Origin of the sequence: Pantoea sp. B9002 (assembly GCF_013385945.1) — a bacterium.
Taxonomy (GTDB): domain Bacteria; phylum Pseudomonadota; class Gammaproteobacteria; order Enterobacterales; family Enterobacteriaceae; genus Pantoea.
Window position 1 is genome coordinate 228,169 of record NZ_JACAPA010000002.1, and the last position, 57,671, is coordinate 285,839.

Genomic DNA, 57,671 nt, shown 5'->3' on the forward strand with positions numbered 1-57,671 from the left:
TCACCGACATACGGTGCCCAGGCGCGGCGCGCATCTTGTCCTGGCTGCTGCGTCTGTTCGGCGAGGAACAGCGTGGCGCGACCGTTGAAACGCGCGCTGCGTGCCGTCGCCAGCAGGCGCACCGAACTGGCGTAGTTGGCCTCGATGGTATCGAACATCGCACGCATCTCTTCACCGGCTTGATGGCGCTGCGCGGCGATAAACTGCTCGCGCTCGCGGTTCACCTCTTCCAGCACCGCCGGATCCAGCACGTTCTCGCCGCGTTTCTCATCCCAGTTTTGCGTTTCTGGCGGCCAGGTATCCAGCAGGCCGAGGAACGCCACCTCTTCACCTGCCGCTTCCAGCCGTGCCGCGATGCCTTGCGCCAGGGTGCCGCCAAGCGAATAGCCGAGGAAATAGTAAGGTCCGTGCGGCTGCACGTCGCGCAGGGTTTGCAGATGGGCGTCGCACACGTCATCCAGATGCGCGCTTTGGTTCAGCGGGCTGCTGATATCCGGCGACTGAATGCCGACCAGCGACCAGCGCTCATCGAGATAACGCTGCAGGATACTGAACTGCCAGGCAAAACCTGACGCCGGATGGAAGCAGAACAGCGTTGGTCCGTTGCCCTGACGTAGCGGCAGCACTGCTTCGAAACCGGCTTGCTGATGGGATTGCGTATCGCTGAGCAGCCTTGCCAGCTTCTCCACCGTTGAGGCCACCATGATTTGCCCCACCGAAACCGGCTGTTGCAGCTCACGCCGCAGCTGCGCCGCTAAGCGCATCGCCAGCAGCGAATGGCCGCCGAGGGCAAAAAAGTCATCCTGCGCGCTGATTTCTTCGCGCGCCAGCAGCTGACAGAAAGCGTTTGCCAGCGTGGTTTCCAGCCCGGCGTGCGGTGCACGTCCCGCACTGGCGCTGGCGGATGCGGGCAACGGCAGCGCTTTGCGATCCAGCTTGCCATTGCTGCTGAGCGGGAAGGCATCGAGCTGCACAATGGCTACCGGCACCATATGCGCGGGCAAGCGTTGCGCCAGCGCCTGACGCAGCGCGTCGCTATCAACCGGCTGCCCGGCAATCACGTAACCAACCAGCTGACGCGCATCACCTTGCGCCGCGGTATCGCCGAGTACCACCGCGTGTGTGACCGCCTGCTCAATGCCGGGCTGCGCGCTGAGCACATGATCGATCTCATTCAGTTCGATACGCTGACCGCGAATCTTCAGCTGATCGTCGCTGCGACCGAGATATTCCACCGCACCGTTATCCAGCCAGCGCGCCACGTCGCCGGTGAGATACATGCGCTCGCCGGGCATGAAAGGATCGGCGATAAAGCGGCTGGCAGTGAGATCGGGACGGCCGAGATAGCCATGCGCCAGCTGCACGCCGGTTAAGTAGAGATCGCCCGCCACGCCCGGCGGCACCGGCTGCATGCGGGCATCAAGGATGCGCAGGCCGGTATTCCACACCGGGAAACCAATCGGCACGCTGGCACCTTCGACGGCGGCGAGGGCATCACCAAACGCCGGATACCAGCTGACATCCACCGCCGCTTCGGTTGGGCCATACAGATTGTGCAGCGGCACGCGCGTCAGTTTTTCCCACTCGCGCGATAAATCCGTCGGCAGCGCTTCACCGCTGCAGAATACGTTACGCAGGCTGGCGCAGCGGGCAATCGCCGGTGGATCATCCAGCGCCGCGACAAAGGCCGCCAGCATCGAGGGAACGAAATGCGTGGTGGTGACTTTGTAGCGGGCAAACAGCTGCTGCAGCGCTTCCGGGTCGCGATGGGCTTCTGGCGGCGCCATCACCAACTGCGCACCGACCAGCAGCGGCCAGAAGAATTCCCACACCGAAACGTCGAAGCTGCTCGGGGTTTTTTGCAGCACCACATCATCGGCTTGCAGCGGATAGCGATCCTGCATCCACAACAGACGATTGACGATCGCTTCATGTCCCACCAGCACGCCTTTAGGGCGACCGGTCGAACCTGAGGTGTAAATGATGTAGGCGCCATCCTGCGGCGTCGGCGCGCTGGCCGGCTGCGGCGCATGGACATTGTGATACAGCACATCAAAATGCAGCTGATTGACCGAGGCGATGGCGCTGAAGCGCGCGCTGAGCGCCGCGCAGGTGATCAGCGTTTTTGGCGCGGCGTCTTCCAGCATCAGCTGCAAACGGTCATCCGGATAACCAGTATCGAGCGGCAAATACGCAGCGCCGAGCGAAACAATCGCCTGTAGCGCCAGTGAAAGCTGCACCGAACGCGGCAGCGCCACGGCGACAATATCGCCACGCTGCACCCCGGCGGCGCTGAGATCGGCGGCCAGCGCAAACACCTGCTGCTGCATCTCGCGGTAGCTGAGCTGATGCTGCGCATCGGCCAGCGCCGGTGCATCGGGTGTGCGTGCCGCCTGCTGCGCTAACAGTGACGCCAGCGTTTCTGCTGGCAGCGGATAAGCGGTTTGGTTGATCCCGGCAATCTGCGCATGCTCTTCGGCAGTGAGCAGATCGAGTTCGCCGCACGGCCGCTGCGGCTGTTGCGCCAGCTGATCGAGCAGCAGGGCAAAACGGCTGGCATGACGCTGCAAGGTTTGTTCGCTGTAGCGTTCGGCATTCGCCAATAGCTCCAGCGTCAGTTCACCGTGCTCGCTGATATAAATGGCGATCTCCAGATCGCGCACCGGCCCGGACGCCAGTTGATGGGTGATACCTTCCACGCCAGCGAAATCGAGCTGGTAATCAAACATCTTCAGGTTGATTACCGGACCGTACAGCGGATCGCCATCGCCGAGGCGGCCGAGATCGCGCTGCACCTGTTCGGCGTCATAGCGCTGATGACGACGCATCTTTTTCACTTCGCCCGCCAGCTGCGCGGCGAGCGCGCTGATCGGCTGCGTCGGGTCGTAATGGACCGCCATCGGCAATACGTTGATCACCGGACCGGTGGCGCACAAGGCGGCCGAGCCGATGCGGCGCATAAAGATGAAGCCAGCGGCAAAGTCGTTTTGCCCGCTGAGACGCGCCAGCCAGAGCGCCACCAGCGCAAAGGCGAGATCGGCCGCGCTGGCGTGCGGATGCTGCTGCACCAGCGTCTGGAAGGTGCTGCGATCCAGCGTAACGCTGTGGCGCAGCAGATCGGTGCTGGCGTGTTGACCGGCGAGCGGCAGCGGCGAGAGCGAAGCCGGTGAGGGCAGCGCCGCACCTTTTTCGCGCCAGAATTGGCTGTCACGCGCAAAAGAGGAGGATTCGCGGTAGCGCTGATACTCTTCAACCACTTCGCTAAACGGAATAAATGGCGTCGGTTCAGCGGCTTGCTGGCGTACGGCCGCACTGTAGAGGTTGGCGATGCGGCGCGTCAGCGCGGTAAAGCTGAAGCCATCCACCACCAAATGGTGATAGCGCTGATACCAAAACCAATGCTGATCGTCGAGACGGAACAGGCGGTGATGCCACAGCTTTGCGCCGCTCAATACGCGCAGATCGCCATTCATGTCGTCACGCATCAGCGCGCGCGCTTTGGCAGGCGCATCGGCCTCAGCGCGCAAATCGACAATCTGCGGCAGGCTAAAGGCGTGTGGCTGCGGCCACTGCAACGCTTCGCCTTCCACCTCACCAAATGCCATGTTCAGCGTGTCGGCTTCCTGCATGCCCGCCACAATCGCCTGCGCCAACAGGGCGCTATCAATCTCACCGCGCAGTTCGACAAAGTGCGCCACCGCGTAAGCGTTGTGGTGCGGTGACAGCTGATCGGCAATCCAGATGCCGGGCTGTGCCGCGACTAACGGCAAGGTTTGTTGGTCGGTCATAGGCTTATTCATCAGGGATTCGGACATGGATGCTCCGGTTTGCTCCACAGCGCTTGTAGGCCACTCAGCAGGCCGCCGCGCCAACAGAGCGCGTCATGGCCGCCTTCCACCGGCAGGTAATTTACCTGATAGCCGGCAGCGCTAAGCTGCTGTTGAAGTTGTTGATTAGCTTGCAAAATCAAGCCTTCGCGTCTGCCCGCTTCGAGCCAGAAACGCAGCGGTTGGCGCGGCGCGAGACCGCTATCCAGCGCCTGCAGCAGCCAGCCGTGCGGATTGCCGCGTTCCGGCCACCAGAAGGAGCCGGACAAGCTGAGCGCGTTGCCAAAGGTTTCCGGCCAGTGCAGCGCGGCAAACACCGACGCCAGGCCGCCAAAGCTTTGTCCGGCGACGATGGTGCTGTCCGCCTGCTGGCGATAAGGCGTTGATTGTGCAATTTGTGGTAACAGTTCTTGCTGAATGGCTTGCCAAAACTGCGCGTTACACGGCAGCTCGCGGCTGCGGTGTTCGCGGTCAATGATGTCGATAAACAGATACACCGCTGGCGGCAAAGAACCGGCATCGGTGAGCTGCTGCAGCGGTCCGGCAATCGGCATGCTGTGCGCCCAGAATTGCCCATCAAGCATGATGGCCAGCGGACGCTGTGCGGGATTGGCTGCGCCAGTGGTGTAAATCCACACCTTGCGGCTGTTGCCTAATAGTGCGCTATCCCATTGCTGCTGTTGCAGTTTAATGGTTGGCGCGGTGCCGTTATCCACCGCTTGCCACAGCTGTTGATCGGGCGCGTGGGGCAGATGCAGCGGCGAGACGCCCATGCCGCGACCACCGGACCAGCCACGTAAGCTATTGAGCGGATCGGCCTGCGCCGTTGGGAATTTGTCGCGCCACCAGTTGCGCAGCGTGGACATCTCGGCAATGCCGGTGAAGTCCGTGGCTTGATCATCAGGCATCAAACAGTAACTGCCGCGCCAGTTGGCGGGCAGCGAGGTCTGCCAATACCAGACGTTGGTGCCGGCCACGCGCATCAATGATTGCGGCGGGCGGCGCTGGTGGTGATCGGTCACGCCGGTGATGTTGATCCACACGCGCTGGGTCGACGATTGCGTTTCATCGCCTTGCGGGTCACGCCAGAAGAAGGTGACCTGACATTGGCCATCGTCTGCTAACTCAATGCGGGGAATGCCTTGGGATTGTTGCGCCTGCCACCAGGCTGCACTGCCGGTTACATCATTTCGCCAGGTCATAGGGCTGCCAGTCGGTGTTTACGCGGAGATTTACATAAGCTTGATGAATAATACTATTGATAATAATTTGCATTTGCAATAGGGTGGCTGCGCTCAAAAATGAGCACGCCTGTTCCGCCTGATGCTTACCGTTCGGTAAGGTTGCGCTACGGATGGTTTGAAGGGTCTGGAACTGGGCGCGATATGGACAGGGATCTTCTCACCGGCTCGCCAGTTAAGCATCCAACGGCTTTTTTCTGGCCATCCAGGAACGTATAAAATGAAAAATTACTCACGGTTATCATTAGCCATTCTGATTGAACTGGGGCTCAGCGCCTCACTGCTTTCCAGCAGCGCCTGGGCAGCAGAGACTTCCTCCAGCAAAACCTCAACCAGCACCACTGACGCACAATCAATGGACGGCGGTACCTTGATGGTCACCGCGCAGCAGCAGAACCTGCAAGCGCCGGGCGTCTCAACCATTACCGCCGACGAAATCAAAAAGCATCCGCCCGCGCGTGATGTGTCCGAAATTATCCGTACCATGCCCGGCGTTAACCTGACCGGCAACTCCACCAGCGGCCAGCGCGGCAACAATCGCCAGATCGATATTCGCGGCATGGGCCCGGAAAACACCCTGATCATGGTGGACGGCATGCCGATCACCAGCCGCAACTCGGTGCGCCTTGGCTGGCGTGGCGAGCGTGATACGCGTGGCGACACTAACTGGGTGCCGCCGGAGATGATCGATCACATCGACGTGATTCGCGGACCGGCTGCGGTGCGTTACGGTAACGGCGCGGCGGGCGGCGTGGTGAATATCATCACCAAAAAACAGACCGATCAGCAGTGGCACGGTTCCTGGAACACCTATTACAACGTGCCGGAACATAAAGCGGAAGGTGCCACCAAGCGCACCAACTTCAGTCTGGAAGGGCCGCTGGGCGATGATTTCAACTTTCGTTTGTATGGTGGTTTAGCCAAAACTCAGGCCGATGCCTATGACATTAACCAAGGGCATGCGGCGGCGCGCACCGGCTCCTATGCGGGCAGCTATCCGGCGGGTCGTGAAGGTTCGGTTAATAAAGATATCAATGCCTTACTCAGCTGGGCGTTTGCACCGATGCAGACGCTGGAGCTGCAGGCCGGTTACAGCCGTCAGGGCAACCTGTATGCGGGTGATACGCAGAACACCAACACCAGCACACTGGTGAAAAGTATGTACGGTGACGAAACTAACCGCCTGTATCGCCAGAACGTCTCATTGAAATGGACCGGCGCATGGGATAACGGCGTCAGCACCAACACGTATGCGCGCTACGAGAAAACCCGCAACTCGCGCCTTAATGAAGGTTTGGCCGGCGGCACCGAAGGCATCTTCTCCAACAGCGGTTTCAACACCATTCAATTGGATGACGTGCTGCTGCATAGCGAAGTCAGCATTCCGTTTGAGCTGCTGTTTAACCAAACCGCGACGCTGGGTACCGAATGGAACCAGCAGCGCATGAAAGATGGCTCTTCCAACACGCAGGCGGCGAGCTACGGTTCGGTGCCGGGCATCGACAACACCGGTCGCAGCCCGTATTCCCAGGCAGAGATTTTCTCGCTGTTTGCGGAAGACAACATGGAGCTGACCGACAGCACCATGCTGACGCCAAGCCTGCGTTTCGATCATCACTCGATTGTTGGCAATAACTGGAGCCCGTCGCTCAACCTGTCGCAGGGTTTGGGCGATGACTTCACGCTGAAGATGGGGATTGGACGCGCCTATAAAGCGCCGAGCCTGTATCAAACCAACCCGAACTACTTGTTGTACAGCAATGGTCAGGGTTGTGCGGCCAGCACTGGCGCCTGTTATCTGCAGGGTAACAGCGACCTGAAAGCGGAAAACAGCATCAACAAAGAGATTGGTCTGGAGTGGAAACACGAAGGTTATCAGGCCGGTTTGACCTGGTTCCGCAACGATTATCGCAACAAGATCGAAGCCGGTTACTCGCCAGTGAGCAAAGCATCTAATGGCACCACGGATATTTATAAGTGGGAAAACGTACCGAAAGCGGTGGTGGAAGGGCTGGAAGGCACCGTCAACGTACCGTTCTCCGACAGCGTGACGTGGAATAACAACTTCACCTATATGCTGCAGAGTAAGAACAAAGAGACCGGCGATCGTTTGTCGGTGATTCCGGAATACACGCTGAACTCGACGCTGAGCTGGCAGGCGACGCAGGATCTGTCGCTGCAAACCACGCTGACCTGGTACGGCACGCAGACACCGAAGAAGTATGATTACAAAGGGAATCTTTCGACCGGTAGCGCAACGGATAAAGTGAGTCCTTACTCAATTATCGGTATGAGCGGTACCTACGATATCAACAAGTACGCCAGCGTCACGGTGGGCATCGATAACCTGTTCGATAAACGTCACTATCGCGAAGGTAATGCGCAAACCACCGGTAATGCCAACACCAACTCTTATCTGTATGGAGCGGGTGCGAATACCTACAACGAATCCGGTCGTACTTACTTTATGAGCCTGAATACCCACTTCTAACGGCGTTTAGCCAATCAGTTGATGCGGTAAATAGCAGCGGGCAATCAGCCCGCTGCGATCTTCACGGTTCACCAGCTCCAGCCTGCCGCGATGCATCTGCACGATGCGCAGCACGATATTCAAACCCAAACCGCTGCCGCCATAACGCTGATCGCGACGACGAAACGCCTGCGTCAGCTCTTCCGCGGCGGCGGCTTCAATGCCCGGACCTTGATCCCACACTTCGATAATCACCTGCTGCTTGTCCTGCTGCATCTTCACCGTGACTTCGCTGCCTTCCGGGCTGTAGCGCGAGGCGTTTTCCAGCAGATTGCGCAGCATAAGGCGCAGCAGCACCGCTTCACCTTGCTGCGGCACATCGTCGTTCTGTGGCCAGTGCAGGATTTGCTGACGCTGTTGATACAGCTCGGCCATTTCTGGCTCCAGCGGCTGCATGATGTCTTGTTGCCACTGCAGCTGCTGATAGTGACCGCCCGCCAGCGCTTGCCCGGCGCGCGATAACATCAACAGCTGTTCCACGGTGTGCATCAGTTGATCGATACGTTCAATCAGCATCTCGCTTTGCGGCACGTTCTGCTGGTGGAGCAGCTCGAGATGCAGGCGCAATCCGGCCAGCGGCGTGCGCAGCTCGTGTGCCGCATCGGCGGTGAACAGGCGTTCCTGCTGCAATGTATGATCGAGGCGTGAAAACAGTTGGTTGATCGAGGTAGTTACCGCCACGATCTCATCCATTTCGGAGTAGATCGGCAACGGCGTCAGGTTATCCGCTGAACGATGCGCAAGGCTGTCCTGCAGCGATTTCAGCGGACGAATAATCCAGTTAATCGCCCAAAACGACAGCAGCAAGGTGAGGGCGACCATCACTAAAGAAGGCAGCAGCAACGAGGCAATGGCTTCACGGATCTCGTTTTCCACCCGAGCGTTACGCGCCTGCGCGGAGAGCGTTTCGTTGACTAAAAAACTGATCTGCTCGCGGCTTTCATGCCACAGCCAGATGGCGCTCATCACCTGACAGGTGAGGAGAATCAGCGCCAGCATAATCAATAACCGCTGACGCATGCTGTTCATTCGCGGATTTCCAGACGGTAACCGACGCCGCGCACGGTTTTGATGCGATCTTTCCCGAGCTTGCGACGCAGATTATGGATGTGAACTTCGAGCGTGTTGGAGCCGGGATCGTCATTCCAGCTGTAGAGATCCTGTTGCAGCGTTTCACGGTGTACGTTTTGCCCTACGCGCATCAGTAAACGGGTGAGCAGCGCGAACTCCTTTGGCGTGATCTCCAGCGGCTGACCTTCCAGCAAAACCTGCTGTGAACTGAGATTGAGCGTCAGATCGCCCTGTTGCAGCAGGTTATCGCTGTGGCCCTGATAACGGCGGATCAGCGCCCGCACGCGCGCCTGCAGCTCAACCAGCGCAAACGGCTTCACCAGATAATCATCAGCGCCGGCATCCAGACCATCAACGCGATCCTCCAGCGCATCGCGCGCCGTGAGGATCAACACCGGCACCGCAATGCCATCGCGTCGCCATTGTCGCAGCAGTGATGCGCCATCGCGATCCGGCAAGCCGAGATCGAGCACGATCAGGCTGTACTGACCGCTACGCAGCAGCGCATTGCTCTCTGCGGCGGTGCTGGCGCAGTCGATGGCGTAGCCTTGCGAGCTTAACGCCTGCGCGAGGCCCGATTGCAACAGCGCATCATCTTCAACAATAAGCAGTTTCATCAGTTGTTCTTGTTGATATCCGTATAGAGGCGGCTTTCAAAACGTACCAGCGGAATGCGGCGCGTTTTCTGATCTTCCGGCGGTACTGCGTAACCGGACAGGAACTGGACAAAGGCGACGCGCGCGCCGCTGGAGGTGGTGATGAATCCTGCCAGATTATAGACGCCCTGCAGCGAACCGGTTTTCGCCGAGACTTTGCCATCCAGTCCCGCTTCATGCAGGCCGCCGCGATATTGCAGCGTGCCGTCGTAACCGGCCAGCGGCAGCATCGAAATGTAATTCAGCGTCGAATCATTTTTCGCAATGTATTGCAGCACTTGCATCATGGTATCTGGCGCGATCAGGTCATGACGTGACAGCCCGGAACCATCAACCTGAATGCTGTTACCGAGATCGACACCGGCTTTTTCGCGCAGGATGCGACGCACCGCATCTGAACCCGCGCGGAAGGTGCCCGGCACGTTGAAGTAGTGATGGCCGATGGTGCGGAACACGGTATCGGCAATCATGTTGTCCGACTTCTTCAACATGGTGTGCAGTAGCGTGTGCAGCGGCGCAGACTGCGTTGAAGCTAACACGGTGCCCGGCGACGTCACTTGTGCCTGGCGAACCAGATGACCGCTGTAATCAATATCGGCGGCGCGCAGCTCGGCTTTAAGAATCTCACCGGCCCACGCGGCACCATCCTGCACGGCAAAGGCCAGCGGCAGCGGCTCTGAACGCTGGCGCATGCAGCCGGTTAAGGTGTAGCGATTGAGCTCGCCTGGCACCACATCCAGCTCGCAATATTGTCCGTCACCGCTGTTGCGGCCAATGGTGCGCACCTGACTGAACATGTGGGCCGGATAATAGGAAGCGATGCGCACAAAGGCGTTTTCGCCCGGCGTATTGGCGCTGTACAGCGAAACTGAGAAACAGTTTTTATCGACGATGGCCGCAGCCGGCGGCGCACTGAAGCACTGCGTCAGATCATTCCACGGCCAGCCTGGCGCCATATCGTGGCTGGCGAACACCGAGGTGTCGATCACCAGATTGCCCTTGATATGGGTGATACCCTGCTTTTTCAGCGCTGCAACCATGTTGCGCAGATCCTGGCGGCTCAGCGTAGGATCGCCGCCAAAACGTGCTACTAAATCGCCATTCAGGGTGCCATCGTTGACCGCACCTTTGGTCTCCATGGTGGTCTGGAAACGAAAATCGGGCCCGAGTTCTAACAAAGCCGCCAGCGCTGTCACCACTTTCATGGTGCTGGCCGGTAACGCCATCTGTTTGCCGTGATAATCGATTATCGGGGTGGATGCGCCCACTTTTTGTACCATCAGCGCCAGGTTTGCGCCGTCTGGCAAATACTGCATGTATTCTTCAACGGGAGCTGCTTGTGCCTGCAGCATAAACGCACAGGTTAATCCGGTAACAAGTCGTGAAAATCGCATAATCTCGCGGTAACTGACGGGTGAAGGCGTCAATACTACGTCCCCGGACGGTGCAAAGTAAACGATGACCCACAGGGAACTCTGGGGTAAAATACGTATCAAAATGCAAAACCGAACCTGACCCGGAAAGCTTTCCGGGTCAGGCTTCTTTTGCTTGTGAAAAGAGGTAACGCGCCGCAGAAGCTGTTTTCTGCTGTCACCGGTCAGGATGACGCCGTTAACCAGGATAGATGACGAGGAGCCAAAAATGAATCAGATTCCGATGACGTTGAAAGGCGCTGAGAAGCTACGCGAAGAGCTGAACGAACTGAAATCCGTGAAGCGTCCGCGCATTATCGCCTCCATCGCCACAGCCCGTGAGCACGGCGATTTGAAAGAGAATGCCGAATATCATGCGGCTCGCGAAGAACAGGGTTTCTGCGAGGGTCGTATTCAGGAGATCGAAGCCAAGCTTTCGAATGCGCAAGTCATTGATGTAACTGCCATGCCGAAAACCGGTCGCGTGATTTTTGGCGCTACCGTGACCATCCTCAATGTGGATACGGATGAAGAGTTCACCTATCGCATCGTGGGTGATGATGAAGCTGACTTCAAACAGAACCTGATTTCAGTGAATTCGCCGATGGCGCGTGGATTGGTTGGAAAATCAGCAGACGATGTCGCCATCGTGAAAACCCCAGGCGGGGATGTGGAATATGAAGTCCTGAAGGTGGAATACCTTTAAGATATTGCTACGCTTTGCAATATGTCGCTGCATTTTGTAAAGAAAGGAAAAAGGCCGCACTGCGGCCTTTTATCACATGCAGGAGCGTGGCACTTTCTTTGCCCGTCGCCGCCTTTAAAGGCATGATTAACGCGGAAGAGTAATTTTACGCTCTTTGGCAGGGCGATACAGCACCAGCGTGTTGCCGATTACCTGTACGTTGCCTGCTTTAGTTTCACGCACGATAGCGTCCACGATCAGCTGCTTAGTTTCACGATCTTCCGAGGCAATTTTTACCTTGATCAATTCGTGATGCTCGAGCGCCAGTTCGATTTCGGCGAGCACGCCTTCGGTCAGGCCATTTCCGCCCAGCATGACAACCGGCTTAAGCGGATGGGCAAGGCCTTTCAGGTGCTGTTTTTGTTTGGTACTCAGATTCATCGTATTTTTTGCTTACTCAGGGATTGAAAACGGTTCATTCTACCGCCATCTCGGGTATATCGCCAAATCAACGCGACCATTGCGTGCTGATTTATCGCTACGATGACGATTTAATTGGAAAAATTATGACGGGTAAAAAGCGTTCGGCCAGTTCCAGTCGCTGGCTACAGGAACACTTTAGCGATAAATATGTGCTGCAGGCACAGAAAAAAGGGTTACGTTCGCGTGCCTGGTTTAAACTTGAAGAAATTCAGCAGGGTGACAAGATTTTCAAACCCGGGATGACGGTTGTCGATCTCGGTGCGGCACCCGGCGGTTGGTCGCAATATGTGGTTCAGCTTATCGGATCAAGTGGTCGTATCATCGCCTGCGATCTGTTACCAATGGATCCGATTGTCGGCGTTGATTTTTTGCAGGGCGATTTTCGCGATGAGGCGGTACTTGGCGCCTTGCTGGAGCGCGTAGGCGACCAAAAGGTGCAGGTGGTGATGTCTGATATGGCACCCAACATGAGCGGTACACCTGCGGTTGATATTCCACGTTCGATGTATTTGGTAGAATTGGCGCTGGAAATGTGTCGGGATATCCTGGCCCCAGGCGGCAGTTTTGTCGTGAAAGTGTTTCAGGGAGATGGCTTCGATGAATACCTGCGGGAAATTCGCTCCCTGTTTACGAAAGTGAAAATTCGTAAGCCGGACGCTTCGCGATTACGTTCGCGCGAAGTGTACATTGTGGCGACGGGGCGCAAACTTTAGCCCGAAATGCCGGAATCAAAGCAAGACGACCAATGCGTTTACTCTGATGTGTAATTCTGAGTTTCAGGGTAAACAAGCAAAATCATCCGCACTGCGATTCCAGGTATGAAGGATCTATAGTACCCTACGCTGTCTGTTAACATCGTTGTAATATGAGGTTAATCCCTTGAGTGACATGGCGAAAAACCTGATTCTCTGGTTAGTCATCGCGGTCGTGCTGATGTCTGTATTCCAGAGCTTTGGGCCCAGCGAGTCGAATGGCCGTAGGGTTGATTATTCAACTTTCCTATCGGAAGTGAACCAAGATCAGGTCCGCGAGGCACGAATTAACGGGCGTGAGATTAACGTTGTCAAAAAAGACAGCAATAAATACACCACCTATATCCCCGTCAACGATCCTAAGTTACTCGATAACCTGTTGACTAAAAACGTCAAAGTAGTTGGCGAACCGCCTGAAGAACCAAGCCTGCTGGCTTCCATCTTCATCTCATGGTTCCCAATGCTGCTGCTGATTGGCGTGTGGATCTTCTTTATGCGGCAGATGCAGGGCGGCGGCGGCAAGGGCGCGATGTCCTTCGGCAAGAGCAAAGCCCGCATGCTGACCGAAGATCAGATCAAAACCACTTTTGCTGACGTGGCCGGTTGTGATGAGGCTAAAGAAGAAGTCGGTGAGCTGGTTGAGTATCTGCGTGAGCCGAGCCGTTTCCAGAAGCTGGGCGGTAAAATCCCGAAAGGCGTCCTGATGGTCGGCCCTCCGGGTACCGGTAAAACGCTGCTGGCGAAAGCGATTGCTGGCGAAGCGAAAGTTCCGTTCTTTACCATTTCCGGTTCTGACTTCGTGGAAATGTTTGTTGGTGTTGGTGCATCTCGTGTGCGTGACATGTTCGAACAAGCGAAGAAAGCGGCACCGTGCATCATCTTTATCGATGAAATCGATGCGGTTGGCCGTCAGCGTGGCGCCGGTTTAGGCGGCGGTCACGATGAACGTGAACAAACGCTGAACCAGATGCTGGTTGAGATGGATGGCTTTGAAGGTAATGAAGGCATCATCGTCATCGCGGCAACTAACCGTCCAGACGTACTTGACCCGGCGCTGCTGCGTCCAGGCCGCTTTGACCGTCAGGTTGTAGTTGGTCTGCCAGACGTGCGTGGTCGTGAGCAGATTCTGAAAGTCCATATGCGTCGTGTGCCGCTGGCAACCGATATGGATCCATCAGTCATCGCACGTGGTACGCCTGGTTTCTCCGGTGCGGATTTGGCTAACCTGGTCAACGAAGCTGCGCTGTTTGCTGCTCGCGGCAACAAGCGTGTTGTTTCGATGGTTGAGTTTGAAAAAGCCAAAGACAAAATCATGATGGGTGCGGAACGTCGCTCCATGGTAATGACCGAAGAGCAGAAAGAATCTACGGCTTATCATGAAGCGGGTCACGCGATCGTCGGTACGCTGGTTCCGGGTTACGATCCGGTGCACAAAGTGACGATCATCCCGCGCGGTCGTGCGCTGGGTGTGGCCTTCTTCCTGCCTGTTGGTGATGAAATCAGTGCCAATCGTCAGAAGCTGGAAAGCCGTATTTCTGTGGCTTACGGTGGACGTCTGGCGGAAGAGATTATTTATGGTCCGGACTATGTTTCTACCGGTGCTTCATCTGACATCAAAATGGCGACCAGCGTAGCGCGCAACATGGTTACGCAGTGGGGCTTCTCTGAGAAGCTGGGCCCATTGCTTTATGCTGAAGAAGAGGGTGAAGTATTCCTCGGTCGTTCTGTAGCAAAAGCGAAACACATGTCTGATGAAACGGCGCGCATTATCGATCAGGAAGTTAAACATCTTATCGATACTAACTATCAACGCGCTCGCCGTATTCTGAATGAAAACATGGACATCCTTCATGCGATGAAAGACGCGCTAATGAAGTATGAGACCATTGATGCACCGCAAATCAGCGATCTGATGGCACGCCGCGAAGTGCGTCCGCCAGCCGGTTGGGAAGAAGCGAAAGTTGCTGTGGGTAACGGCGACTCTACGCAGGCTCCACGTCCTGTTGATGACCCGAAAACTCCGGGTTCAGACAAGATCATGTGATGGCACTCTGGCGGGATGCGTTGCTCACCGCCAGTTCTCCCGCCCGCAATACTTGTTACAATGCAAACCCCGGCCAGTCCGGGGTTTTTTACATTCCGCGATTCAGTGATTCCTCAAGGAGATTCTCGCCATGAAATTGTTCGCCCGTGATTCCCATCTCGATCTCTCTTTTCCCCATGTGATGGGGATTTTGAATGTCACGCCGGACTCTTTCTCTGATGGTGGAAGCCACAACACCTTGGTCGAAGCGCTGACGCACACCAATGAAATGGTGAATGCCGGTGCCACCATCATTGATGTAGGCGGTGAATCAACGCGTCCGGGCGCTGATGAAGTCAGCGTGGAAGAGGAGCTGGCACGCGTCATTCCAGTGGTGGAAGCCATCGCGCAGCGTTTTGAAGTGTGGATTTCGGTCGATACTTCCAAACCAGAAGTGATCCGTGAAGCGGCGCGAGTGGGTGCTCACATTATCAATGACATTCGTTCTCTGTCCGAACCGGGCTCGCTGGCGGCGGCGGCAGAAACAGGCTTGCCGGTGTGTCTGATGCATATGCAAGGTGAACCGCGCACCATGCAGCAGGCGCCGGAATATAGCCATATCGTGAGCGAAGTGGACGCTTACTTCGCTGCACAGATTGCGCGATGTCAAGCCGCCGGCATCAAGAAAGAGAATTTGCTGCTCGATCCTGGCTTCGGTTTCGGTAAGAATCTCAGCCACAACTATGAACTGCTGGCCAATCTGAGCCATTTCCACCATTACGGCTTACCGCTGTTGGTAGGAATGTCGCGCAAGTCGATGGTTGGTCAGTTGTTAAATGTCGGTCCGGCGCAGCGCCTGACCGGAAGCCTCAGCTGTGCGGTGATTGCCGCCATGCAAGGGGCACAAATTATTCGCGTGCATGATGTGAAAGAGACTGTCGAAGCGATGCGCGTCGTCGAAGCGACACGGAGAGCAAAAGGATAAAGGCATGAGTAATCGTAAATATTTCGGTACAGATGGTATTCGCGGCAAAGTCGGTGAAGCACCGATTACCCCTGATTTTGTTCTCAAGTTGGGCTGGGCGGCCGGTAAGGTGCTGGCGCGTCAGGGTTCACGCAAGGTATTGATTGGTAAAGACACGCGTATTTCAGGCTATATGCTGGAATCGGCGCTGGAAGCGGGTCTGGCGGCGGCAGGATTGTCTGCGGCCTTCACCGGCCCGATGCCGACGCCTGCGATTGCCTATCTGACTCGTACTTTCCGCGCGGAAGCGGGCATTGTGATTTCAGCTTCGCATAATCCCTTTGACGACAATGGCATCAAATTCTTTTCTGCTGAAGGCACCAAGCTGCCGGATGAAGTCGAAGAAGCTATTGAGCTGGAGATGGAAAAGCCAATCACCTGTGTGGAGTCGGCTGAACTGGGCCGCGCCAGTCGCATTGTCGATGCAGCAGGTCGTTACATCGAATTCTGCAAAGGGACGTTCCCCAGCGAGCTGAGCCTGAATGGGCTGAAGATTGTGGTTGATTGCGCTAATGGCGCGACGTATCACATTGCGCCTAACGTGCTGCGTGAGCTGGGTGCGAATGTGATTGCTATCGGCGTGCAGCCGGATGGCATGAACATCAACAAAGATTGCGGTGCGACCGATTTGCGTCTGCTGCAGCATCGCGTGTTGGAAGAGAAGGCCGATCTGGGACTGGCGTACGACGGTGACGGCGACCGCATCATGATGGTTGACCATTTAGGTCACAAAGTCGATGGCGATCAGATTCTCTATATCATTGCGCGTGAAGGGCTGCGTCAGGGTCAGCTGCGCGGTGGCGTGGTGGGCACGTTGATGAGCAACATGGGTCTGGAACTGGCGCTGAAACAGCTGGGTATTCCGTTTACCCGTGCGAAAGTGGGCGACCGCTATGTGCTGGAAAAAATGCAGGAGAAGGGCTGGCGTTTAGGGGCAGAAAACTCCGGTCACGTCATTCTGCTAGATAAAACCACCACCGGCGACGGCATCGTAGCAAGTTTGCAAGTGCTCACTGCAATTGTGCGCAACCATATGACGTTACACGACCTGTGCAGCGGCATGAAAATGCTGCCGCAGATTCTGGTCAATGTGCGTTTCGCTGGCGAGCACGATCCGCTGGAAAGCGAAAGCGTGAAAGCTGTGACTGCCGAAGCAGAAAAAACGCTGGCGGGACGCGGTCGCGTGTTGCTGCGCAAATCTGGCACTGAACCCCTAATTCGTGTGATGGTGGAAGGTGAGGATGAGGCGCAGGTCAGCGCGCTGGCACATAAAATCGCGGATGCAGTAAAAGCGGTTTAAGTTTTTTCAGGCGGAGAGTTTTTGTACTTTCCGCCTGCAAAATCACCGGGATGGTGCTTTTTTCCGCAATCGAAAGCGATGGTGAAAATTGCACTTGCAGAGGTATGTGCCTTTGGTTAGTATTCACACCCGCTTCTGATGGGTGATGACGAGACTCCCCATCGATATTGGTTGAAGCTTTAACTGTGCAGATAACGCGCAAGGAAACAGGTTGATTATGTACGAAGCTCTGTTAGTTGTTTTCCTTATTGTAGCGATTGGCCTCGTGGGTTTGATCATGCTGCAGCAAGGCAAAGGCGCTGATATGGGAGCCTCATTCGGTGCAGGCGCTTCTGGTACGCTGTTCGGTTCAAACGGGTCTGGCAACTTTATGACTCGCATGACCGCGGTACTGGCTACGCTGTTCTTCATCATCAGCCTGGTTCTGGGTAACCTGAACAGTAATAAAACAGCCAAAGGTAGCGAGTGGGATAACCTCACTGCGCCGGCGCAGTCTGAACAGCAGACTCAGCCAGCTAAACCGGCAACGCCGGGCAATGATATCCCGCAGTAAGATCGTCAACGCTGTAGTGCGATAAAACAACGTCGCAGTCTAGTGATGTACCGAGGTGGTGAAATTGGTAGACACGCTACCTTGAGGTGGTAGTGCTCGAAAGGGCTTACGGGTTCAAGTCCCGTCCTCGGTACCAAATCTCAGTTTAACTTGCATTTTTTGCAAGGTCGGCGTATTATTCGCCACGTTTTCGGACGCGGGGTGGAGCAGCCTGGTAGCTCGTCGGGCTCATAACCCGAAGGTCGTCGGTTCAAATCCGGCCCCCGCAACCACTTTCCCTTAGAGTTCTTTTTCAAATATACTGTATGCATCGACGGACGCAATCTCAGTGATTTTTGAAAAAAATTCTTTTGGATTGTGCTCCGAAGCCGCTATGCGGCGTACAGGGTCCAGTCACAAAAAGCCCCGAATATTCGGGGTTTTTTGTTATCAGGAAATCGAAACACTGGGCTATAGGCCCTTTTTTTATGTCTTGGGGGTGGGCTTGTCCACATTAGAGCAAAAATTGACAGAGTTGATCTCTGCTCCAGTAGAAGCGCTTGGCTACGAATTAGTCGGTATTGAGTTTATTCGTGGTCGCACATCAACCCTGCGCATCTATATTGATAGTGAAGAGGGTATCAATGTTGATGATTGCGCCGATGTTAGCCACCAGGTTAGCGCAGTAATGGATGTGGAAGATCCAATTACCGTGGCTTACAACCTTGAAGTTTCCTCGCCGGGTCTCGAACGTCCTCTTTTCACTGCTGAACACTATGCACGTTTTGCCGGTGACGAGGTGAGCCTGGTACTACGCATGGCCGTACAAAACCGCCGTAAATGGCAGGGTATCATCAAGTCTGTTGAAGGCGAGATGATCACGGTGACCGTTGAGGGTAACGATGAAGTGTTCGCGCTGAGCAACATTCAGAAAGCGAACCTGGTCCCCCACTTTTAAAAGTCCGGATTGAGGCTAACCAGGATGAACAAAGAGATCTTAGCTGTAGTAGAAGCCGTTTCTAACGAAAAAGCCCTGCCGCGTGAGAAAATCTTCGAAGCGCTGGAGAGCGCTTTGGCCACTGCGACCAAAAAGAAGTATGAGCAAGAGATCGAAGTGCGTGTCAGCATCGATCGCCGTAGCGGCGATTTCGACACCTTCCGTCGCTGGCAGATTGTAGAAGAAGTCACGCAGCCGACTCGCGAGATCACGCTGGATGCAGCCCGTTATGAAGACGAAGCGTTCAATCTGGGCGAATTTGTCGAAGATCAGATTGAATCTGTCACCTTTGACCGTATCACCACCCAAACTGCTAAGCAGGTTATCGTACAAAAAGTACGTGAAGCTGAGCGCGCGATGGTGGTTGATCAGTTCCGTCAGCACGAAGGCGAAATCATCACCGGCGTGGTGAAGAAAGTGAACCGTGACAACATTTCACTGGACCTCGGCAGCAATGCTGAAGCGGTGATTGTGCGTGAAGACATGCTGCCGCGTGAAAACTTCCGTCCAGGTGACCGTATCCGCGGCGTGCTGTACGCCGTTCGCCCTGAAGCGCGTGGCGCGCAGCTGTTCGTCACCCGTTCTAAGCCAGAAATGCTGATCGAGTTGTTCCGCATTGAGGTGCCAGAAATTGGCGAAGAAGTTATCGAGATCAAAGCGGCAGCGCGCGATCCGGGTTCACGCGCCAAAATCGCGGTGAAGACCAACGATAAACGTATTGATCCAGTGGGCGCTTGCGTCGGTATGCGCGGTGCGCGTGTCCAGGCGGTTTCGAGCGAGCTGGGTGGCGAGCGTATCGACATTGTGCTGTGGGACGACAACCCGGCGCAGTTCGTTATCAACGCCATGGCGCCAGCCGATGTGGCGTCAATTGTGGTGGATGAAGACAATCACACCATGGATATCGCTGTTGAAGCCGGCAATCTGGCTCAGGCGATCGGCCGTAACGGCCAAAACGTGCGTCTGGCTTCCCAACTGAGCGGTTGGGAACTGAACGTGATGACCGTCGATGATCTGCAAGCTAAGCACCAAGCTGAAGCCCATGCAGCGATCGATATGTTCACCAAATATCTCGACATCGACGAAGAGTTCGCCACCATTCTGGTGGAAGAGGGCTTCTCTTCGCTGGAAGAATTGGCTTATGTGCCAATCAACGAGCTGCTGGAAATCGACGGCCTCGATGAAGAGACCATTGAAGCCCTGCGTGAACGAGCAAAAAATGCGTTAACCACCCTGGCATTAGCGAAAGAAGAGAGCCTTGGTAATCAGGAGCCCGCTGAGGATCTTCTGAATCTTGAGGGCTTGGATCGTGCGCTGGCGTATCGCCTGGCGTCGAAAGGCGTTTGCACGCTGGAAGATCTCGCTGAGCAAGGTGTTGACGATCTGACAGATATTGAAGGGCTGGATGACGAGAAAGCCGGTGCGCTGATTATGGCTGCACGTAATATCTGCTGGTTCGGCGATGACGCGTAATAACAGGAAGGAACAGCATGACAGATGTAACCGTAAAATCGCTGGCCGCCGAAATTCAGACCCCGGTCGATCGCCTGGTACAGCAATTTGCTGATGCAGGGATCCGTAAGTCTGAAAACGATGCGGTGTCCCAGCAAGAGAAAGAAACCTTACTGTCTCACCTGAATCGTGAGCACGGTCAGACCGGTTCAAGCAAGCTGACTTTGCAGCGCAAGACGCGCAGCACCTTGAATATTCCCGTCACCGGGGGTAAAAGTAAGTCGGTACAAATCGAAGTCCGCAAAAAGCGCACATACGTGAAAGGCGATGCAGAGTCTGAGCAAGCTCAGGCAGAAGCGGAAGCCGAGGCGCAGCGTGAAGCGGAAGAGCAGGCGCGTCGCGAGGCGGAAGAACAAGCCCGTCGCGAAGCTGAACAGAAAGCGCAACGTGAAGCCGAAGATAAAGCCAAGCGCGAAGCCGCTGACAAGGCCAAACGTGAAGCAGCGGAAAAAGAGAAATTGACTAATCAACCTACCGATGTAGTAGCCAAGGCTGCGCAATCTGATAAAGCCCGTCGTGAAGCAGAAGCTGCCGAACTGAAACGTAAAGCAGAAGAAGAAGCACGCCGTAAGCTGGAAGAAGATGCGCGCCGCGTGGCTGAAGAAGCCCGCCGCCTGGCTGAAGAGAAAGGCGCTGAATGGGCAAAACCTGAAGAAGAGGATAAGGGCGACTATCACGTCACCACCTCTACTCACGCCCGTCAGGCAGAAGACGAGAACGATCGCCAGGTAGAAGCTGGCCGTGCACGTGCTCGCACCACCAAAGCGGCTCGTCCGGTGAAGAAAGGCAACAAGCATTCTGAAGCCAAAACCGATCGCGAAGAAGCGCGTGCCCAGGTGCGTGGCGGCAAAGGCGGCAAGCATCGTAAGCCAAGCACCCTGCAGCAGGGCTTCAACAAGCCAGCTCAGGCTGTTAACCGCGATGTCGTCATCGGTGAAACCATCACCGTTGCTGAACTGGCCAACAAAATGGCGATCAAAGGTTCTCTGGTCGTTAAAGCGATGATGAAAATGGGCGCCATGGCGACCATCAACCAGGTTATCGATCAAGAAACCGCTCAGATGGTCGCGGAAGAAATGGGTCACAAAGTGATCCTGCGCCGTGAGAATGAGCTGGAAGAAGCGGTAATGGACGATCGTGATACCGATGCTGCGCAGGAAAGCCGTGCGCCAGTCGTCACCATCATGGGTCACGTTGACCACGGTAAAACCTCGTTGCTTGACTACATTCGTTCAACGAAAGTGGCATCAGGCGAAGCGGGCGGTATTACCCAGCATATCGGTGCTTACCACGTTGAAACTGACAACGGTATGATCACCTTCCTCGACACCCCGGGCCACGCCGCGTTTACCGCAATGCGTGCTCGTGGTGCGCAGGCCACGGATATCGTTATCCTGGTTGTGGCTGCTGATGATGGCGTGATGCCTCAGACCGTTGAAGCTATCCAGCATGCGAAAGCCGCCGGTGTGCCAGTGGTTGTTGCGGTTAACAAAATTGATAAGCCAGATGCTGATCCAGACCGCGTTAAGAACGAACTGACCCAGTACGGAATTCTTCCGGAAGAGTGGGGCGGTGAGAACATGTTCGTTAACGTTTCTGCGAAAGCCGGTACCGGTATCGACGACCTGCTGAATGCGATTCTGCTGCAAGCTGAAGTTCTGGAACTGTCTGCTATCCGTGAAGGTATGGCGAGCGGCGTGGTGATTGAATCGTTCCTCGACAAAGGTCGTGGTCCGGTTGCTACCGTGTTGGTACGTGAAGGTACGCTGAACAAAGGCGATATCGTGCTGTGCGGCTTCGAATATGGCCGTGTACGTGCGATGCGTGACGAACTGGGTCGTGAAGTACTGGAAGCGGGTCCATCGATTCCAGTTGAAATCCTTGGTCTGTCCGGTGTGCCGGCAGCGGGTGATGAAGCGACTGTAGTACGTGATGAGAAGAAAGCGCGTGAAGTTGCACTGTATCGTCAGGGCAAATTCCGTGAAGTTAAGCTGGCGCGTCAGCAGAAGTCTAAGTTGGAGAACATGTTCGCCAACATGACTGAAGGCGAAGTGTCTGAGCTGAACATCGTGCTGAAATCTGACGTACAGGGTTCTGTCGAAGCCATCTCTGATTCGCTGCTGAAACTCTCTACCGACGAAGTGAAAGTACGCATCATCGGTTCAGGCGTGGGTGGTATCACCGAAACCGACGCAACGCTGGCTGCAGCATCCAACGCCATCATTCTCGGCTTCAACGTGCGTGCTGATGCATCTGCTCGCCGCGTGATTGATTCTGAAAACGTTGACCTGCGTTACTACTCCGTCATCTATAATCTGATCGACGAAGTGAAAGCAGCGATGAGCGGTATGCTGGCTCCAGAGTTCAAACAGCAGATTATCGGTCTGGCTGCGGTACGTGACGTGTTCAAATCACCGAAGTTTGGTGCCATCGCGGGCTGTATGGTCACCGAAGGTAACATCAAACGTCACAACCCAATCCGCGTGCTGCGTGACAACGTGGTTATCTATGAAGGCGAGCTGGAATCTCTGCGTCGCTTCAAAGATGACGTCAACGAAGTTCGTAACGGCATGGAATGTGGTATCGGCGTGAAGAACTACAACGACGTTCGCGTTGGCGACATGATCGAAGTGTTCGAAGTGATTGAAATTAAACGCACCATCGATTGATCATCATTTGATGTGTTGCAATTTGGGAGGCCTCTGGCCTCCCGAATTATTTGGGAGAAAGAATAATGGCAAAAGAATTTGGCCGCCAACAGCGCGTTTCTCAGGAGTTGCAGAAAGAGATCGCAATTATCCTGCAGCGCGAAATTAAAGATCCACGTCTCGGGATGATGGTGACGGTTTCGGGCGTTGAAGTGTCGCGCGATCTCGCCTATGCCAAGGTGTTTGTGACCTTTTTGAATGACAAAGATGAAGAAGCAGTGCAAAACGGCCTGAAGGCGCTGAAAGAAGCCTCTGGCTATATCCGTACGCTGGTAGGTAAAGCGATGCGCCTGCGTATCGTGCCGGAGCTGACCTTCTTCTACGACAACTCGCTGATCGAAGGTATGCGTATGTCGAACCTGGTCAGCAACGTTATTAAGAGCGATGTTGAGCGTCGTGGCGATAGCCCGGCGGAAGATGACAAGGAGGACTAATGAGTCGTCCTCGTCGTCGCGGTCGCGACGTCCACGGCGTGTTTCTGCTGGATAAGCATCAAGGCGCATCTTCCAATGATGTGCTGCAGAAAGTAAAACGTCTGTTCAATGCGAACAAAGCGGGCCATACCGGCGCACTTGATCCTCTGGCGACCGGCATGCTGCCGGTTTGCCTCGGTGAAGCCACCAAGTTTTCGCAGTATCTGCTCGATTCTGACAAGCGTTATCGCGTTATTGCTCGCCTGGGTGAACGCACCGATACGTCTGATGCCGACGGCAATATTGTTGAGACGCGTGCGATTACTTTTGATCAGGCGGCACTGGATGCAGCGCTAGACTATTTTCGTGGCGACACCATGCAGGTGCCGACCATGTTCTCCGCGCTGAAGTATCAGGGACGCAAGCTGTACGAGTACGCACGTGAGGGCATTACCGTGCCGCGTGAAGCGCGCCCGATCAAAGTGTTTGAGCTGCAGTTTATTCGCTGGGAAGGTGATGAGCTGGAGCTGGAGATTCACGTCTCAAAAGGCACTTACATTCGCACTATTATCGACGATCTCGGTGAGCGGCTTGGCTGCGGCGCGCACGTTATCATGCTGCGTCGTCTGCAGGTGGCGCGTTATCCGATCGAAAGAATGGTGACGCTGGAGCAGCTGCAGGAAGTAGCGGCCACCGTCAACATGGCGGAAACGCCGGATTACAGCGCGCTTGATGCGTTATTGCTGCCGATGGATAGTCCGGCAGAAGAGTTCCCGATTGTGAATTTGCTGCCCGCAGTGGCGGCTTATTTCAAGCAAGGCATGCCGGTTCAGGTAGCGGATGCGCCGGAACAGGGATTGGTGCGCGTGACCGAAGGTGATGAGCACAAATTCATTGGTATGGCCGAAATCGCCGAGGATGGGCGCGTGGCGCCGCGTCGTCTGGTGGTAGAATTTCCTGCGTAATCAAACCTCTCGCATTTGACCTAACGGCGCATTTGCGTTGCTATCAGGCGAAGAGTAGAATGGCGCGGCTTTAAAAGCGGGCTGCTGAATTAGAGATCGGCACCCATACATTCATTATTTACTGGAGTTTATTATGTCTCTAAGCGTAGAAGCTAAAGCAGAGATCGTTGCTAAATACGGTCGTGGTACCAACGACAGCGGTTCAACTGAAGTTCAGGTTGCTCTGCTGACTGCTCAGATTAACCACCTGCAGGGTCACTTCTCTGAGCACAAGAAAGATCACCACAGCCGTCGCGGTCTGCTGCGCATGGTATCTCAGCGTCGTAAGCTGCTGGACTACCTGAAGCGTAAAGACGTTGCTCGCTACACCGGTCTGATCGAAAGCCTGGGTCTGCGTCGCTAAGTCTGAAGAATCTGATCAAGGATGTAGCGCATGCACAATGCAAAAAAACGCATCTGACGATCAGATTTGTGCGAGTTTCGCGAAAAGGGGGCCTTTATGGCCCCTTTTTTCGAGCAATCCGCAGCAATCCGGACCAAACTCATGTATTGTTGCAGAGAGTGATCTTTGCTTGCAGAGGTTCGCGCGGCTAATGAGAGGCTTTACCGCATGGGCGGTTAAGGTTGTCATTAGTCGCGAGGATGCAACTGAAGATCGGTAATCCCCGGCGCGCCAGAATGAGCTGCGCCCCTGAATTTAAGGACTTAAATTTTGCTGAACCCGATCGTACGCAAATTCCAATATGGTCAGCATACCGTCACGCTGGAAACCGGCATGATGGCGCGCCAGGCTACCGCTGCAGTAATGGTGAGCATGGATGACACTGCTGTATTCGTTACCGTTGTTGGCCAGAAAAAAACTAAACCAGGTCAGGATTTCTTCCCGCTGACGGTTAACTATCAGGAGCGTACTTACGCTGCTGGTCGTATCCCGGGTAGCTTCTTCCGTCGTGAAGGCCGTCCAAGCGAAGGCGAAACCCTGATCTCACGCCTGATTGACCGTCCAGTTCGTCCGCTGTTCCCGGAAGGCTTCATTAACGAAGTCCAGGTTATCGCGACCGTTGTTTCTGTTAACCCACAGGTTAACCCAGACATCGTTGCGATGATCGGTGCATCTGCTGCGCTGGCTCTGTCAGGTTTGCCGTTCAATGGCCCAATTGGCGCAGCGCGCGTGGGTTACATCAACGATCAATACGTGCTGAACCCAACTGCTGATGAAATCAACGAATCACGTCTGAACCTGGTTGTTGCCGGTACCCAGAACGCGGTGCTGATGGTGGAATCAGAAGCTGACATCCTGACTGAAGAGCAGATGCTGGGCGCTGTGGTATATGGCCACGACCAGCAGCAGATCGTTATCGAAAACATCAATGCGCTGGTTGCCGAAGCTGGTAAACCACGTTGGGATTGGCAGCCACTGCCAACTAACGATGCACTGATCGCACGCGTTACTGCATTGGCAGAAGCGGGCATCAGCGACGCTTACCGCATCACTGATAAGCAAGAGCGTTACACTCAGGTTGGCGCAGTGAAAGACGCGACCATCGCTGCACTGCAGGCTGAAGATGAAACGCTGGATGCTGGCGATATCGCTGACATCGTTCACGACCTTGAGAAGAGCGTTGTTCGTAGCCGCATCATCCGTGGCGAACCGCGTATCGATGGCCGTGAGAAAGATATGATTCGTGGCCTGGATGTGCGCACTGGCGTACTGCCACGCACGCACGGTTCTTCACTGTTTACCCGTGGTGAAACGCAGGCGCTGGTTACCGCAACGCTGGGTACCGCACGTGATGCGCAGAATCTGGATGAGTTGATGGGCGAGCGTACCGATAGCTTCCTGTTCCACTACAACTTCCCTCCATACTGCGTGGGCGAAACCGGTATGGTTGGCTCACCGAAGCGTCGTGAAATTGGTCACGGTCGTCTGGCGAAGCGTGGCGTGCTGGCAGTAATGCCTAAGCAAGCGGATTTCCCATACACCGTGCGTGTGGTTTCAGAAATCACCGAATCTAACGGTTCTTCTTCAATGGCTTCCGTGTGCGGTGCTTCTCTGGCACTGATGGATGCTGGCGTACCGATCAAAGCAGCCGTAGCCGGTATTGCGATGGGTCTGGTTAAAGAAGCCGACAACTTTGTGGTTCTGTCTGACATCCTGGGTGACGAAGATCACCTCGGCGACATGGACTTCAAAGTAGCAGGTAGCCGCGATGGTATCACTGCGCTGCAGATGGATATCAAAATCGAAGGTATCACCCGCGAAATCATGCAGGTTGCTCTGAATCAAGCGAAAGGTGCGCGTCTGCACATCCTGAGCGTGATGGAACAGGCAATCAGCACGCCGCGTCAGGAAATTTCTGAGTTCGCGCCGCGCATTTACACCATCAAAATCAGTTCAGATAAGATCAAAGATGTCATCGGTAAAGGCGGCTCGGTTATCCGTGCGCTGACCGAAGAAACCGGCACCACCATCGAAATCGAAGATGACGGCACCGTGAAGATCGCTGCAACTGATAGCCTGAAAGCCAAAGAAGCCATTCGTCGTATCGAAGAGATCACTGCTGAGATCGAAGTTGGCCGCGTCTACTCTGGTAAAGTTACACGTATCGTTGATTTCGGTGCCTTCGTGGCAATCGGCGGCGGTAAAGAAGGTTTGGTCCACATCTCTCAGATCGCAGACAAGCGCGTAGAGAAAGTGACCGACTATCTGCAGATGGGCCAGGAAGTTCCAGTGAAAGTCATGGAAGTGGACCGTCAGGGCCGTGTACGCCTGAGCATCAAAGAAGCGACAGAGCAGAAACCAGCGGAAGAAGTTGCTACCGCTGCATCTGATGCATCTGACGCCGAGTAAGCGTTTACCGATTTACCTCTCCCTACTTTGCGGGGAGAGGTGTTTAGATCATCGCGAGGGCGGGAATCCTTGTGCACAGCAGGAGGATGACAGGATGGTTGTCCCAATGTTTGTATTCGGGAGTGGGAAATGAAGCCTTTTTTGCGCTGGTGTTTTGTTGCGACAGCTATCACGCTGGCAGGATGCAGCAACTCCAATTGGCGTAAGAACGAAGTTCTGGCAGTACCTTTGCAGCCCACACTGCAGCAAGAGGTGATCCTGGCGCGAATGGAACAAATTCTTGCCAGTCGTGCCCTTACCGATGATGAACGCGCACAGCTATTATATGAGCGCGGAGTGTTGTATGATAGTTTGGGTCTGAGGGCATTAGCGCGGAACGATTTTTCGCAAGCGCTGTCTATAAGACCAGATATGCCTGAGGTATTTAACTATCTCGGTATATACTTAACGCAGGCAGGCAACTTTGATGCTGCCTATGAAGCGTTTGATTCTGTACTTGAGCTTGATCCAACTTACAACTATGCGCATTTAAACCGTGGTATCGCCCTCTATTACGGCGGTCGATACAAGTTAGCGCAAGATGATCTGCTGGCGTTTTATCAAGACGATCCTAACGATCCATTCCGCAGCCTTTGGCTCTATCTCGTTGAAAGCGATATGGATGCCGACAAGGCAAAAGTTACGCTGAGACAGCGTCATGACAAAGCGGTTCGCGATCAATGGGGATGGAATATTGTCGAGTTCTACCTTGGCGACATCAGTGAAAAAACATTGATGGAACGTCTCAAGGCGGACGCAACGGATAACACCTCGCTCGCTGAACATCTCAGTGAAACCAACTTCTATTTAGGTAAGTACTACCTAAGTCTGGGGGAGAAGGACGACGCGAAAGCGTTGTTCAAACTGGCGGTGGCCAACAACGTAAACAACTTTGTTGAGCACCGATACGCATTGTTGGAACTGGCGCAACTCGGCCAGACACAAGACGATTTATCAGAATCTGACCAGCAATAGCTGACGAACTTTTATTGCCTGAATACCTGTAAAGTCATCATCTTCAGAGATGAGGGCTTTTCTGTTCGTCAAAACTTCTAATTTGAGCCGGTTCACACTTTTTGATGAAAATGACTGAAAGTTTTCACGACGAGTTATGTAGACTGGCCGCCGCAATCTAAGAGGCACGTGTACTACATGACTGATATTCAAACCACTTTTGCTGACCTTGGCCTGAACGCCGACATCCTCGAATCACTGAACGGTATGGGCTACGTAAAGCCTTCTCCAATCCAGGCTGAGTGTATTCCTCACCTGCTGGCTGGCCGTGACGTGTTGGGTATGGCGCAGACCGGTAGTGGTAAAACTGCGGCTTTCTCACTGCCGCTGCTAAACAACATTGATCCTACTGTTAAAGCACCGCAAATTTTGGTGCTGGCACCTACCCGCGAATTGGCGGTACAGGTTGCTGAAGCCGTCACAGAATTCTCTAAACACATGCGTGGCATTAACGTTGTAGCCCTGTACGGCGGCCAACGTTATGACGTACAGCTGCGCGCACTGCGTCAGGGACCACAAGTTGTTGTGGGTACGCCTGGTCGTCTGCTGGATCACCTGAAGCGTGGCACGTTAGATCTGTCTAACCTACGCGGTCTGGTACTGGACGAAGCTGATGAAATGCTGCGTATGGGCTTCATCGAAGACGTTGAAACCATCATGGCGCAGATTCCAGACGGTCATCAGACCGCGCTGTTCTCAGCCACCATGCCAGAAGCGATTCGTCGTATTACCAAGCGCTTCATGAAAGATCCACAGGAAGTGCGCATCCAGTCAAGCATGACTACGCGCCCAGACATTTCTCAGTCTTACTGGACCGCTTACGGCCGTAAAACTGACGCGCTGGTTCGTTTCCTGGAAGCGGAAGATTTCGATGCAGCCATCATCTTCGTGCGTACCAAAAATGCCACGCTGGAAGTGGCCGAAGCGCTGGAGCGCAGCGGTTATAACAGCGCAGCACTGAACGGCGACATGAACCAGGCACTGCGTGAGCAGACGCTGGAGCGTTTGAAAGATGGTCGTCTCGACATCCTGATCGCGACCGACGTTGCAGCACGTGGTCTGGACGTTGAGCGTATCAGCCTGGTCGTAAACTTTGATATCCCAATGGATGCAGAGTCTTACGTTCACCGTATCGGTCGTACCGGCCGTGCTGGTCGTGCAGGTCGTGCGTTGCTGTTCGTTGAGAACCGCGAGCGTCGTCTGCTGCGCAACATCGAACGCACCATGAAGCTGACCATTCCAGAAGTTGAGCTGCCAAACGCAGAACTGCTGGGTGAGCGTCGTCTGGCTAAGTTCGCGGCTAAAGTACAGCAGCAGCTGGAAAGCAGCGATCTGGACCAGTACCGCGCACTGCTGAGCAAAATGCAGCCGGGCGAAGATCTGGATATCGAAACTCTGGCCGCAGCACTGCTGAAAATGGCTCAGGGCGAACGTCCACTGATTCTGCCACCAGAAGCACCGCGTCCAGCGCGTCGCGAGTTCAGCGATCGTCCTGAGCGTGGTGAGCGTCGCGATTCACGTGATTCTCGTGGTCCACGCGAAAGCCGTGAGAGCCGCGATGGCGATCGTCCACATCGTGAACGTCGTGACGTTGGCGAAATGCAGCTGTACCGCATTGAAGTGGGCCGTGATGATGGTGTTGAAGTTCGTCACATCGTTGGCGCGATCGCTAACGAAGGCGACATCAGCAGCCGTTACATCGGTAACATTAAGCTGTTTGGTACTCACTCAACCATCGAGCTGCCGAAAGGCATGCCGGGCGAAGTGCTGCAGCACTTCACTCGTACGCGTATTCTGAACAAACCGATGAATATGCAGCTGATGGGTGATGCGCCGGTGCACGAGCGTAGCGAACGTCGTCCATCTGCTGGCGGCGAACGTCGTGGCAATGGCGCACCGCGCGCTGATGGTGCTCCACGTGGCGAAGGCGCTCCACGTCGCTTCTCCGAACGTCGTGAAGGTGGCCGTGAAGGCGGACGCTTCAGCCGTGAAGGTGGCCGTGGCCCGCGTCCAGAAGGCGCAGCTGCACCACGTCGTCGTGACGCATAAGCGATAAACGCTAAAAGTAAAAAGGGACGCTGATGCGTCCCTTTTTTTATGCCGGTGGAAAGTAAATTTTACACGCCACCGGCAATCAGCACGCGTTCACCGCTAACGTAAGCTGACTCTTCTGACGCCAGAAACAGCGCGACTTGCGCTACATCTTCCGGCAAGCCAAAGCGTCCGAGCGGCGTTGCCGCTATCAGCTGTGCTTTCAACTCCGGATGCATCTTCTTCGCCGCCAGCAAACCTTCGGTCAAAATAATGCCGGGTGCTAACGCATTGACGCGAATATTACGTGGCCCAAGCTCGCGTGCGAGGCCCTGCGTTAAGGTATCGATCGCGCCTTTGGTTGCTGCCCAAAGCACCGAACCAGGCGTGCTGCGTTGGCTATTTAAAGCGCTAAGGTTGATGATGGAACCGCCGCGTGCGGGGAAATGTTTTGCCGCCTGCTGACACACCAGCAAGCTGCCCAGCAGATTCACATTCAGCTGCTGCTGCATTTCTCTGAGGCTAAGGTCGGCAAAGTCACCGTGGTGAAAAATGCCGGCGTTATTCACCACAATATCGGGCGCGCCAAACTGCTCAATGCTGCTAGCGAACAAGCGCTGCACATCGGCCTCGCGTGAGATATCAGCCTGTACGGCGATGGCGTCGCTACCCAGCGCCTGGATGTCGGTCACCACATCCGCCGCACCCACTTCGTCCTGAAGATAATTCACCACCACCCGAGCACCGGCCGCCGCGAAAGTCATGGCGATGGCGGCACCAATGCCTTTCGAAGCGCCCGTCACCAGCGCAATTTTGCCTTCAAGTGTTTTCATCGTATCTCTCCACCTGAGATTTCGGGGAAGATAAAGCATGCGCTGTCCATACAATCGGGTGGTAGCGCAATCCTGCAAGCTTCTTGCACGATCCTGCAAATCTGCTGTTCAAGGACTAGTCGCAGCGCCAACCACAAGCGAGAATATCCAATCAGTGATTTCTTATCGCGGAGCACCGATCGCATGATTCATCAGGAACAATGGCAGCAGTTGGTGGCAATTATTGCCCGCCACGCACCGCAGGATGGTCGTCACTATTGCCCAATCGATTTTCTCTCTTTCGGCCGCAGTTCTCAGCCCACCAGTTTGGCACACGTGGCGACTTGGGCGAGCTTTGCTTTGGTCGCGCAGGGGCAGAAAGCGCTGCGCATGGGCGACGATGTGATGCATTACGGGCCGGGCGATTTGCTGCTGGTGACGCTTGATATGCCGGTGCAATCCTGCGTTGTCATGGCGACGCCAGAGAAACCGAATCTGGGCGTGGGCATCACCATCAACGAAACGCGTCTGATGCGTTATCTGGAACACTTTCCGCACCGTCAACTCGGCAGCACGGCGGTTAGCGAGCGCGGTATCGCCGTGCATAAAGTCGCGCCACCGTTGGTGGATGCGGTGATGCGTTTAGTCGAATTGCTGGATCACCCGCAGGACATAGCCGCGCTGGCACCGTTGATTGAGCAGGAGATTTTCTATCGTTTGCTGACTGGACCCGAAGGGCCGCGCATTCTCAACATGGCGCTGACGGAACGGCCTGGCAACAAAGTGGCGCGCGCCGCACGCTGGCTACGCGAAAACTTTCATCAGCCGTTGAAAATGGATTATCTGGCGAGCAGCGTGGGGATGAGTATCTCGTCGCTGCATCATCACTTTAAAGCGGTAACGGCGATGACGCCGATGCAGTATCAAAAGCAGCTGCGGCTCAATGAAGCGCGGCGTTTGATGTTGATTGAGAAGCTAGATGCCGGCACGGCGGGTTATCGGGTGGGTTATCAAAGTGCTTCGCAGTTCAGTCGTGAATACAGCCGTTTTCACGGTCAGTCACCGGCGCGAGACGTGCGAACAATTGCGGTGGGCCCAGAGTGGTTAAACCCACCGCAATAAGGTTTACAGCGTGCGCGCCGCTTCCATTGCCAACGCGAAGGAGCGCAGACGCGCCTGCGAATCGTAAATCTGGCCGTTAACCATAATCTCGTCCGCCTGGGTTTCACGCATCAGCGCGGCGAGACCGCTGCGCACTTTATCGCTATCGCCGACAATCGACATGCTCAGCGCCTGCTGCACGCCATATTGCTCGGACGGCGACCACAGATTATCCATGTTCTCCACCGGCGCAGGCAGCGGACCCGGTTTGCCGCGACGCAGATTAATAAACTGCTGCTGCATCGAGGTGAACAGGAAGCGAGCATCACGTTCGCTGTCGGCTGCCACCACGTTGACGCACACCATCGCATACGGCTTCGCCAGACGCGCGGAAGGTTTAAATTTCTCACGATAGAGATGCAGCGCCTGGAACAGCAGATCGGGCGCGAAATGCGAGGCAAACGCAAACGGCAAACCAAGCTGAGCAGCCAGTTGCGCGCTGTACAGGCTGGAACCGAGCAGCCACACCGGAATTTTCAATCCTAAACCCGGAACCGGTTGTACTGGCGGATGTTCACCCTCTTCGGCGTCAAACCAGCGAATCAGTTCAGAGACGTCTTCCGGGAAACTATCTGCCTGGCCGCTGGAAAGATGACGACGCAACGCCAGCATGGTGCGTTGGTCCGAACCGGGCGCGCGGCCCAGTCCCAAATCGATGCGGCCAGGATAGAGTGATTCGAGGGTACCAAACTGTTCGGCGATCACTAGCGGCGCGTGGTTGGGCAGCATAATGCCGCCTGAGCCGAGGCGCAGCGTTTCGGTATTGGCCGCTAAATAGCCTATCAGCACTGACGTCGCGGCGCTGGCAATCCCCGTCATATTATGGTGTTCAGCCAGCCAGTAGCGGTGAAAACCCAGCGCTTCGGATTGGCGGGCCAGCGCCAGCGAATTATGGAACGCGTCGCGTGCAGTGGAACCTTGTGGAATAGGGGCCAGATCCAACACGGACAGGCGAACAGTTTTTTTCTCAGACATGGGCACTCCAAATAGGGATGGCGCAGGTGTTTAGTCGGTCCTGCGCCTGTGAGTATTACTCATCGTTACCTATATTAAAACTGCTAATGACAGGAGGAATATAGCCGGAATGTGCCTTTACCTGCCGCCTTCCAGTGCCATTCCCGCCAGGCGACGCCAATAACCATTACAATCACTGCCGCGCGCCATCATCAGCGGTGCCTGACCGGCTTCGTTGGCGCGGAAGCGATCCACTTCGGCGAGCGTGCTTTCACCTTGGGGCGACAAACGCACAATGTCGATCCAGTTATGCATGCCGCTCAGATCATTGCCGAGGTTGTAGCAATAGCCGCTCATGGTCTGAATACCGTTGAGCACAAACACCTGCTGGCCCTCCTGTGAGAGCACGCGGCGGCCGGTTGGGTAATTGATGCAGCAGGTTTGGCAATCATCTTTGCCACGATTCTCGGCGCGTGCGGTAAAGCAGCGTGCCGACAGCGCCAGCGGCAGATGACCATAGCCGAGCACTTCCACCTCAAATTGATCGCGCACACCCGCCGCATCGCACTGCTGCAGCAGCTGAATCAGCCAGTCGCGGGACATCTCCACCGGAATGCACCAGCGCGTCATGCCTTCTTTCAGCAACAGTTGCAGCGTCTGTGCGTTATACACATTCAGCGTTGGGCCGGCGACAAACGGCAATTTGCGCTCCGCCGCCATATTCACTGTGCCGATGTCATTGGCTTCCAGCAGGAACTCTCCGTTCTCGACATAGCGACGCAGCTCTTTGACTTCCGATGGCGACTGCAGCAGTGCCAAGGTACTCAGCACCACTTGCTTGCCCTGCAGCGCCAGCATGCGCGCGATGTCTATCCATTGATGGAACGAGGTGGCGCGTCTTTTACTGCAGACGGCTTCGCCGAGATAGATGATCTCGGCGCTACTCTCGGCGGCGCGTTGATAAAAAGTTTCCAGCGTTGCAGTTGGCCAGTACCACAGCACCGGCCCGATGGCGTATTTCATGCGATCTCCTTATTGCCAGTCGCGGTGATAAGCACCGAGCGTGGTTTGGCTGCCTTCTGATAACTCGCCCAGCGCCTGCATCCAGGGTTCCTGCACGGCATACTGTTCAGGCGACGCCATGCAGCGATCGATCGCCTGACGCCACACTTTCGCGACCTGCGCGACATACGCTGGGCTGCGTTGACGTCCTTCAATTTTCACCGAGGCAATGTTGGCGCGCAGCAGTTCAGGCAGCAGCGACAAGGTGTTCAGGCTGGTGGGCTCTTCCAGTACGTGATAGAGCTGGTTATCCACTTCATAACGGCCTTTGCACAATGTGGGATAGCCAGCGCTCTCGTCGGGCGCGTAACGGTCAATCAGCACCTCATTCAGGCGTGATTCCATGCCTTTTGGCGTCTGCTGCCAGCGGACAAATTTCGCCGGCGAGCAGGCTCCCGCGCTGTTAGGCGACTCGCCGGTCAGCCAGGAAGAGAGGTAGCAGCGGCCTTCGGCCATAATGCACAGGCTACCGAAAGCGAAGACTTCAAGCGGTACCGGCGTTTCACGCGCCAGCTGTTTGACCTGATGCATCGATAGCACGCGTGGCAGCACCACGCGGCTGAGGTGAAAGTGACGATGATAAAAATGGATGGCCTGCAGATTGGTGGCGGAGGCCTGTACCGAAAGATGACGTTCAACCTGCGGATAGTGTTTTGCCGCGTACTCCAGCGTGGCAATATCCGCCAGAATCAACGCATCCGCGCCGTTCTGAGCGGCAACATCAATCGCGCTTTGCCAGCGATTAATGCCATCAGGATGGGCGAAGGTGTTGATTGCCACATGCAGTTTGCGGCGATGCTGATGCAGATAGCGCGCGGCTTCAGCCAGTTTCTTATCGGTAAAATTGAGGCCAGCAAAGTGGCGGGCATTGGTATCGTCTTTCAGGCCGACATACACCGCGTCAGCACCATGCTCCACCGCCGATTTCAGCGCAGGCAAATTCCCCGCCGGACACAGCAGTTCCATACATTTTCCTCCCCGGATTCTGAAGCCGAAGAGTGTAAATAACTGACCCGACAGCAATGTTGATTTAAGGCAGTGAAAGCGGCAATGATGATCGGGAGTGAAGGTTTTTCGTCCAGCCAGGTGGCGATTTCCTTGATCTCAGTGGAGGCGAAGCCGGTCAGATGTGGCAAAATAGATGAAATTTTCTGAAGGGAATGTCGATGATGTTTGCGCGCTTACGCGGTCTGATTGTTGAAAAAGGCCCAGAATTCCTTGCTTTACCTGTTTCCATTACCCCTTTCCCGCTAAAAAAAGCTATTCTGCAACAACTCCTAAACTGGCAATTTCGTCATGCTTTGTCTGAAGGTGAGTTAGACTTTCTGGAAGGGCGTTATCTGGGGATCGAGGTTGCCGATGTGAATCTGCGCTGGATCACCACTCTGCAAGCAGGGCGCCTGACCGTTTCACGTGACACCGAGGCTGATGTCTGGTTTCGCGGTGAAGCCAACGATCTGTTGCTGGTGGCAGCACGCAAAGCGGATCCCGATATGTTGTTCTTTCAACGCCGTTTGGTGATTGAAGGTGACACGGAGCTGGGACTTGAGGTGAAAAACCTAATGGATGCCATTGAACTGGATGCCATGCCCACGCCATTACGCACGGGATTGCAGCAGCTCGCTGCTTTTATTGAGGCAGGAATGAAACAGGACGCGAAGGCCGCTGAGGCGCGCGCGGGGATCTCATGTTAATTCGTACTGAAATTGGCGTCGATGCAGCAGGCATCGATAGCCTGTTAAAGCGCAGTTTTGCTACCGCCGCCGAAGCGGAGCTGATACAGCAACTGCGCGAAGATGGCTTGCTGACTCTCGGCGTGGTTGCCACGGATGATGAAGGCAAGGTGCTGGGTTATGCCGCTTTCAGTCCGGTGACCCTGCAAGGTGAAGACCGCAACTGGGTCGCTCTGGCGCCGCTCGCAGTGGATGAATCGGTGCGCAAACAGGGCATTGCTAAACAGCTGGTGTATGAAGGATTGGATTCACTGAATGAGTTCAGCTACAGCGCCGTGGTGGTGCTGGGCGATCCTGAGTTCTATAATCCACTCGGCTTTGAACCGGCGGCACGCCATGGTTTGCATTGTCGTTGGTTAGGTAGTGAAGCGGCCTTTCAGGTCTACAAACTGGCAGACGATGCGTTTGTCGGTGCCGAAGGGCTGATCGAATTCGCGCTGCCGTTTAATCGTTTCGACTAAACCAGGCAATCAAGCAGGGCGGCTGTTGTGCAACCAGCCGCAACTTTTGCGCGCGGCTAAGCTGCTTCACCTGGTATTCCAGACGTGACGCTGCGGCCCGATCACCCGCATCGCAGTGAAACACTAACGTAAGTGGACCTTTGCCGCGCAGTGAGCGCGCGCCGCGTCCCTGCTGATGCTGTTGCAGCCGACGATTAACATCGGTGGTGATGCCGGTATACAGCATGCCTGCGGCGGTTTGTAGCAGATAAAGCTGCCAGCCTTGTTCCATCATACTCATCCCGAAAATTAGCTGGCAGGCAGTGTAGCGCGCTTCAGGCCGCATCGCTATTCGCCGCACGGAGTCCGATTTTGTCCGACCATGCTCATCTGATTCGCTACTTAAAAAAACAGCATGTGCTGTCGTTATCTGCCAGCCACGGCGACGATCTGTGGTGCGCCAACTGCTTCTATGTGTTTGATGCCGCGAACATGGCGTTCTGGCTGATGACCGAGCCGGAGACGCGCCATGGCGCATTAATCCAGGCAAATCCGCGCGTGGCAGGCACGGTAAACGGCCAGCCGAAAAGCGTGCTGTTGATTAAAGGCGTACAGTATCGCGGCGTGATTCAGCTACTAAGCGGAGAAAGGGAAGCTCTGGCGCGTCGCGCCTATCAGAAGCGTTTTCCGGTGGCGAAGAAAGTCACTGCACCGCTGTGGGAAATCGTGCTCGACGAAGTGAAGATGACCGACAATGCGCTGGGCTTTGGCAAAAAGATTATCTGGACCCGGCCGTAGGGTCGCCATTCATGGCGACCTCAATGCGGGAAAAGATCAGGCCGCGTTTAAAATCCGCAGCGATTCGCGATTAAACGCGGGCAGGTCTTCAGGCGTACGGCTGGTGACTAACTTGTCATCATCCACCACCACTTCTATATCGTAAAAATCCGCACCCGCATTACGCAGATCGATAGCGATGGCTTTTACGCTGGTCATTTTGCGGCCGCGCACGCCGTTCGCGCTGATCAGCAGCTGCGGGCCGTGGCAAATGGCAAACACCGGCTTGCCGCTGGCGACAAACTCTTTAGTGAAGTTGACGAAGCGATCGTCGCCGCGCAGGGCATCGGGAGAGTGTCCGCCGGGCAGCAGCAGCGCATCGAACTCTGCTGCATTCACATCATCAATAGCCTTATCGATGTTGACCTCAGCTTTACCCTGCTTCCCTTTAACGATGTTTCCGGCCTTAAACTCGATGGTAACCACTTCGTGGCCCGCCTGGGTGTAAGCCTCCGCCGGTGAGGTAAACTCTGAGTCTTCAAATTCATCGGTAATCAGTACCGCTATTTTCTTGCTCATCTTTTTCCTCCATGTTGGTCACGAACCTTATGTTCGTTGCACTTCTAACCCAACAAGCCTGGTAGCCATGTCGCAAAACGCAAGCCAGTCGGCAATTCTCACGGGAGGTAAATTTTCGCTCCGGATCAAGTTTAGGCGATTTCCACATGGCGCAATGAAATGACCTGAATAACACTAAGGCCTATCCGCCGCGTATCCCAACGCGGCATCGTTATTCAGTTGAATACGGAATTCTGTCATGACCCAACTCTCTTCTCATGCCCCGGCGACACGCTTCGCCTGGTGGAAACCGCTGCTGTTCCTCGCCGTGGTGATGATCGGCCTGTGGTATGTCAAATGGCAGCCTTATTACGGCAAAGCTTTTACTGCTGCTGAAACGCACTCGATCGGTAAATCGATTCTGGCCAATGCGGCGGACTCGCCGTGGCGCGCGGCGCTTGATTACGCCATGGTCTATTTCCTCGCTGTGTGGAAAGCGGCCGTGCTCGGCGTGCTCCTCGGATCGCTGGTGCAGGTGCTGATTCCGCGCGCCTGGCTGCTGCGTCTGATGGGCAGCTCACGCTTTGGTTCGACGCTGATGGGCACTGGATTAGGTTTGCCAGGCATGATGTGCAGCTGCTGTGCGGCACCAGTGACCGCTGGCTTACGTCAGTCGCAGGTTTCCAGCGGTGCGGCGATGGCGTTCTGGCTGGCGAATCCGCTGCTCAATCCTGCCACGCTGATTTTTATGGGTTTTGTGCTCGGCTGGCATTTTGCGGCGATTCGGCTGGTGGCGGGTTTGATGATGGTGTTGGGCATCGCGTGGCTAGTGCAGCGCAGCGTGCCGGATCAAGGCGTTGCCGCGCCCGTTATCCCGGCCCGCGATGAGCAGCCGTTTCTGTCACGCTGGCTGCGTGTGATGTGGCGATTGTTCTGCAACACTATTCCGCTTTATATCATCGCGGTATTGTTGCTCGGCGCCGCGCGCGTTTGGCTGTTCCCGCACGCGGATGGCGCGGTGGGCAATACGCTGTTTTGGGTGATGTTGATGGCAATCGCCGGCTGCCTGTTTGTGATCCCCACCGCCGCGGAAATCCCGATTGTACAAACCATGATGCTGGCGGGCATGGGCGTTGCGCCCGCGCTGGCGTTATTAGTCACGCTGCCCGCCGTGAGTGTCCCTTCGTTATTGATGCTGCATCGCGCCTTTCCGGCACGGGCGCTGTGGATCGCGTTGATCGGCGTGGCAGGCAGCGGCATGCTGCTCGGCGTGCTCGCCTTGTGGCTGGCGTAACCACCAAATCTTCTGATTGCGGCTGCCGCGCCACAGCAGCCGCGCATCTTTCTCTGCTTCGATAAAGCGCCCGTCAATCAGCACATCAATTTCCTCCACCACTTCGCGCTGCGCCGCACTGAGTTCCGCCATTTCGTACCCAGTCCACAGCCAGATATCCTTATCCGGACATTCACGTCGCACGCGTTTCACCAGGCGACGTATATGCGGCACGTTGTGCGGATGCAGCGGATCGCCGCCGCTCAGCGACAAGCCCTGACGCGCAATGCGCCGATCGTTAAGATCGGCGATCAGCTGCTCTTCCATCGCCAGCGTAAACGGCACGCCGGAATCCAGCCGCCACGTACTTTGGTTGTAGCAGCCGCGACACTGATGTTCGCAGCCCGCGACAAACAGCGTGCAGCGCGTGCCGGGTCCGTTAACGATATCAACTGGATAATAGCCGTGGACGCGCATCATCCCAGTTTTCCTGTCTCCAGATGTTTAACGCGCCGCTGCACTTCTTGCTGCTTACCGGCGTTAAACGGACGTGCATCCGGGCTGCCGAGATAGCCGCACACGCGGCGCGTCACCGACACGCGCGCCGGATCGTGATTACCGCAATGCGGGCAGGTAAACCCTTTGCTGGTGCAGCTGAACTCGCCGCTAAAGCCGCATTCGTAGCACTCATCAATCGGCGTGTTGGTGCCGTAATAGGGCACACGGTGATAGCTGTAATCCCAGACATCTTCAAGCGCTTTGAGGTTGTGCTGGATGTTGGGATATTCGCCGTAACAGATGAATCCGCCGTTAGCGATGGCGGGATAGGGCGCTTCAAAGTCGATCTTGTCGTACGGATTGACCTTTTTCTCAACGTCGAGATGGAAGCTGTTGGTGTAATACCCTTTGTCGGTAACGCCCGCCACCACGCCAAATTCGGCGGCATCGAGGCGACAGAAGCGGTCGCACAGATTTTCGCTCGGCGTGCTGTACAAGCTGAAGCCGTAGCCGGTTTCCTCTTTCCACGCATCCACCGCCTGGCGCAGGTGCGTGACAATCGCCACGCCTTTTTCGCGCAGGTACTCGGCGTCATACGGATGCACTTCGTTGCCGCTCAGCGCATTTAGCGTCTCATGCAGGCCGATGTAGCCAAGGGAAATCGAGGCGCGGCCGTTGCGGAAAATGGCGCCCACTTCATCATCCGCTTTCAGGCGCACGCCGCAGGCGCCTTCCATATAGAGAATCGGCGCTACGCGCGCTTTGGTTTTTTCCAGCCGGGCGATACGCGTCATTAAGGCACGCTTCGCCAGCGCCAGACGTTCATCCAGCAAGCGCCAGAACTGCGCTTCATCGCCTTTGGCTTGCAGCGCGATACGCGGCAGATTGAGGCTAATAACGCCAATATTGTTGCGACCTTCGTGAATCTGCTCGCCGTTCTCCTCGTAGACGCCAAGGAAGCTGCGGCAGCCCATCGGCGTTTTAAACGAGCCGGTCACTTCCACCACTTTTTCGTAGTTGAGGATATCCGGATACATGCGTTTGCTGGCGCACTCCAGCGCCAGCTGCTTGATATCGTAATTAACATCGCCAGGCCGACGATTCACGCCTTCGCGGATAGCAAACACCAATTTCGGGAACACCGCGGTTTTATGATTTTTACCCAGTCCGGCAATGCGGTTGCGCAGAATGGATTGCTGGATCAGGCGTGCGGCCCAGTCAGTGCCAAGGCCAAAGCCAAAGGTGACAAACGGCGTCTGGCCGTTGGCAGTGTGTAGCGTATTCACTTCATACTCCAGCGACTGAAACGCGTCGTAGCACTCTTTCTCGGTGCGTACGCGCGCATAGGCTTCGGCATCCGGAATCTGCCACTCTTGCGCCACCGCGCGGTGTTTTTCCAGGCTGAGCGTAACGAACGGCGCCAACACTTCATCAATGCGGTTGATAGTGGTGCCGCCGTAAATGTGGCTGGCGACCTGCGCGATGATCTGCGCGGTCACCGCCGTGGCGGTGGCAATCGATTTGGGCGGCTCGATCTCGGCGTTGCCCATTTTAAAACCGTGGGTCAGCATGCCGTGCAGATCGATCAGCATGCAGTTAAACATCGGGAAGAACGGGGAATAGTCGAGATCGTGGTAGTGGATGTCGCCGCGTTCATGCGCCAACACCACATCGCGTGGCAAGAGTTGCTGCTGAGCGTAATGTTTGGCGACGATGCCGGCCAGCAGATCGCGCTGGGTAGGGATCACTTTGCTGTCTTTATTGGCATTTTCATTGAGCAGCGCGGCGTTGGTTTGCTCCACTAAGCCGCGGATGGCGTGATGCAGCTTACCGCGCTGCTCGCGTGCTAAATCGCGGTCATGGCGATATTCGATGTAGGCGCGCGCCAGCTGCGGCCAGCGTCCACTCATCAGCGTCTCTTCCACCGCACACTGAATGTCGCGGATATCCACTTCAGCCTTGTCAGCCATCTGTTGACTGACCTGCGCCGCCACTTGCGCGCACCACGCCGTATCATCGATTTGTGCCGCAGCGGCTGCCGCGTTGACTGCCGCCTCGATCCGCTGCGCATCAAACGGCACCCTGCAGCCGTCACGCTTAATCACCACCGTCGCCATTTCTTCTCCATGAAACTATATGTAGATAATTTTAAGGAGTGTAATCGCTATATATGGTGTTTGCGCTGAGATTAATCGCCAGCGGTTTGACCTACAACAAAGAAGCCACAACCAAGATTGAAAGCCGCGCAATGGTTAATCTGGCTAAAATACAAAAGTATTAACCCGCCTTGATTTCAGTTTGCGGCCACTTGCTTTGCAATGCGAAACAGGTTTAATGGGCCTTTTGCCCATTTTGGTCCGTTGTTTCATTTACAAGGATGCCCAGATGCCATTGCAAAGAACTCTGCTTGCCTGTTGTTTATCCATGACTTTTTCCGCCTTCGCCGCGCCGGCTGGAGATTTACCGCTGATGCCGTGGCCACAAAGCGTGGTGCAACCGAGCGGCGGCGGAGCGTATGCGTTAACACCGCAGCTCACGTTGCATATTTCGGGCGATCATCTGGAAGGTGCTGAATCGCGCTGGCGCGCGCGCATTGCGCGGCAAACCGGCTGGCCGCTGCTGCCGGCCAGCACATCCAGCGATCATCCCAGCATTCATGTACAAATCGCGCAGGCGGTTGATCCGATTCCCCAGCCAGACAGCGACGAAAGTTATCATCTGCTGGTTAACAGCGATGGCGTCTTACTGAAAGCCAACACGCGCTTTGGCGCGATGCGCGGCATGGAAACCGTGCTGCAGCTGATTGAAAACACCGAAAACGGCACCGAAATTCCCTACGTCACCATTGACGACAAACCGCGCTTCCCGTGGCGCGGCGTGCTGATCGATTCGGCGCGCCACTTCCTGCCGATTGAAACCGTGAAACGGCAAATCGACGGCATCGCCGCCGCGCGTATGAACGTGTTTCACTGGCACTTAACCGACGATCAAGGTTGGCGTTTTGCCTCCAGCCACTATCCGCAGCTGCAGGAGAAAGCCAGCGATGGCTTGTTCTATACGCAGCAGCAGATGCGCGATGTGGTGCGTTATGCCACGCAGCGCGGCGTACGCGTGGTACCGGAAATCGATCTGCCCGGCCATGCGTCGGCGATAGCGGTGGCGATGCCGGAGTTAATGAGCGCGCCGGGGCCGTATCAGATGGAGCGCGGCTGGGGCGTATTTAAGCCGCTGCTCGATCCCAGCAACGAAGCGGTATTCCGCTTTATCGACACCTTAATGGGCGAAGTGACGGCGATCTTCCCCGATCCCTACATCCACATTGGCGGTGATGAGGTCGATCCAACCCAGTGGAATGATTCCACGCGTATTCAGCAATTTATGCGCGATCACGGCCTGAAGGATACGCATGCGCTCCAAGCCTGGTTTAATCAGCGCGTTGAGAAAATCCTCGAAGCGCATCAGCGCCGCATGATCGGCTGGGATGAGGTTTACCATCCTGATCTGCCTAAAAGTATTCTGATTCAATCGTGGCAAGGACAGGATGCGTTGGGCACGGTGGCGAAAAACGACTTCCGCGGCATTCTCTCCACCGGTTTCTATCTCGATCAGCCGCAAACCGCCGCCTATCACTATCGCAATGAACCCTGGCCGCAGGGGCTTAACGGCGCGGATCAGGTGCAGGCAGGTGAGCAGACGCAGAGCTGGCAATTCACCATGCCGCGTTTGAAAGGCAGCGCGCTGAAAGGCAGCTTTACCCTGATTGAAGGGAAAAACGGCTGGCGCGGCTTTATTGATTTCAGCGGCAAAGCGCGTCGCATGGTCAGCGACGTTCACTGGCTGTCGCCAACGCAGCTGACGTTCAGCGTCGATACGTGGATGGGGCCGTTCCAGCCGACGGTGACGCTGACGCAAGACAAGCTGACCGGTTATATGCTGGTGGGCAACGTGCGCTATCCCGCAGAAGGCAGCAAGCTGACGCAGGTGCCAACCGGCATTGCGCCATCGCTGCCGACGCCGCAACAGATGCAGAACAACCTGATTGGCGGCGAAGCGGCGCTGTGGGCGGAGAACGTCAACAGCCGGGTGATCGACACGCGCCTGTGGCCGCGCGCCTTTGTGGTGGCGGAGCGGTTATGGTCGGCGCAGGATGTCACCGACAGCGATAATATGTATCAGCGCCTGAGCGCGGTGGATCGCTGGGGCACTATTTCTGTCGGCTTGCAGCAGCATCAGCAGGCTGAAGTGCAGATGATGCGACTGGCGAACAGCAGCGATATCACACCGCTGCGCATATTGGCCGAAGTGCTGGAGCCAGCGCAGTACTACACGCGCCAGCATCTGAAGTTCCAGGCGGGGCATTACGACTATTTTGAACCGCTCAATCGTTTGGCGGATGTGTTGCCTGCCGAGAGCAACGCGGTGCGTTTGCTGGATAAGCAGGTTGATCGCTTAATCGCTAATCGCGCCGATCACGCGGCGGCGCATGCTATCCGTCAGCAATTGCAGCGCTGGCAGAACAACAGCGATGCGGTGATGCCGCTAATTTTGGGCAGCTATCAGCTCAAGCCGCTGCAGCAGCAGGTGCAGCAAGTGGCGGAACTGAGCCGGATGGGACTGGATTTGGTCAATGCGCTGGAGCGTAATCAGGCGTATGGCGCAGGTGAAGTGGCGCAGATGCATACGCAACTGGATGCGGCAGCGCAGGTGCAGGATGAAACCGTGCTGGCGCTGGTGCGGCCATTGGAGAAGTTGTTGCGATCTTTTAAATAGATATTGTGCTGGCTGTCCCCCATCCCGGCCTTCCCCCGCTAGCGGGGGAAGGAGACGCTGCCACATGCAGCTTCATCACTGGCATGTGGCAGCATCTTCCTCCCCCATTTATGGGGGAGGACCGAGGAGGGGGACAGCCAGCACCAACCAACCAACCAAATCAACGACGTACCGCAATCGCCTCGATCTCAATCTTCACATCTTTCGGCAGGCGCGCCACTTCCACGCACGAACGCGCTGGGAAGCTGGCGTTGTGCTCGGTGAAGAACGCTTCATAGGTCGCGTTCACGGTGGCGAAGTCATTCAAATCCTTGACAAACACGGTGGTTTTCACGATATCGCCCACTTTCAGGCCGGCGGCTTCGACAATCGCTTTCACATTTTCCAGTGACTGGCGTGCCTGCGCGGAGACATCGTCGGCAACGGCGCCGGTGGCGGGATCAACTGGGATCTGGCCTGAAGTGATGATCATGCTGCCGAGATCCACGCCCTGCACGTAAGGGCCAATCGCTGCGGGTGCGTTTGAAGTACTGATTTCGCGAGACATTGTTTCTCCTTGAAAGTGCGCGGCCGACCGATGTCCGCCGCGAAATGAATCGTCCCATTATAGGGACGACGCGGGCGATTACCAGTGACCGAGCACCACGTGGCGCGCGAACTCTTTCTCGCAATATTTGCACTTCAGATGCACATCATCTTCGCGCTTTTTCACCGCAAAACTGGTGAATACCGGCTCGTTACGGCTGATGCAGTTGCTGTTCGGGCAGGTCAACACGCGGTCAATACGATCCGGCAAGGTGGGGGCGATCTTCGCCACCACTTCGTATTCGTCAATGCGGTTCACGGTGGCGAGCGGCGCATACACCGCCAGCTGATTGATCTGATCGTCGGTCAGGAAGGTATTTTCGATCTTGATCAGATCTTTGCGGCCCATCTCGCCCGACGGCAAGTTGAGGCCGATGGTGATGCGTTGATCGGTTTCGGTCAGACGAAACAGCGACAGTAACTTGAAGCCGACCTGCGCCGGGATATGGTCAATCACCGTGCCGCGTTTAATGGCTTCAACCTGCAATTTATTATCGTGTGTCATCGCTTTCTCCTTACAGTGCCAGTTCGCGATTCAGTACCAGCGCCAGCAGCGCCTGGCGAGCGAAGATGCCATTTCCAGCCTGCTGGAAATACCAGGCGTGCGGCGTGCTATCCACGTCGGTGGTGATCTCGTCGATACGCGGCAGCGGATGCAGCACTTTCATGTTGTCGCGCGCACCGGCTAAATCGGCGGCGCGCAGGATGAACTGTGCTTTGACGTTGGCGTATTCCGACGGATCGAGGCGCTCTTTCTGCACGCGCGTCATATACAGAATATCGAGTTGTGGCATTACTTCTTCGATGGTGTCGTGGCGCGACCAGGCAATATTCTGCTCATCCAGCATATCGGTGATGTACGACGGCATTGCCAGCGCATCCGGCGCGATAAAGAAGAAGCGGTTGCCATCGAACTTCGCCAGCGCCTGCGTCAGTGAATGCACGGTGCGGCCATATTTCAGGTCGCCGACCATTGCCACATTCAGGTTATCCAGGCGATTTTGCGTTTCGCGGATGGTGAAGAGATCGAGCAGCGTTTGCGTCGGATGCTGGTTGGCGCCATCACCGGCGTTGAGGATTGGAATGCCGCCGGAGAATTCCGTTGCCAGACGCGCCGCGCCTTCCTGCGGATGACGCATCACGATGGCATCAACGTAAGTACCAATCACCGAAATGGTATCGGCGAGAGTTTCGCCTTTCTTGCCGAGCGAGGTGTTGCTGCCGTCGGCGAAGCCCACCACCGACGCGCCGAGACGATGCATCGCGGTTTCAAACGACAAGCGCGTGCGCGTTGAAGCTTCAAAGAAGCAGCTGGCGATCACGTTGTGTTTCAGCAGCTCCGGCTGGGGATTGGCTTTCAGCTGGGCAGCGGTATGCAGCACCAGCTCCAGCTCGTCGCGGTTGAGATCGTTGATGGAAATAATGTGCTTGCGATATAGCGGGTTGGCCATAGCGTTCTCCTCTGCGCTGCCGGATTGCGGACAAAAAAAAGCCCCTGCTTAAGGGGCTTTTTTTACGATCGATTGATGACGGAAAGAAACAGATGCGCCGCCCGCTTTCAGGCGTCGTTGAGCGTCAAATTGTGCGCTGCGCTGTTGCATGTTTCCTCCGGCAAATTGGGCCGCATTATACGCATTCACTGATTTGCATCAAGCGGAAATCACGCACGAGGTAAACGTTTGCTTCCGCTGATCTCAGGGTTTACCCAAGGTCGCCACCATCACCGCTTTGATGGTGTGCATGCGGTTTTCAGCTTGATCAAACACAATACTGTGCGCCGATTCAAACACCTCATGACTCACTTCCATGCCATCGTGCAAACCATGTTGTTCTGCCATCTGGCGGCCCAGGGTGGTTTGGTCATCGTGGAAGGCGGGCAAGCAGTGCAGGAACTTCACCTGCGGATTGCCGGTTAACGCCAGCATCGCGCTGTTCACCTGATACGGACGCAGCAGGGCGATACGCTCTTCCCACACTGATTTGGCTTCGCCCATCGAGACCCACACATCAGTGTAGATGAAGTCGGCACCTTGCACGCCTTCGGCAATATCTTCTGTCAGGGTGATTTTGCCGCCGGTTTGCTGTGCGGCCACGCGGCACTGCTCCACCAACTCCTCTTCCGGCCAGCAGCCTTTTGGTGCTACCAAACGCAGATCCAAACCGACCAGCGCCGCCGCTTCCAGCATGCTGTTACCCATGTTGTTGCGCGCATCGCCGACGTAAACCAGTGTCATTTCATGTAGCGATTTGCCGGGCAGATGCTCCTGCATGGTCAGCAAGTCGGCCAGCAATTGCGTAGGGTGAAATTCGGTGGTGAGGCCGTTCCACACCGGCACGCCGGCGAATTCAGCCAAGGTTTCCACCAATTCCTGACCGTAACCGCGATATTGAATGCCGTCATACATGCGTCCCAGCACGCGCGCGGTGTCTTTCATCGACTCTTTATGGCCGATTTGGCTGCCGCTTGGGCCGAGATAGGTGACGTTAGCGCCCTGATCGTAAGCGGCAACTTCGAAAGAGCATCGGGTACGAGTCGAGTCTTTTTCGAAGATGAGCGCGATGTTTTTGCCTTTCAGGAACTGCGTTTCGCTGGCATTTTTCTTTGCGTGTTTTAATTCACCTGCCAGACTCAGCAGAGAATCGATCTCATTGGGGGTGAAATCCAGTAATCTCAGGAAATGTCTTTGATACAGCTGACTCATACAGCGCTCCAGATGCCCACATTAAAATGAATTTAAATTCAATCTAACCGTATGAATATGCATTTTCAACCCCGGCGTTAAGAAACTTGTTGTTTTGTGTAGTGGCGCGCGAGGCAGTGTGGGAAAATAATTGAATTCAGCCGAATATTTGAGGACACACCCATGGCATATGAAGCATTGCTGGAAGAACAGCGCGAAGAGACGCGACTGATCATTGAAGAGTTGCTGGAAGACGGCAGCGATCCAGATGCGCTTTACACTATTGAGCATCATCTCTCCTGCAACAACTTCGACTCGCTGGAGAAGGTCGCGGTTGATGCCTTCAAGCTGGGCTACGAAGTGAGCGAGCCAGAAGAGCTGGAGCTGGAAGACGGCACCACCGTAATGTGTGTGGATATTCTGAGCGAAGGCGCTTTGAAGCCAGAGCTGATTGATGCGCAGGTTGAGCAGCTGGTGAATCTGGCGGGCAGCTACAACGTCGATTACGACGGTTGGGGCACCTACTTTGAAGATCCTGATGCCGAAGATGAAGACGACGATGGCGAGTTCATCGACGACGAAGAAGACAACGGTGTGCGTCACTAAGCATGACTGGGCGGCGCTCGCCGCCCTGAAACGTTTCCCCGTAAGACAAAAGACTGCCAATGAATTACGCTCCGCTATTAGAACCAATCTATCAATTCCTGCATTGCCGCACGCCACACGCGTGGATTGATGAAGCGCGCAAGCCGGAAAATCTGACGTTGCTGCTCACCGATCATATGGTTTGCGAATTGAAGGCCGCGCAAACCGCGGTGTTTATCATCCGTAAATACGTGGCGGATAAGCCGAGTGGTGATGCCATTCTGGCGTGGCTCAAGCCGTATGAAGATTTTATCTACCGCGACGAGCAGGACAGTAACTTCATCAATGCCCACAAGAATCTGACTAAAAGCATCATCGTGCGCAACGAGCTGCCATGGGCCGACGATTTGGTGGAGATGATGGTGCTGCTGGTGAAAGAGGAGCTGCATCACTTCTACCAGGTGTGGGAAATCATGCAGTCGCGCGGTTTGCCGTATCGCAAAATCACCGCCAGCCGCTATGCCAAAGGTTTGATTCGCGAAATTCGCACATACGAGCCGGAAGCGCTGGTGGATAAGCTGATTTGCGGAGCGTACATCGAAGCGCGTTCCTGCGAGCGTTTCGCCAGCCTGGCGCCGTATCTGGATGAGCAGCTGGAGAAGTTCTATATTTCGCTGCTGCGCTCGGAAGCACGTCACTATCAGGATTACCTGAAGCTGGCGCAGCAGATTTCGCCGAAGGAGATTGCGCCGCGCGTGCAGGTGTTTGGCGAGGCAGAAGCGCGCTTAATCAGCGAGCCGGATGGCGAGTTACGCTTTCATAGCGGGGTGCCGGCGGTTTAGGTTTGTGCCCGCTGTCCCCCTCCTCGGTCCTCCCCCATAAATGGGGGAGGAAGATGCTGCCACATGCCAGTGATGAAGCTGCATGTGGCAGCATCTCCTTCCCCCGCATGCGGGGGAAGGCCGGGATGGGGGACAGCGAGCACATCACAGCCAGCACAGCACATCACAGCACCTTCAGCATCCGCACTTCACAATCCACATGCCCGGTACAACCCATCGCGCTATCAATCAGCTCGAACCCCAACGACTCATACAACTTAATCGCACGCGTCAAACTGCCGGTGGTTTCCAGATAGCAGCGCTGAAAACCCTGCTGACGGGCGAATTCCATGGCGCGCAGCGCCAGATCGCGCGCCAGACCTAAGCCGCGCACCTGCGGCAGGAAATACATTTTCTGCAGCTCGCAGATATCCGGCGCGCTGCAGGCCAGCGGTGCAACGCCGCCGCCGCCCACCACCACACCGTCATGTTCCACAATCCAGTAAGCACTGTTGGCTTCGCTGTAGAGTTCGAACAGGCGATCGAGATTGGGATCGGACACGGTGTAGCCTTTATCCGCCGTCAGGCCAAATTCAGCTGACACATCACGGATCACCTGCGCGATCAGCGGGTTATCGGCGGCTGTAATGGGGCGCACCTGTAAATTGATGGGAGCGTCGGTGGTCATCATTATCTTCCGGTATAAAAAAGCCGGGCAGTGCCCGGCTTCGATTAAGCAGTTGGACTGAAGCGCTTACAATGCCGCAATCACGCCCTGCTGTTCAAACAGTTTTGCTTTTGATTGCTCAAGCTCAGCCACGCGCTCACGCTCTTTCGCGACAACCGCTTCCGGCGCACGTGAGACAAAGCCTTCGTTCGCCAGCTTGGTCTGGATCTTCTCGATTTCGACATCAAGTTTCACCAGCTCTTTCGCCAGACGCTCCAGCTCGGCTTCTTTGTTCACCAAATCCGCCATTGGGATCAGCAACTCAGCGCCTTCAACAATCTTGGTGACCGAAACCGGACCTTTCTCACCCGCCGGCAGAATGGTCAGGCTTTCCAGACGCGCCAGACGCGACAGGAAGGTGCGGTTCTCTTCGACGCGACGCTGAGCGGCGGCAGAGCAGTCACGCAGCAGCACGTCGAGCGGCTTGCTTGGTGCGATGTTCATCTCAGCACGGATATTACGCACCGCGACGATCGCCTGCTTCATCCACTCGATATCGGCCTGCGCCTCGGCATCCTCTTTCGCCACGTCATACTGCGGGAACGGCTGCAGCATGATGGTATCGTGATCGATGTTTTTCAGGCCTTTCACACGCTGCCAGATGGTTTCGGTGATGTAAGGAATGATCGGATGCGCCAGACGCAGCAGCGCTTCCAGCACGGTGACCAGCGTATTACGCGTACCGCGCAGTTCCGCTTCGCTACCGCTGGTCATCACCGGCTTGGTCAGCTCCAGATACCAGTCACAGAACTGGTTCCAGGTGAAGTCGTACAGAATGTTAGCCGCGATATCAAAGCGATAGTTATCCAGCGCTTCACGGTAGGCTTTCACGCTGCGGTTGAATTCGCTCAGGATCCAGCGATCCGCCAGCGACAGCTTCATTTCGCCGCCGTTTTGGCCGCAATCCTGCTCTTCGGTATTCATCAGCACGAAGCGGCTGGCGTTCCACAGCTTGTTGCAGAAGTTGCGGTAGCCTTCGAGACGCTTCATATCCCAGTTGATGTCACGACCGGTAGAAGCCAGCGCGGCGAGGGTGAAGCGCAGCGCATCGGTACCTGAAGGCACGATGCCGTCCGGGAACTGCTTCTCGGTACGTTTGCGGATCTTCTCGGCCAGCTGCGGCTGCATCATGTTGCCGGTACGTTTCTCCAGCAGATCTTCCAGCGAAATGCCGTCAATCATATCCAGCGGATCGATGACGTTGCCTTTCGACTTGGACATCTTCTGGCCTTCTTCATCACGGATCAAACCGGTCATATAAACGGTTTTGAACGGCACCTGCGGCTTGCCGTTTTCATCTTTGATGAAGTGCATGGTCAGCATGATCATGCGGGCAATCCAGAAGAAGATGATGTCGAAGCCGCTCACCAACACGCTGGTTGGATGGAAGGTACGCAGCGCTTCGGTGTTTTCCGGCCAGCCCAGGGTGGAGAAGGTCCACAGACCGGACGAGAACCAGGTATCCAGCACGTCGTCGTCCTGGCGCAGCGCCACGTCGGCAGCCAGATTGTTTTCCTGACGCACTTCGTCTTCGGTACGGCCAACATAGACGTTGCCGTCGTTGTCGTACCACGCCGGAATGCGGTGTCCCCACCACAGCTGACGTGAAATACACCAATCCTGAATGTCACGCATCCATGAGAAGTACATGTTTTCGTACTGCTTCGGTACGAACTGGATGTCGCCGTTTTCTACCGCTTCAACCGCGACTTTCGCCAGCGGTGCGGTGCGCACATACCATTGGTCGGTCAGCATTGGCTCGATGACTACGCCGCCGCGATCGCCGTAAGGCACCGTCAGGTCGTGTGGTTTGATCTCTTCCAGCAGGCCGATCTCATCAACGGCAGCAACAATCGCTTTACGCGCGGCGAAACGCTCCATTTTCTGGAACTGTGCCGGGATGTCGTCTGCGCACTCATCGCTGACTTCACCATTGGTGTCGAACACTTCCGCGCGCTCGCGGATGTCGCCATCAAAGGTCAGAATATTGATCATCGGCAGCTTATGACGACGACCCACTTCGTAGTCGTTGAAGTCATGCGCTGGCGTGATCTTCACGCAGCCGGTGCCTTTTTCCATGTCAGCGTGTTCATCGCCAACGATCGGAATACGACGGTTCACCAGCGGCAGGATCAGCTCTTTGCCGATCAGATCTTTATAACGCGGATCTTCCGGGTTAACTGCCACGCCGGTATCGCCCAGCAGGGTTTCCGGACGCGTGGTCGCCACCACCAGATAATCTTTGCCTTCAGCGGTTTTCACGCCGTCAGCCAGCGGATAGCGGATGTGCCACATCGAGCCTTTGCTCTCGCGGTTTTCCACTTCCAGATCGGAGATTGCGGTACGCAGTTTTGGATCCCAGTTCACCAGGCGCTTGCCGCGGTAAATCAGGTTCTCTTTATACAGGCGGACAAACACTTCGCGCACTGCGTTGGACAGACCTTCGTCCATGGTGAAGCGCTCGCGCTCCCAGTCAACCGAGTTGCCGAGACGACGCATCTGGCGAGTAATGGTGCCGCCGGATTCCGCTTTCCACTGCCAGATTTTGTCGATGAACGCATCGCGGCCGTAATCCTGGCGCGTTTTGCCCTCTTCAGCGGCGATTTTGCGTTCTACCACCATCTGCGTGGCGATACCGGCGTGATCGGTACCGGCCTGCCACAAGGTATTTTTACCCTGCATGCGCTGGTAGCGAATCATGGTATCCATGATGGTCTGCTGGAAAGCGTGACCCATATGCAAGCTGCCGGTGACGTTCGGCGGCGGGATCATGATGCAAAAGCTTTCCTGGCTGGTATCGCCATTCGGTTTAAAGTAGCCCTGCTGTTCCCAGTGCTCGTAGAGCGGCTGCTCGATATCTTGCGGGTTATATGTCTTTTCCATTTCTACACTGTCGTTTGCGGCGAGGGTGGTGGCGCCGTATTCAATTGGAAACCAACGCTGCGATAGGCTTTGTAGCGATCGCGCGCCAGTTGTTTTAGGGATTCTTCATAAGGAACGAAGTCTATCACTTCATGGAAACCAGTAGCAAAATCTGCGAACTGTGGCAGAAGGCTGATCAGCAGATCGCGCGGTGAACTGCCGCGACGCTGCGGCCAGGCCAGCTCAACCGGTGCGCCGTAGCGCGGGCCTTCTCCTGCCAGGTTGTGCGGCACAAAGGCGTTAGCCGGCAGCTGCCAAAGTGCTTCATCCAGCCGATTGGCTTGTTCTTCGTTTTCGCAGGCAATCAGGATGCGTTTGCCGTCACGCCAGCGTGTTTCGGCAAGAGAGCACACCAACGCTTCGATGGCGGTTAGGCCGTCGTCGGCGCTCTCAGACTCCATCACATAGAAAGTGGCGTTTTTCATGGGATCCTTTGGATAGAAGGGGGATTGCTGCCCCCCATCCCGGCCTTCCCCCACAAGTGGGGGAAGGAGACGCTGCCACATGCAGCTTCATCACTGACATGTGGCAGCATCTTCCTCCCCCATTTATGGGGGAGGACCGAGGAGGGGGACAGCAACGACCAAATCAATCGTCGCCGTTCAACCCTGCGCGATTCAGCAGGAACTGCGACAGCAGCGGTACCGGACGGCCGGTTGCGCCTTTGGCTTTACCGGAACGCCATGCGGTACCGGCGATATCCAAATGCGCCCAGTTAAACTTACGCGCAAAGCGCGCGAGGAAGCAGGCGGCGGTAATCGCACCGCCAGGACGGCCGCCAATATTCGCCATATCAGCAAAGTTGGATTCCAGCTGCTCCTGATACTCATCCGCCATCGGCAGACGCCAGGCGCGGTCGCCGGACTGTTCAGATGCGCTGATCAGCTCGTGCGCCAGCGGATTGTGATTCGACATCAAACCGCTAACGTGATGACCCAGCGCAATCACGCAGGCGCCGGTCAGCGTGGCCACGTCAATCACCACTTCTGGCTCGAAGCGTTCAACGTAGGTCAGCGCATCGCACAGCACCAGACGGCCTTCCGCATCGGTATTCAGCACTTCAACGGTTTGACCTGACATGGTGGTCAATACGTCGCCCGGACGCATCGATTTACCATCTGGCATGTTTTCACAGCCCACCAGCACGCCCACCACGTTCAGCGGCAGATTCAGTTCCGCCACCATGCGCATTACGCCGTACACGGACGCCGCGCCGCACATGTCGTACTTCATCTCATCCATGGAATCGGCCGGTTTGATCGAGATGCCGCCGGAGTCAAAGGTTAAGCCTTTGCCGACCAGCACGATAGGACGCGCTTCTGGATCGTTATTGCCTTTGTACTCAATCACCGACATCAGCGATTCATTGTGCGAACCCGCACCGACCGCCAGGTAGGCATTCATCCCCAACTCTTTCATCTGCTGCTCGCCGATGACGCGGGTGGTGACATTTTTGCTGTACGCATCCGCCAACTGACGCGCCTGCGACGCCAGATACGCGGCGTTACAAATATTTGGCGGCATATTGCTGAGGTCTTTGGCGGCTTTCACACCGGCAGCCACGGCTAAACCGTGCTGAATGGCACGTTCGCCGCTGGTGAGTTCACGGCGGGTCGGCACGTTGAACACCAGCTTACGCAGCGGACGACGCGGCTCGACTTTGTTGCTTTTCAGCTGATCAAAGTTGTAGAGCGCTTCTTTAGAGGTTTCGACCGCCTGACGCACTTTCCAGTAAGTATTGCGACCTTTGACGTGCAGTTCAGTCAGGAAGCACACCGCTTCCATCGAACCGGTATCATTCAAGGTATTGATTGTCTTCTGAATCACCTGCTTGTACTGGCGCTCATCCAGTTCGCGCTCTTTACCGCAGCCGATCAGCAGGATGCGCTCGGAGAGGATATTCGGCACATGGTGCAGCAGCAGCGTTTGGCCCACTTTTCCTTCCAGTTCACCGCGGCGCAGCAGGGCGCTGATGTAGCCATCGCTGATTTTATCCAGCTGCTCAGCAATGGGTGACAAACGGCGCGGTTCGAAAACGCCAACAACAATGCAGGCGCTACGCTGTTTTTCCGGGCTACCGCTTTTTACACTGAACTCCATGCACTCTCCTGAATCTTAAAGACAACGGCCTTGGCTGTCGTTAGAATGTAGCGCGCTCGTAACTCATTAATTCGTTACGACGCCATGACAATTCAACGCCGGTAGTCATAATGAGTTGTGGTGACAAGTATGTTGTTTTTTCACCACGCTAACGCGTTCGTCATACTATTTTAGCTACGATGACGGCCATTGATGAAGAAAAATGGCTGATAAGCGTTGAAACTAGCGATTTTCCTGCAAAAAGACAAGTTATCACAGGCGTACTAAGCGTGATCATCATTAGATATCTGGTTCGGGAAACGCTCAAAAGCCAGCTGGCTATCCTCTTCATCCTGCTACTGATCTTCTTTTGTCAGAAGTTAGTGCGGATTTTGGGAGCTGCGGTGGATGGCGAAATCCCAACAAACTTAGTTCTGACATTGTTAGGACTTGGCGTGCCTGAAATGGCACAACTTATCCTGCCCCTAAGCCTGTTTCTGGCGATTTTAATGACCCTTGGGCGGCTGTACACCGAAAGTGAAATCACGGTGATGCATGCCTGCGGCCTGGGGAAAAGTGTGCTGATTAAAGCCGCGATGATCCTGATGCTGTTCACCTCGATTGTGGCGGCGGTCAACGTCATCTGGTTAGGGCCATGGTCATCACGTTATCAGCAGGAAGTGACGCAAAACGCCAAAGCTAACCCAGGCGCGGCGGCGCTGGCGGCTGGACAGTTCCAGACCTCCAGCGACGGCAATGCGGTGCTGTTTGTTGAAGATGTGAAGGGCAATACCTTCGGCAACGTGTTCCTGGCGCAACTGCGTCCGAAAGGCAATGCGCGTCCCTCGGTGGTGCTGGCTGACAGCGGTCACATGGAGCAACACAAAGATGGCTCGCAAGTAGTGACGCTGGATAAAGGCACGCGTTTTGAAGGCACCGCCTTGCTGCGTGACTTCCGCATCACAGACTTCGTCAACTATCAGGCGCTGGTGGGCTACAAAGAAGCCACGCTTGATCCGAACGATGCCGATCAGGCGGATATCAGCACGCTTTTCAAGACCAAAACCCCGCAGTTCCAGGCGGAGTTACACTGGCGCTTAACGCTGATCTTTGCCGTGCTGATTATGGCGTTGATGGTGGTGCCGCTCAGCGTGGTGAACCCGCGTCAGGGCCGCGTGCTGTCGATGCTGCCAGCCATGCTGCTGTACCTGATCTTCTTCTTACTGCAAAGTTCTCTGCGTTCCAACGCCGCGAAAGGCCGCTTCGATCCGGCCATCTGGATGTGGGTGGTGAACTTCTCCTATCTGGCGCTGGCGGTGCTGCTGAACATGTGGGATACCGTGCCGATGCGTCGCATCCGCGCGCGCTTTAGCCGTGGAGGATCGGTCTGATGTTTAAGGTTCTTGACCGCTATATCGGCAAAACTATCTTCAACACCATCATGCTGACGCTGTTCATGCTGGTGTCGCTGTCGGGCATTATCAAGTTCGTCGATCAGCTGCGTAAAACCGGGCAGGGCGCTTATACCGCGCTGGATGCCGGTTACTACACGTTGCTCAGCGTACCGAAAGATATCGAAATCTTCTTCCCGATGGCGGCGCTGCTGGGCGCATTGCTCGGTTTGGGCACGCTGGCGCAACGTAGCGAACTGGTGGTGATGCAGGCATCGGGCTTTACCCGCATGCAGGTAGCGCTGGCGGTGATGAAAACCGCGATTCCGCTGGTGCTGTTGACCATGGCGGTGGGCGAATTTGTTGCGCCGCAGGGCGAGCAGATGGCGCGTAACTACCGTGCGCAGCAGCTGTACGGTGGCTCGCTGGTCTCGACGCAAAACGGTTTGTGGGCGAAGGACGGCAACGACTTCATCTACATCGAGCGCATCAAAGGTGATAACGAGATTGATGGCGTCAGCATCTACAAATTCAGCGATCAGCGCCGTTTACTCAGCGTGCGCTATGCGGCGAGTGCCACCTGGAATGCGGATAAAAAAGTCTGGGCGCTGTCGCAGGTCGATGAATCGGATCTGCAAGATGCCAAACAAATTACCGGCTCGCAAAGCTTAAGCGGTGAATGGAAAACCAACCTGACGCCTGACAAGCTTGGCGTAGTGGCGCTGGATCCGGACGCGCTCTCGATCACCGGCCTGTATAACTACAGCAAATACCTCAAGCAGAGCGGCCAGGTTGCCGGGCGCTACCAGCTGAATATGTGGAGCAAAATCTTCCAGCCGCTCTCTGTAGCGGTGATGATGCTGATGGCGCTGTCGTTTATCTTTGGTCCGCTGCGTAGCGTATCGATGGGCGTGCGCGTGGTGACGGGGATCAGCTTTGGCTTCCTGTTCTACGTGCTGGACCAGATCTTTGGTCCGCTAAGCCTGGTGTACGGTTTGCCGCCGATTCTGGGTGCGATTCTGCCAAGCGGCGCGTTCTTCGCCATCAGCTTGTTCCTGCTGATGAAACGCCGTTAATGTTGGGCGGTCGCCATAAATGGCGACCTTTCCCCGTCCGTAGGGTCGCCATTCATGGCGACCTTTTTATTGAAGATGCCCAACCCAATCCGGCACCTGCGACAACAAATACAAAATCAGCCCAATCGTCCCGCCAACCAGCGTGCCGTTAATGCGGATAAACTGCAGGTCGCGGCCAATATTCAGCTCAATTTGCTGCGACATATCGCGAGCATCCCAGCTTTTCACCGTATCGCTAATATGGCGCGTCAGGAAGGCAGCAAACTCCGGCGCCACGCTGCGTGCGGCATCTTCCAGATGCTGATTCATCGAGGCGCGCAGCGCTTCATCGGCCGCCAGGGTTTCGCCCAGCCACAGCGCAGCCAATCTGACGCGCTCCTGCACTCGTGAATCCTCGCTATTCAGATCGTCTTTCAGCCAGCCACGTAAATCCTGCCACAGCTCGCCAATGTAGCGATTGAACGACTCATCTTCCTTGAGCCAGCTCTTGATGCTTTCAGCGCGTTCCGCCATTTCGGGATCGCTTTTCAGTCGCTCAATCAGCCGCTGCACCGCACGGTCAAAGCCCAGACGTAACTCATGTCCCTGATCGAGCGCGACCTGATCGAGTATCGAATCCACCGCATTCGCCACCATATCGGCGCTGTGCTCGCCAAGCCATTCGGTTGGCAGCATTTTGGCCTTGATCGGATGCTCGCGC

The 57,671-nt window shown here is 55.7% G+C and carries 50 protein-coding genes and 2 tRNA genes (2 of these 52 only partly in view); 29 read left to right on the top strand and 23 right to left on the bottom strand.

Going from position 1 to position 57,671, the window contains the following annotated elements; genetic code table 11:
* Positions 1-3,815: the 5' portion of an enterobactin synthase subunit F gene (locus HX773_RS01755; protein ID WP_176970180.1), read on the bottom strand. 97 nt of this gene lie to the left of the window's left edge; 3,815 of the gene's 3,912 nt are visible here — the first part of the coding sequence; it begins with the start codon at positions 3,813-3,815; its stop codon lies beyond the left edge, outside the window.
* Complete coding sequence (fes, locus tag HX773_RS01760; protein ID WP_176970181.1) at positions 3,800-5,029, bottom strand: enterochelin esterase; 1,230 nt, start codon at positions 5,027-5,029, stop codon at positions 3,800-3,802. Before fes ends, HX773_RS01755 begins: the two co-directional genes overlap by 16 nt.
* A gap of 259 nt (positions 5,030-5,288) precedes the next feature.
* On the opposite strand from fes, the gene HX773_RS01765 reads away from it, so the two are divergent.
* Positions 5,289-7,559, top strand: a complete 2,271-nt coding sequence (locus HX773_RS01765; RefSeq protein WP_176970182.1) for a TonB-dependent siderophore receptor — start codon at positions 5,289-5,291, stop codon at positions 7,557-7,559.
* A 6-nt stretch (positions 7,560-7,565) separates the two neighbouring features.
* Here the strand turns inward: HX773_RS01765 and pmrB are convergent, their stop codons facing one another.
* Genes pmrB through dacB form a run of 3 tightly spaced genes read right to left on the bottom strand, consistent with a single transcriptional unit; the run spans position 7,566 to position 10,719 of the window.
* Complete coding sequence (pmrB, locus tag HX773_RS01770) at positions 7,566-8,627, bottom strand: two-component system sensor histidine kinase PmrB (RefSeq protein ID WP_176970183.1); 1,062 nt, start codon at positions 8,625-8,627, stop codon at positions 7,566-7,568.
* On the bottom strand, positions 8,624-9,286 hold the full coding sequence (pmrA, locus tag HX773_RS01775; RefSeq protein ID WP_176970184.1) for a two-component system response regulator PmrA: 663 nt from the start codon (positions 9,284-9,286) through the stop codon (positions 8,624-8,626). The genes pmrB and pmrA overlap by 4 nt, the downstream gene beginning before the upstream one ends.
* Entirely contained in the window at positions 9,286-10,719 is a 1,434-nt protein-coding gene (gene dacB, locus HX773_RS01780) for a serine-type D-Ala-D-Ala carboxypeptidase (RefSeq protein ID WP_176970222.1), read from the bottom strand. Before dacB ends, pmrA begins: the two co-directional genes overlap by 1 nt.
* Positions 10,720-10,966: 247 nt before the next feature.
* Between dacB and greA the strand changes: the two genes are divergently transcribed.
* On the top strand, positions 10,967-11,443 hold the full coding sequence (gene greA, locus HX773_RS01785) for a transcription elongation factor GreA (protein ID WP_008104312.1): 477 nt from the start codon (positions 10,967-10,969) through the stop codon (positions 11,441-11,443).
* A 126-nt stretch (positions 11,444-11,569) separates the two neighbouring features.
* Here greA and yhbY read toward each other — a convergent pair whose 3' ends face one another.
* Positions 11,570-11,863, bottom strand: coding sequence for a ribosome assembly RNA-binding protein YhbY (yhbY, locus tag HX773_RS01790; protein ID WP_007886683.1), 294 nt, complete (start codon positions 11,861-11,863; stop codon positions 11,570-11,572).
* Positions 11,864-11,988: 125 nt separating this feature from the next.
* On the opposite strand from yhbY, the gene rlmE reads away from it, so the two are divergent.
* From rlmE to HX773_RS01875, 17 genes are all read left to right on the top strand, one after another.
* Complete coding sequence (gene rlmE, locus HX773_RS01795) at positions 11,989-12,618, top strand: 23S rRNA (uridine(2552)-2'-O)-methyltransferase RlmE (protein ID WP_176970223.1); 630 nt, start codon at positions 11,989-11,991, stop codon at positions 12,616-12,618.
* A 175-nt stretch (positions 12,619-12,793) separates the two neighbouring features.
* Positions 12,794-14,701 carry an ATP-dependent zinc metalloprotease FtsH gene (ftsH, locus tag HX773_RS01800; RefSeq protein ID WP_036620266.1) on the top strand — a complete coding sequence of 636 codons (1,908 nt, stop codon included), beginning with the start codon at positions 12,794-12,796 and terminating at the stop codon, positions 14,699-14,701.
* A 130-nt stretch (positions 14,702-14,831) separates the two neighbouring features.
* Positions 14,832-15,665, top strand: coding sequence for a dihydropteroate synthase (folP, locus tag HX773_RS01805; protein WP_176970185.1), 834 nt, complete (start codon positions 14,832-14,834; stop codon positions 15,663-15,665).
* A gap of 4 nt (positions 15,666-15,669) precedes the next feature.
* On the top strand, positions 15,670-17,004 hold the full coding sequence (gene glmM, locus HX773_RS01810; protein ID WP_101762253.1) for a phosphoglucosamine mutase: 1,335 nt from the start codon (positions 15,670-15,672) through the stop codon (positions 17,002-17,004).
* 217 nt (positions 17,005-17,221) lie between these two features.
* On the top strand, positions 17,222-17,557 hold the full coding sequence (secG, locus tag HX773_RS01815; RefSeq protein ID WP_007886689.1) for a preprotein translocase subunit SecG: 336 nt from the start codon (positions 17,222-17,224) through the stop codon (positions 17,555-17,557).
* Between the two features lie 49 nt (positions 17,558-17,606).
* Positions 17,607-17,693 (top strand) — tRNA-Leu (locus HX773_RS01820).
* A gap of 59 nt (positions 17,694-17,752) precedes the next feature.
* A tRNA-Met gene (locus HX773_RS01825) sits at positions 17,753-17,829 on the top strand.
* Between the two features lie 212 nt (positions 17,830-18,041).
* Positions 18,042-18,494: a ribosome maturation factor RimP gene (gene rimP / locus HX773_RS01830; protein WP_036620302.1), complete on the top strand. Its 453-nt coding sequence runs from the start codon at positions 18,042-18,044 to the stop codon at positions 18,492-18,494.
* A 24-nt stretch (positions 18,495-18,518) separates the two neighbouring features.
* Positions 18,519-20,006 carry a transcription termination factor NusA gene (gene nusA, locus HX773_RS01835; protein ID WP_176970186.1) on the top strand — a complete coding sequence of 496 codons (1,488 nt, stop codon included), beginning with the start codon at positions 18,519-18,521 and terminating at the stop codon, positions 20,004-20,006.
* Between the two features lie 17 nt (positions 20,007-20,023).
* Entirely contained in the window at positions 20,024-22,714 is a 2,691-nt protein-coding gene (gene infB / locus HX773_RS01840; RefSeq protein WP_176970187.1) for a translation initiation factor IF-2, read from the top strand.
* A 65-nt stretch (positions 22,715-22,779) separates the two neighbouring features.
* On the top strand, positions 22,780-23,187 hold the full coding sequence (rbfA, locus tag HX773_RS01845; RefSeq protein ID WP_101762250.1) for a 30S ribosome-binding factor RbfA: 408 nt from the start codon (positions 22,780-22,782) through the stop codon (positions 23,185-23,187).
* Positions 23,187-24,131: a tRNA pseudouridine(55) synthase TruB gene (truB, locus tag HX773_RS01850; RefSeq protein ID WP_176970188.1), complete on the top strand. Its 945-nt coding sequence runs from the start codon at positions 23,187-23,189 to the stop codon at positions 24,129-24,131. Before rbfA ends, truB begins: the two co-directional genes overlap by 1 nt.
* Positions 24,132-24,264: 133 nt before the next feature.
* A complete protein-coding gene (gene rpsO / locus HX773_RS01855) occupies positions 24,265-24,534 on the top strand; it encodes a 30S ribosomal protein S15 (protein ID WP_036620269.1) in 270 nt (89 codons plus the stop codon).
* A gap of 309 nt (positions 24,535-24,843) precedes the next feature.
* A complete protein-coding gene (pnp, locus tag HX773_RS01860) occupies positions 24,844-26,982 on the top strand; it encodes a polyribonucleotide nucleotidyltransferase (RefSeq protein WP_176970189.1) in 2,139 nt (712 codons plus the stop codon).
* Positions 26,983-27,111: 129 nt separating this feature from the next.
* Positions 27,112-27,996, top strand: coding sequence for a lipoprotein NlpI (gene nlpI, locus HX773_RS01865; RefSeq protein ID WP_008104288.1), 885 nt, complete (start codon positions 27,112-27,114; stop codon positions 27,994-27,996).
* Between the two features lie 104 nt (positions 27,997-28,100).
* Positions 28,101-28,157, top strand: coding sequence for a protein YrbN (gene yrbN, locus HX773_RS26105; protein WP_098053093.1), 57 nt, complete (start codon positions 28,101-28,103; stop codon positions 28,155-28,157).
* A 16-nt stretch (positions 28,158-28,173) separates the two neighbouring features.
* Positions 28,174-30,084, top strand: coding sequence for a DEAD/DEAH family ATP-dependent RNA helicase (locus HX773_RS01875; RefSeq protein ID WP_176970190.1), 1,911 nt, complete (start codon positions 28,174-28,176; stop codon positions 30,082-30,084).
* A 68-nt stretch (positions 30,085-30,152) separates the two neighbouring features.
* Here the strand turns inward: HX773_RS01875 and HX773_RS01880 are convergent, their stop codons facing one another.
* Positions 30,153-30,899 carry an SDR family NAD(P)-dependent oxidoreductase gene (locus HX773_RS01880; RefSeq protein WP_176970191.1) on the bottom strand — a complete coding sequence of 249 codons (747 nt, stop codon included), beginning with the start codon at positions 30,897-30,899 and terminating at the stop codon, positions 30,153-30,155.
* 183 nt (positions 30,900-31,082) lie between these two features.
* On the opposite strand from HX773_RS01880, the gene HX773_RS01885 reads away from it, so the two are divergent.
* Complete coding sequence (locus tag HX773_RS01885; RefSeq protein WP_176970192.1) at positions 31,083-32,000, top strand: AraC family transcriptional regulator; 918 nt, start codon at positions 31,083-31,085, stop codon at positions 31,998-32,000.
* A 3-nt stretch (positions 32,001-32,003) separates the two neighbouring features.
* Here HX773_RS01885 and HX773_RS01890 read toward each other — a convergent pair whose 3' ends face one another.
* The 3 genes from HX773_RS01890 to HX773_RS01900 form a co-directional block, all read right to left on the bottom strand.
* The gene (locus HX773_RS01890) at positions 32,004-33,014 is read right to left on the bottom strand and encodes a luciferase-like monooxygenase (protein WP_137385066.1); all 1,011 of its coding nucleotides are present in this window, start codon (positions 33,012-33,014) and stop codon (positions 32,004-32,006) included.
* A gap of 117 nt (positions 33,015-33,131) precedes the next feature.
* Positions 33,132-34,016 (bottom strand): U32 family peptidase, encoded by an 885-nt coding sequence (locus HX773_RS01895; RefSeq protein ID WP_176970193.1) that lies wholly within the window; start codon positions 34,014-34,016, stop codon positions 33,132-33,134.
* A 9-nt stretch (positions 34,017-34,025) separates the two neighbouring features.
* Positions 34,026-35,021 (bottom strand): peptidase U32 family protein, encoded by a 996-nt coding sequence (locus HX773_RS01900; RefSeq protein WP_176970194.1) that lies wholly within the window; start codon positions 35,019-35,021, stop codon positions 34,026-34,028.
* Positions 35,022-35,224: 203 nt separating this feature from the next.
* On the opposite strand from HX773_RS01900, the gene HX773_RS01905 reads away from it, so the two are divergent.
* Both HX773_RS01905 and HX773_RS01910 read left to right on the top strand, forming a co-directional pair.
* Complete coding sequence (locus HX773_RS01905; RefSeq protein WP_036648365.1) at positions 35,225-35,749, top strand: SCP2 domain-containing protein; 525 nt, start codon at positions 35,225-35,227, stop codon at positions 35,747-35,749.
* A complete protein-coding gene (locus HX773_RS01910; protein WP_176970195.1) occupies positions 35,743-36,249 on the top strand; it encodes a GNAT family N-acetyltransferase in 507 nt (168 codons plus the stop codon). The genes HX773_RS01905 and HX773_RS01910 overlap by 7 nt, the downstream gene beginning before the upstream one ends.
* On the opposite strand, the gene HX773_RS01915 is transcribed toward HX773_RS01910, so the two are convergent.
* On the bottom strand, positions 36,233-36,520 hold the full coding sequence (locus HX773_RS01915; protein WP_176970224.1) for a GIY-YIG nuclease family protein: 288 nt from the start codon (positions 36,518-36,520) through the stop codon (positions 36,233-36,235). The genes HX773_RS01910 and HX773_RS01915 overlap by 17 nt on opposite strands.
* A gap of 80 nt (positions 36,521-36,600) precedes the next feature.
* On the opposite strand from HX773_RS01915, the gene HX773_RS01920 reads away from it, so the two are divergent.
* A complete protein-coding gene (locus tag HX773_RS01920) occupies positions 36,601-37,026 on the top strand; it encodes a YhbP family protein (RefSeq protein WP_176970196.1) in 426 nt (141 codons plus the stop codon).
* Between the two features lie 36 nt (positions 37,027-37,062).
* Here HX773_RS01920 and HX773_RS01925 read toward each other — a convergent pair whose 3' ends face one another.
* A complete protein-coding gene (locus HX773_RS01925) occupies positions 37,063-37,584 on the bottom strand; it encodes a type 1 glutamine amidotransferase domain-containing protein (protein WP_176970197.1) in 522 nt (173 codons plus the stop codon).
* Positions 37,585-37,822: 238 nt separating this feature from the next.
* Here HX773_RS01925 and HX773_RS01930 point away from each other — a divergent pair, with 238 nt between their 5' ends.
* On the top strand, positions 37,823-38,857 hold the full coding sequence (locus tag HX773_RS01930; protein ID WP_176970198.1) for a permease: 1,035 nt from the start codon (positions 37,823-37,825) through the stop codon (positions 38,855-38,857).
* Here HX773_RS01930 and nrdG read toward each other — a convergent pair.
* Together nrdG and nrdD are read right to left on the bottom strand one after the other, a co-directional pair.
* Positions 38,750-39,316, bottom strand: a complete 567-nt coding sequence (gene nrdG / locus HX773_RS01935; protein ID WP_176970199.1) for an anaerobic ribonucleoside-triphosphate reductase-activating protein — start codon at positions 39,314-39,316, stop codon at positions 38,750-38,752. The genes HX773_RS01930 and nrdG overlap by 108 nt on opposite strands.
* A complete protein-coding gene (gene nrdD / locus HX773_RS01940; protein ID WP_176970200.1) occupies positions 39,313-41,451 on the bottom strand; it encodes an anaerobic ribonucleoside-triphosphate reductase in 2,139 nt (712 codons plus the stop codon). Before nrdD ends, nrdG begins: the two co-directional genes overlap by 4 nt.
* Positions 41,452-41,719: 268 nt before the next feature.
* On the opposite strand from nrdD, the gene HX773_RS01945 reads away from it, so the two are divergent.
* Positions 41,720-44,104: a beta-N-acetylhexosaminidase gene (locus HX773_RS01945; protein WP_176970201.1), complete on the top strand. Its 2,385-nt coding sequence runs from the start codon at positions 41,720-41,722 to the stop codon at positions 44,102-44,104.
* A gap of 160 nt (positions 44,105-44,264) precedes the next feature.
* On the opposite strand, the gene ridA is transcribed toward HX773_RS01945, so the two are convergent.
* The 4 genes from ridA to argF all read right to left on the bottom strand — a co-directional run bounded on the left by ridA (position 44,265) and on the right by argF (position 47,391).
* A complete protein-coding gene (ridA, locus tag HX773_RS01950; protein ID WP_061718232.1) occupies positions 44,265-44,651 on the bottom strand; it encodes a 2-iminobutanoate/2-iminopropanoate deaminase in 387 nt (128 codons plus the stop codon).
* 78 nt (positions 44,652-44,729) lie between these two features.
* A complete protein-coding gene (gene pyrI, locus HX773_RS01955; RefSeq protein ID WP_007886734.1) occupies positions 44,730-45,194 on the bottom strand; it encodes an aspartate carbamoyltransferase regulatory subunit in 465 nt (154 codons plus the stop codon).
* Positions 45,195-45,204: 10 nt separating this feature from the next.
* A complete protein-coding gene (gene pyrB, locus HX773_RS01960) occupies positions 45,205-46,140 on the bottom strand; it encodes an aspartate carbamoyltransferase (protein ID WP_176970202.1) in 936 nt (311 codons plus the stop codon).
* A 243-nt stretch (positions 46,141-46,383) separates the two neighbouring features.
* On the bottom strand, positions 46,384-47,391 hold the full coding sequence (argF, locus tag HX773_RS01965; RefSeq protein WP_176970203.1) for an ornithine carbamoyltransferase: 1,008 nt from the start codon (positions 47,389-47,391) through the stop codon (positions 46,384-46,386).
* A gap of 162 nt (positions 47,392-47,553) precedes the next feature.
* Between argF and rraB the strand changes: the two genes are divergently transcribed.
* On the top strand, positions 47,554-47,976 hold the full coding sequence (gene rraB, locus HX773_RS01970; protein ID WP_008104254.1) for a ribonuclease E inhibitor RraB: 423 nt from the start codon (positions 47,554-47,556) through the stop codon (positions 47,974-47,976).
* Positions 47,977-48,035: 59 nt separating this feature from the next.
* Positions 48,036-48,797 (top strand): tRNA-(ms[2]io[6]A)-hydroxylase, encoded by a 762-nt coding sequence (locus tag HX773_RS01975; RefSeq protein ID WP_176970204.1) that lies wholly within the window; start codon positions 48,036-48,038, stop codon positions 48,795-48,797.
* A gap of 163 nt (positions 48,798-48,960) precedes the next feature.
* Here HX773_RS01975 and HX773_RS01980 read toward each other — a convergent pair whose 3' ends face one another.
* The 4 genes from HX773_RS01980 to pepA all read right to left on the bottom strand — a co-directional run bounded on the left by HX773_RS01980 (position 48,961) and on the right by pepA (position 54,525).
* Complete coding sequence (locus HX773_RS01980) at positions 48,961-49,464, bottom strand: GNAT family N-acetyltransferase (protein ID WP_176970205.1); 504 nt, start codon at positions 49,462-49,464, stop codon at positions 48,961-48,963.
* Between the two features lie 66 nt (positions 49,465-49,530).
* Complete coding sequence (locus HX773_RS01985) at positions 49,531-52,386, bottom strand: valine--tRNA ligase (RefSeq protein ID WP_176970206.1); 2,856 nt, start codon at positions 52,384-52,386, stop codon at positions 49,531-49,533.
* A gap of 2 nt (positions 52,387-52,388) precedes the next feature.
* Positions 52,389-52,850: a DNA polymerase III subunit chi gene (locus tag HX773_RS01990; RefSeq protein WP_176970207.1), complete on the bottom strand. Its 462-nt coding sequence runs from the start codon at positions 52,848-52,850 to the stop codon at positions 52,389-52,391.
* 163 nt (positions 52,851-53,013) lie between these two features.
* Positions 53,014-54,525 (bottom strand): leucyl aminopeptidase, encoded by a 1,512-nt coding sequence (gene pepA / locus HX773_RS01995; protein ID WP_176970208.1) that lies wholly within the window; start codon positions 54,523-54,525, stop codon positions 53,014-53,016.
* 269 nt (positions 54,526-54,794) lie between these two features.
* On the opposite strand from pepA, the gene lptF reads away from it, so the two are divergent.
* Together lptF and lptG are read left to right on the top strand one after the other, a co-directional pair.
* A complete protein-coding gene (lptF, locus tag HX773_RS02000) occupies positions 54,795-55,895 on the top strand; it encodes an LPS export ABC transporter permease LptF (RefSeq protein ID WP_176970209.1) in 1,101 nt (366 codons plus the stop codon).
* Positions 55,895-56,971 (top strand): LPS export ABC transporter permease LptG, encoded by a 1,077-nt coding sequence (lptG, locus tag HX773_RS02005; protein WP_176970210.1) that lies wholly within the window; start codon positions 55,895-55,897, stop codon positions 56,969-56,971. Before lptF ends, lptG begins: the two co-directional genes overlap by 1 nt.
* Before the next feature lie 66 nt (positions 56,972-57,037).
* Here the strand turns inward: lptG and HX773_RS02010 are convergent, their stop codons facing one another.
* Positions 57,038-57,671 carry the 3' end of a DUF445 domain-containing protein gene (locus tag HX773_RS02010; protein ID WP_176970211.1) on the bottom strand. It continues 644 nt past the right edge of the window, so only the last 634 of its 1,278 coding nucleotides appear in the window; the start codon falls outside the window, past its right edge — the gene reads right to left on this strand; the stop codon is at positions 57,038-57,040.

What these genes read in the sequence shown, in the direction of transcription:
- pmrB (WP_176970183.1), bottom strand. Translation starts at nt 8,627, where the DNA reads ATGAACAGCATGCGTCAGCGGTTATTGATTATGCTGGCGCTGATTCTC.
- pyrI (WP_007886734.1), bottom strand. Translation starts at nt 45,194, where the DNA reads ATGACACACGATAATAAATTGCAGGTTGAAGCCATTAAACGCGGCACG.
- HX773_RS01905 (WP_036648365.1), top strand. Translation starts at nt 35,225, where the DNA reads ATGTTTGCGCGCTTACGCGGTCTGATTGTTGAAAAAGGCCCAGAATTC.
- HX773_RS01895 (WP_176970193.1), bottom strand. Translation starts at nt 34,016, where the DNA reads ATGAAATACGCCATCGGGCCGGTGCTGTGGTACTGGCCAACTGCAACG.
- HX773_RS01990 (WP_176970207.1), bottom strand. Translation starts at nt 52,850, where the DNA reads ATGAAAAACGCCACTTTCTATGTGATGGAGTCTGAGAGCGCCGACGAC.
- HX773_RS01930 (WP_176970198.1), top strand. Translation starts at nt 37,823, where the DNA reads ATGACCCAACTCTCTTCTCATGCCCCGGCGACACGCTTCGCCTGGTGG.
- truB (WP_176970188.1), top strand. Translation starts at nt 23,187, where the DNA reads ATGAGTCGTCCTCGTCGTCGCGGTCGCGACGTCCACGGCGTGTTTCTG.
- HX773_RS01900 (WP_176970194.1), bottom strand. Translation starts at nt 35,021, where the DNA reads ATGGAACTGCTGTGTCCGGCGGGGAATTTGCCTGCGCTGAAATCGGCG.
- greA (WP_008104312.1), top strand. Translation starts at nt 10,967, where the DNA reads ATGAATCAGATTCCGATGACGTTGAAAGGCGCTGAGAAGCTACGCGAA.
- HX773_RS01910 (WP_176970195.1), top strand. Translation starts at nt 35,743, where the DNA reads ATGTTAATTCGTACTGAAATTGGCGTCGATGCAGCAGGCATCGATAGC.
- glmM (WP_101762253.1), top strand. Translation starts at nt 15,670, where the DNA reads ATGAGTAATCGTAAATATTTCGGTACAGATGGTATTCGCGGCAAAGTC.
- yhbY (WP_007886683.1), bottom strand. Translation starts at nt 11,863, where the DNA reads ATGAATCTGAGTACCAAACAAAAACAGCACCTGAAAGGCCTTGCCCAT.
- infB (WP_176970187.1), top strand. Translation starts at nt 20,024, where the DNA reads ATGACAGATGTAACCGTAAAATCGCTGGCCGCCGAAATTCAGACCCCG.
- HX773_RS01925 (WP_176970197.1), bottom strand. Translation starts at nt 37,584, where the DNA reads ATGAGCAAGAAAATAGCGGTACTGATTACCGATGAATTTGAAGACTCA.
- dacB (WP_176970222.1), bottom strand. Translation starts at nt 10,719, where the DNA reads ATGCGATTTTCACGACTTGTTACCGGATTAACCTGTGCGTTTATGCTG.
- HX773_RS01945 (WP_176970201.1), top strand. Translation starts at nt 41,720, where the DNA reads ATGCCATTGCAAAGAACTCTGCTTGCCTGTTGTTTATCCATGACTTTT.
- nrdG (WP_176970199.1), bottom strand. Translation starts at nt 39,316, where the DNA reads ATGATGCGCGTCCACGGCTATTATCCAGTTGATATCGTTAACGGACCC.
- ftsH (WP_036620266.1), top strand. Translation starts at nt 12,794, where the DNA reads ATGGCGAAAAACCTGATTCTCTGGTTAGTCATCGCGGTCGTGCTGATG.
- HX773_RS01980 (WP_176970205.1), bottom strand. Translation starts at nt 49,464, where the DNA reads ATGACCACCGACGCTCCCATCAATTTACAGGTGCGCCCCATTACAGCC.
- rlmE (WP_176970223.1), top strand. Translation starts at nt 11,989, where the DNA reads ATGACGGGTAAAAAGCGTTCGGCCAGTTCCAGTCGCTGGCTACAGGAA.
- rraB (WP_008104254.1), top strand. Translation starts at nt 47,554, where the DNA reads ATGGCATATGAAGCATTGCTGGAAGAACAGCGCGAAGAGACGCGACTG.
- pyrB (WP_176970202.1), bottom strand. Translation starts at nt 46,140, where the DNA reads ATGGCCAACCCGCTATATCGCAAGCACATTATTTCCATCAACGATCTC.
- fes (WP_176970181.1), bottom strand. Translation starts at nt 5,029, where the DNA reads ATGACCTGGCGAAATGATGTAACCGGCAGTGCAGCCTGGTGGCAGGCG.
- secG (WP_007886689.1), top strand. Translation starts at nt 17,222, where the DNA reads ATGTACGAAGCTCTGTTAGTTGTTTTCCTTATTGTAGCGATTGGCCTC.
- nlpI (WP_008104288.1), top strand. Translation starts at nt 27,112, where the DNA reads ATGAAGCCTTTTTTGCGCTGGTGTTTTGTTGCGACAGCTATCACGCTG.
- folP (WP_176970185.1), top strand. Translation starts at nt 14,832, where the DNA reads ATGAAATTGTTCGCCCGTGATTCCCATCTCGATCTCTCTTTTCCCCAT.
- nusA (WP_176970186.1), top strand. Translation starts at nt 18,519, where the DNA reads ATGAACAAAGAGATCTTAGCTGTAGTAGAAGCCGTTTCTAACGAAAAA.
- HX773_RS01875 (WP_176970190.1), top strand. Translation starts at nt 28,174, where the DNA reads ATGACTGATATTCAAACCACTTTTGCTGACCTTGGCCTGAACGCCGAC.
- HX773_RS01890 (WP_137385066.1), bottom strand. Translation starts at nt 33,014, where the DNA reads ATGTCTGAGAAAAAAACTGTTCGCCTGTCCGTGTTGGATCTGGCCCCT.
- ridA (WP_061718232.1), bottom strand. Translation starts at nt 44,651, where the DNA reads ATGTCTCGCGAAATCAGTACTTCAAACGCACCCGCAGCGATTGGCCCT.
- pepA (WP_176970208.1), bottom strand. Translation starts at nt 54,525, where the DNA reads ATGGAGTTCAGTGTAAAAAGCGGTAGCCCGGAAAAACAGCGTAGCGCC.
- pmrA (WP_176970184.1), bottom strand. Translation starts at nt 9,286, where the DNA reads ATGAAACTGCTTATTGTTGAAGATGATGCGCTGTTGCAATCGGGCCTC.
- HX773_RS01985 (WP_176970206.1), bottom strand. Translation starts at nt 52,386, where the DNA reads ATGGAAAAGACATATAACCCGCAAGATATCGAGCAGCCGCTCTACGAG.
- lptG (WP_176970210.1), top strand. Translation starts at nt 55,895, where the DNA reads ATGTTTAAGGTTCTTGACCGCTATATCGGCAAAACTATCTTCAACACC.
- argF (WP_176970203.1), bottom strand. Translation starts at nt 47,391, where the DNA reads ATGAGTCAGCTGTATCAAAGACATTTCCTGAGATTACTGGATTTCACC.
- nrdD (WP_176970200.1), bottom strand. Translation starts at nt 41,451, where the DNA reads ATGGCGACGGTGGTGATTAAGCGTGACGGCTGCAGGGTGCCGTTTGAT.
- rpsO (WP_036620269.1), top strand. Translation starts at nt 24,265, where the DNA reads ATGTCTCTAAGCGTAGAAGCTAAAGCAGAGATCGTTGCTAAATACGGT.
- HX773_RS01880 (WP_176970191.1), bottom strand. Translation starts at nt 30,899, where the DNA reads ATGAAAACACTTGAAGGCAAAATTGCGCTGGTGACGGGCGCTTCGAAA.
- HX773_RS01885 (WP_176970192.1), top strand. Translation starts at nt 31,083, where the DNA reads ATGATTCATCAGGAACAATGGCAGCAGTTGGTGGCAATTATTGCCCGC.
- HX773_RS01975 (WP_176970204.1), top strand. Translation starts at nt 48,036, where the DNA reads ATGAATTACGCTCCGCTATTAGAACCAATCTATCAATTCCTGCATTGC.
- HX773_RS01915 (WP_176970224.1), bottom strand. Translation starts at nt 36,520, where the DNA reads ATGGAACAAGGCTGGCAGCTTTATCTGCTACAAACCGCCGCAGGCATG.
- rbfA (WP_101762250.1), top strand. Translation starts at nt 22,780, where the DNA reads ATGGCAAAAGAATTTGGCCGCCAACAGCGCGTTTCTCAGGAGTTGCAG.
- HX773_RS01765 (WP_176970182.1), top strand. Translation starts at nt 5,289, where the DNA reads ATGAAAAATTACTCACGGTTATCATTAGCCATTCTGATTGAACTGGGG.